Genomic DNA, 48278 nt, shown 5'->3' with positions numbered 1-48278 from the left:
GAGTACAGGACCACACTTGCATTTTACAGCTAAAACAGGCGGTGTGTGGCAGGGTAACGGTTACGTAGGGGGTAATTGGGTGGAACCTACGCCCTATTTGGAGATACCGGATTAATGTGTCAATATCTTAATGTGCCAATATGCCAGTAATTATAAAACGAATCCGCAAGCTTATCCGTAACTACGCAGCTTTGCTCATCCGTTACTATCGGTGGCGCAATCACCCCAATAATTGGGAGCAAGTGGCGCGGTTGGATATGTGGAATAAAAATTTAGAGATATGAAAACATCAGACGAAATCGAAGGATGAAAACAAAAGATATGCTTTTGTTAGAGAAAACTACAAATAAAAGGCAGATTGTGAAATACCTTGTTTATTTCACATGTCTTATTTTATTTGTAGCCTCTTTTTTGCTCCCTTGTATTTTTTCAAATAAAGCATCTGAGCCTATATACATCGAAACAATAAAAAGCGATACTATCTATATTGTCGACACAATAAGAATAGTTGAAACGCAGATCGTTAAGGAAACGGTTATCAAGTGGCAGACGGACACACTTATACTTCATGGTACGGATAACGACTCGACCGTAGTGGATATTCCCATTAGCCAAAAAGTGTACGAAGGTGATAATTACGAGGCTTACGTTTCGGGCTATAAACCAAATCTCGATAGCCTTAATTTATTCATCCCCAAAGAAACTATCACCAACACGGTGTATGTGCCTAAAATAGAATACAAACGCCCTAAGTGGGGTGTAGGCATACAGGTGGGATATGGTACGGATTTCGGGCGGTTCTCGCCCTATATAGGTGTAGGGATACAGTATAATATCTTTTCGTGGTAAAATAACTACAATTGTTCAATTTTTCATGGTTTTTTAGATTAGTCCCGGCTTGCGATAAGTCGGGGCTTTTTTGTCCTTTACAACCCACACTCGTAAGATTATTTTCGCTTATAAAATAGCGAATTATGATTTCGGATAAAATAATCAAAGACGGATTTGTAACAAAAACACTGCGTGCCGGCACGAATAAGGTATTTGAGTTACAATCAGAAATAGCCCACGAAATATTACAACAACGAACCGGACGATTATTTGCAAACCTGGAAGAACGGAAATTCGGACTTGATGTTAAATCTGAGCATTACACTGTCACTGTTCGCATTCTCAACTACCTCCGATTCCAGGACATCCGGTACAATGATAAACTACGTTCGGATCTTCACTTGTACAACCGGACTGTGTGGGGCGTGTTGTATGGAGAAACTCTCCCTGAACTTAAATACGGTCTGACAGATGAAATTCGGGAAGCTATCCGTAAACGCCTCGAAGCTGCAGGTCTGCAATTAACCATCGATTTCGGAGAATAAAACATTACTATCATGGCAAAAAAACTAAAGGACGACGAAATAAAATGGATACTCGATGTGGATTCTTCCAAAGCACAGCAAGGTATCCACTCCCTGAACAAAGAGAATAAAGAACTGGAGGCGACAAATAAGTCGCTTCGTAAATCGATGAACGACCTGATTGCTGCAGGCAAAAAAGAAAGTGACGAATATAAAAAACTGGACGCAGAAATCAAGAAAAATAATAAGACTATTTCCGAAAATAAGAAAAAGGTAGACGAGCTTGAAAAATCAATGGGCATTGAGGCCCTGACTATGGCACAACTCCGGAAAAGGGCAAAAGAACTGCAAACGCAGCTCAACCATACTTCAAAAGCCACTAATCCGGAGGCTTATGCCAAACTGGAAAAAGAACTGGGAAAAGTAACTAACCGCATTAACGACCTGAACGGAAAAAATAAACAGGTCAACAAATCATTTTCTACTATTAGAGGTGGATTAGCTGTTTTCCTCGGAGGATTAGGTATTAAATTCACTCAATTCTTAGGAAAAGCGGCACAGCAGGCTAAAGAGTTCGTAAAACAAAGTATCGAAATTGCATCTAAGGCCGAAGGTGTATCTACTGCTTTTGACAAACTGAATCAACCTGACTTATTAAAAAATCTCCGACAAGATACCAAAGGGCTTATTTCCGATTTCCAACTGATGCAAACAGCAGTGAAAGCACAGAATTTTGGAATTCCTTTTGACAATCTTGGGAAACTATTAAAGTTCGCTCAACAACGTGCTCAGGAAACAGGCGAAAGTGTAGATTATCTGGTAGACTCCATTATAAATGGTATCGGAAGGAAATCACCACTAATACTGGATAATCTGGGAATATCTGCTTCAAAACTACAAGAACAGGTGAAGAAAACAGGAGATTTTGCTGGAGCTGCTATTGAGATTGTAAACGAAGAACTGGAGAAACAGGGCGATCTTGCTTTGACCAGTGCCGATAAAGCACAACAGGCTTCTGTAAAGTGGGAGAATGCTCAGCTTGCAGTGGGAAAGCGTTTCAAATGGTTGGGAGATCTTTGGAATAATATCTCCGGAAATATTGCCGATTCAATTACCAAATTAGCAGGAGATACACGCAATGCCTCACAGGTATTAGACGACCAGATAACAAAAGTATCTGAATTAGAGGTCAATATACGTCCGCTTGCAGAACGGTACGACGAACTGAGTACTAAAACCGAATTGAACTCTACAGAACAAGAGGAATTGAATGGTATTATGAATACTTTATCTGATAATATACCGGGGATAGTAACAAAATTTGATGAATATGGTAATATTCTTTCAATTAACACAGATAAGGTGTATGACTATATTGAGGCCGAAAAGGCACGCCTGCAGTACACACACCGGGATGCAATAAAACAGGCTGAGAAAGATATTGATGAGTTCTCGAAAAAATTAGACATTGCTCAAAAAAAATATAGCACAGGATATTATGAAGAAACCATAACTGATAGGAAGCATGGAGAGACATACACTGTACGCCATGCTTATTCTCCTGAAGAAATGAAACAATTTGAAAAAGAAATTCAGGAATATGGACAACTTATTTTAGGAGCGGAAGAAGAAATAAAAGAATTATCCGGAAAAACACTGGAGGATCAGATTAATGCTCAAAAAGAGCTTATTAAACACCGTCAACAATTCAATGCTGCAACAAAAAAAGAACTTGACGAATGGATAAAAAATGAAGCTAATGCAGCAAATAAACATTTGGAACTTGCCAAACAGATATATGAGCAACGCTTTGGTTCCGGAACAAATACCCCAACCGACGAAGAAAAAAAGCAAGCAAAGGAAAGGGAGAAAAACCTAAAAAAAATACTGGCTGACTCCCAGGCACTCATCGATGCTGAAACCAAGGCATACAACGACCGCCTGAAGGCAGCAGGCCTATTCGGCAAAGAGCGCAATAAGCTCACCATGGAAGAACTACAGGAGCAGCTCCGTATCGAAAGCGATTACCAGGCACGGCTTACCGAAATTGCTATGGAAGCAGAGGACAATCGGTTCGAAAAAGCAAAAAAAGATGCCGGTATCGATGGAGATCCCGAAAAGTTGACAGCCGAACAAAATAAGGCTCTCGAAATACTCACGGAACAGCACGAGGCCAATAAGCAAAAGATAAGGGACGATGGAGCAAAAAAGCAGGTAGACATGATGAAGGCTACCGACCAGGCTATCCTCCGGAACATCCGTACTGCAGGCCAACAGGAACTGCAAGCCATTAGTGCAGTAGAGAGTGCTAAAATAGCTGCACTGAAAGCAGAACTGGCCGACGGGATAAAAACACAGACACAGTACGACCAGGAATTAAAACAGATTCAGAACAAAGCACTGGCTGACCGTCTCAAGTCGCAACAGGATTATCTGGCCACACTCAAACTGCTGACCAATCCCACCGACGAACAGAAAAAAGAGATTGAGCAAACAGAGGAAGCCATCCGTCAAACTCAAAACCAGATTAACGACGGGAAAATAACGGACGAACAAACGTATCAGGAACGCCGAAAAGCTGTTCGCGACCAATACGGGCTTACATCGCTCAAAGAATCGTACGAACTGGAACTGAAAGCCCTGAAAGAGTCGCTCGACAATAAACTAATCTCTGAAGAAGAGTACCAAAGAGCAAGAAAAGGGCTTCAACTTAAATACGCCGGAGAGTATATTCAGGAAGTACAGAAAATTATTTCGGCTGCTGCAGATACCATTAATGCCATTCAGGAAGCACAAGTAGCCCGTTCGCAGGCTAACTACGAGAAAGATTTCAGTGCACTGCAGGAGCAGCTCGACAACAAAACGATAAGCCAGGAAGAATATAACCAGAAGAAGGAAAAACTGGACTACGAACAGCGCAAAAACGAGCTTGAAATAGAAAAACAGTTTGCCGATGCACAGTTCGCTATCAAGTCGGCCGAGATACTCGCAGCGTCGGCACTGGCTGTGATGAATGCATGGGCAAGTGCTATGACCATACCGCCTCCGGCAGGGCAAATCATGGCAGGGGTACTTACAGGGTTAATCGGTATTACCACCATAGCCCAGATAGCAGCAGCCAACGAACAGCGCAAAGCGGTAAAAGCCACCACGCTCGAAGCTCCATCCACCTTGTCGGGGAGCAACGTCAGTGGAAAAGTAGTGATGAACGATGGCTTTGCCGATGGTGGGTTCAACCATTCCGAAATGAGTGGATATACCGGCGATGGTGGCCGGTATGAGTATGCCGGCACATTCGCTAACGGAAAGAACGTTCATAAAGGAGAATACATCGTGGCACAACCCGAAATGAAAAACCCTGCACTTATACCGCTTGTACGCAGGATTGAAGCAGTAAGAAGGAAACGAACGAATAAAAATCCGTTACCCAATGGATTTTCCGACGGTGGATACAATGGTACAGACGTGCTTCCATCCGGTATCACACAGGCCGAAACAAGCCTTTCCGAAAGCATCGGTACATTTGCCCGGGCAGTAGATAAGTTTGCGATTACCCGTGTCCGGGGCGATTGGAACATGTCTGAATTCAAAACAGCCAACGATGAATATAACAGTTCGATGAACTTGGGGAACAGGTAAGAATTCAGAATTCAGAAATAAGAAGTAAGAATAAAAGCAATAATCCGTCCAGTCTCTTGACTCTTGACTCCTAACTCTTGGTTCTTGGTTCTTGATTCTTGATTCTTGGCTCTTGGCTCTAAAATCTAACTACTAACTACTCGCTACTCGCTACTAACTACTAACTTGTAACTCGTAACTCGTAACTAACAAATGATTCAAATAATAGACAAATCCACCGGGCAACGGTACGACCTGCCTGCAGGCATGAAGATAAGCGTACTGGAAACACAGCCCCTACTCACAACACAAGGGAGCATCACCCTGCAGACCGCACTGGAGTATACCGACAATAATCTGCGTATTCTGGACTTTCCACACCGGTACGACCGTCGGCGAAAATACATGGCCAAGCGTGAAGTGATTATCATGGCCGGAAGTTTCCAACTTGTAGCAAACATGGTAGTAACATCGGCGCAAAAGTACCAACCCATCAAAGTAACCTTTCTGCTCGACGAAGGCGAAATTAACAATCGGATAAAAGATGCAACTATGGAGGGAGTGTTTGGAACGATGATATTCGATATATTCTATGGTAGCACGGCAGAAAAGGTTGTCCAGTGCGTTGATTATATGGACCGGGTGATGTGTGGTGATAAGACGGAAGAATTCCACGTATTCCCGGTATGTACTGAATTTAATGAAACCGAATACCATGACTTCCTGAATCATGTGGCAGTACCCACCAACAATGGATTGTGGACTGCAGCTACTAAAACCGACCGGAATGGGAATGCCTATTACCGCTTATCGGCATACCGTACTTATAGTGTCAGCATAGATGGTAAAACAATAGATTTTCCTATCGGTTATGGAGTTACTCCTTTCCTGAAACTAAGCGTAGTATTGCGCCGCCTGTTCAATTATTTCGGGTTCAATCTGCAGGAATCGCTGTTCGACACCGACCCTGATTTGAAAAAGATGGTAGTGCTCAACAATACCGTCGATGCCATACTCAAAGGAGTGTTCAATTACGGTCAGCTCGTACCCAACTGTACGGTAACCGAGTTTCTCGATGCGATACGCTACAAGTTCGGATGCGATTTCTTTCTCCAGAAAGACAATGTAAGCGTAAAAGTGGTGTTCTGGAACGATATTTTAAGCAATACGAACTACAACAATGTTTCGCAAAAAATAAATATGTACCCCGTTGCCGGATACGAAAAGCAAAAAACCGTAAAGCTCACACAGAAAAAGAGTATCAACGCATCCAACTACTATTTCTTCGTAAACTCCTACGAAAGTTATCAGGCGTTCAAAAAAATATTTCCTAATGTAACTCCTAAACAAACCTACTCTGAAACACAGACAGCCCCGGTAGGAGTTTATTTTGCTCAGAATTATTTACTGTACGTACAACGCCGAAGTATTATTGATTCCGGACAAGAATATCTTATTACAGATACAATAGGACAAGATGGATGGGATTATTTCGAAGAAAATGACGAATTGGAAACGATGGAGTATCAGTCTACTGATGACTATGTGCCTATCGTAAGAGCATTTTTAAGTGCTAAATGGAAATCAAGCACAATGGTACCAAGGGTTATAACACCATTTGTAGATAAAGTCCGGCAGAAGAACTCTGTTATCCAATACAGCGACAATACTACCAACGAAGATAAGGTAGGAAAAGATTGCCCTATCATGTTCTGCTATGCACATGGCAGGGCTGTGGCTGAAAACAACAACGCCAATGTTGAGCGTTGTTTTTACGGAACCACTTACTCGTTCAACAACGCAGGAGTGCCCAATGGCAACCTGCACCTGGTGTATGGGGGCGACAAAGGATTGTACCACCGCTTTTGGGAACGTTTCGACAATGTGCTCCGGCACTCGTTCCAACCGGTGCAAACCAACCTGAATCTGGATACGGTAGACATTATGCGATACGATAAAACGCAGCCCGACCTGATAGACGGCCAACCCCTGCTAATGGAGAGCATGAAGTACGAAATATCCGATACAGGAGTCCGTCTTATCGAGATAAACTACCGTACCATAAAGAAGTACGAGGACTGAAAAAAAATACGTTATTTGTAATTATGTTTTGCAAATCAAAATAATTATATTATATTTGTATCACAATCAGAAAAGACATGAGAATCATTGCACACAGAACGATAGTAGAATACAGCGAACAACAACCACTGGCAAAAACAGCTCTCGAATGTTGGTACAAAACGGCTAAGGCAGCTCAGTGGAAAAGCATACAGGATATAAAGCAAGCGTTCAACAGTGTGGATTATGTAGGTAACAAACGTTATGTGTTCAATATCAAAGGTAACGATTACAGGTTGATAGTAAAAATCCTGTTCGTGCAGCAGATTATATACATCCGGTTTATCGGCACACACACTGAATATAACAAAATAGATTGTTCCACCATCTAAAAAATATGACATAACATGGTACGAATAAAAACCGAAGAACAATACCAGGTACTACTTAAAAAGGTAGAAAACCTGATGGAAGTAGTAACAGAAGATACTCCATCTACCGACCCTGCATACGTAGAGCTTGACCTGCTTGCCGATTTGGTAGAAGAATATGAAACAGCACATTATCCGGTAGGCACACCATCGCTTGCCGATTTGCTGAAGCTACGCATGTATGAAATGAACCTGACTCAAAAAGCACTGGCCGAATTATTGGATATAAGTGCTCCGAGGGTAAGCGAATACCTTACCGGAAAAACAGAACCTACCCTGCAAGTGGCACGAAGAATGCACACCAAACTGAATATCGATGCTAATGTGATTCTTGAAACTGTATAAGTAGTCAACATATCTACATATCTCGGATGTTCTCCCTGCTTTATTAGCAGGGATTTTTTTTGAAAAATAATCGAAATATTACTCTAAATAATTTGCATAGTAGTAGAAAAATAGTTATCTTTGTAATGTAGTTAATTAATAAAACATCTTTGACATTATGAAGTATTCAGAGCTAAGAAAAATCCTCGAAAGTGCAGGGTGCTACATTAAGAGGAACGGCGGAAACCACGACTGGTATTACAGTCCGACAACAAAACAGAGCTTCCCCGTAGGACGGCACAAAACACAGGAAGTACCCAAAGGGACATTAAACAGTATCTTAACTAAGGCGGGGTTGAAATAACCCCCGCCTGTAAAAAATAAAAACTATGAAAGCAAAAGTTATTATCGAAAGAGGAACTGACGGTTTTTATTCGTTGTATATGAATGAAGATAAGTTCGATTTCGGGCTGAATGGGCAGGGCAATACGGTAGAAGAAGCTAAAGAGGAATTTCTACAGGCCTACAACGAGCTGAAAGAGATGTATGCGGAAGAAAAAAAACAGGTTCCTGCACTCGATTTTGTTTATGAATACGATGTGGCCTCTTTCCTGAATTATTATGACGGTATTCTGTCGAAATCGGGTTTGGAAAAGATTACCGGAATTAATCAAAAACAGCTTTGGCATTACGCATCAGGTACACGAAAGCCAAACCCTGAAACCGTAAAAAAAATACAAGACGGGCTGAACCGTTTTGCAAAAGACCTGGAGCAGGTGCATTTTATTAATTAACTACAACAATTGAATACTTTTGCATCAGCTCAAAGCCTGCTTTTTTTTAAAGCAGGCTTTTTTTATTTGTTAAAATATTCATTATCTTTGGCTTGAATAATTTAACACCTGTAGCTTATGAAAAAAACATGCTTATTCCTAATTCTCATGCTTGCCATTACAGCGTGCAAAGAAAAAGAAACTGAAATTGATTTCCCCGAATCGTTTGATAACTCGGAGTGGAAACTGGAGTATCGGCAGAACTTAGACAATGTAGGACACATTAACCTCCGGCTGATGGCCGATGGAACGATACAGTCAGTAGATTACGATGGAAAAGAAGTAAGGTCATCATCCTGGGAAGAAAGAAACGATTCTATTATCCTAAATTTTCAACGGGTATATCAGGATAGAAAGTGTGCACCCCAATTTATTTTTAATTTAAAAAGAATAGACAAAAAATCGTTAGAAGGAGAACTCGTTACATGGGATTATTATGGACAAGAGTGCCGATTTTATTGGTACTCTCCAACTATTGTTACAGGCACACGAACAAAATAAACTAATTATATTATGGAAAACATTTCACAAAAAGAACTATTCAATCTTTTAAATAATGAAGTTAATGAATTAGGATTGGATAATATTTTGTTAGGTTTAAATTTAATGTATAAAGCATTTGAAGCATCTGAGTTTTATTCAAACACTGAATATCATAGAATTATTGATAAATTAAATAAGGATTTAATCGTTATTTTCCAAAGTACAGAAGAATATAGAAAAAACAGAGAAATTAGAAATCAATTAAAAAGTACCTTCGGTTTTAATGCTAAAGAATTTGAAAAACACAAAATATCAAAGGAAAATACTATTAAGGATCTTATCAACGTTGTAAATACTGAAACTATTTTTTACGACAAAAAAGTAGTTATAACTGGAATTTTTGAAAAATATCCTATTCGAGACACATTAGCTTATTATTTGAAATGTTTGGGTGCAGATGTGAACACAAGTATTTCTTCTAAAACTAATATTGTCTGTGTAGGAACTGAAGCAGGCCCTAAAAAAATTGAAAAAATTAATCAGTTAAATCAATCCGGATGTAATATTAAAGTTATAAATGAAAATGAATTAAAAGAGATATTAATCCCAATATTTAATAAATAATATGGCTAAAAAAGAATATATCAAAATAACCCCCGAAGGTTTAAACTTACTTACTATATTGAACTATGGAAGCATCGAAGAAATGAATGGTTTTTATGGAAAAGAAGTATTTTTAACTGAGGGCTTCTCCGGAAATACAGATTATTTATTTCAGGCGTTAGGTAATCTTGGAGCATTTGCCAGAAAAAAAGACCTTGATAAAGATATATCTGTAATAATAATAGGCAACGATATTATAGATAATTTTAACAATAGTTTTATTCAGGATATTGAGGATAAGCTAAACCAGAACAGTTCTCCATACCGACGCATGAAGTATATATCAGAAAACCACTTGATATGGTATCTGGAAAACAGAATCAAAAACACTAATGATGATTTATTGGACGACTTAATCAAAAAATATAAGGTAAGCAAAAAACAGATTCAACAAGGTAATTTATTTTGATATTCGGTCGCCTTTATCATAAAGGCAACTGAATACTTTGTTGTATGCTTAAATAGAAAAACGATGATAGTAAAAATTTCATTGAGGTTTATTTAAAAAACGGGAATTCCCGTTTTATTAACATTTCAAGAAAACAGTTGGTTCTGGATTTACAATAGAATCAAGAAAATCAATAGTTTCTCTTGCCTGTTTCAAAAAAACACCTATATTTGCAGTGCTAAACAATTTATTGCGGAGAAGTAATTCTCCACCACTGCAAAGACAGGTGGTTTTTTTATGTCTGAAAAATACTTATTGATAAACGGCAGTGTCCGTATTCTGAGCCGGTAAGCCCGGTAATTTCTCCGTAAGGATTGTTTAGCAGCAGGATATAGGCACTGCTTTGTTTTTGCCTTACAACTAAAATGCTAAACAATCCGAAATGAAAAAGAATCCTATTCCTGCCGTACCTCCGGCAGATGTGCTGCACAACTCGCAGCTGTTTTCAAAAGAAGTAACAAAAGCATCGGTAATGAGCTTTGCACGCGACTTGTGCTCAGTTTTAAAAACTAAAAACAGGGTAACACTACACCATGATAGTGACGAAACCATCCTTACCATACTAACAGGAGAAGTACTGGTAGATATACGTATGAGTGAAAGGAGGGTGCAGTTATGAGTAATCCGGTGGAATTTAAAATAGGCAATGTAACTATCACACCCCGAATGGCAGAAACATTGAATGAATGGTATGATGTTGATTCCCCTTGGGAATCATTCCCTGCAATGGCTTATGAAAGCCTATCGCAAGTACAGGACGAAATATCTAAATTACTCACAACGTGCTCTCAGGAAGAGCAGGATAAATTTATCGACCTGATAGCCTATTTACTCGATGTAAGAAATAATTTAAAACAAATGATTCCTAATAAAATCACTACTTTTGAAAAATAACTTATAATAAAAATGAAGGAAAATACTGAAGAACAAAAAAAGGACGAACGTCCTATACTTTCCTCCATGTCGGTAAAAGATGCCGTTTACCGTTGTGGTATGCTGCAGTTGGATTTTGAAGATATATGCCTGTTGCTTGCCGAGAAAACAAATCCGGAGCAACTCATGGCCGAGCTGCAGGATCCGGAGAGCGAACCCTACCAATGGTATCATCAGGGAGTAGCCGAAGGAAAGCTCAAGCTCGCCATCGACCTGGAGTATAACGTTGGCGACCCCAAAGCCAAAGATGCTTATAAGAACCTTTCGGCCGAACGCCGACGTGAAGCCGTCAATAAAAAGCTCAAAGATTTATTCGGATTATAAACCGGTTCTGAAATTACTATCCTATTAAACCTCATTCATCAAAACGAATGAGGTTTTTTTTGTCCTTTTGACACCGCTTTCACTTTTATACTTTTGCTATTGATGAATGCAATAAAACAACCAGGACAATACGCTTTTACAGGAAATCCGGTATTATTCATACTGGAGACAAATGATAATTCCCTCGTTACAGTTACTGTAAGTGTGGCCAACCGTACAATGGCATTCACCGCATATCCTTATTTTGTTTCACCGGGCGTTTTTCATATTGAGTTCGACATCCAGGATATACTCAAATCATTTGTAGGAGATGTTTTTACCGGAGACGAAATAATTTCGACCGGCGAGCTTCAATCATACTCACTGCAATGTGTGGATTATTTCTTCTCCGGATTTGCATTGCAGGGAGGAACATCCAAGACAATGCAACGTATTCTGAGTAAGAATAATCTGGATATTTTCACATATCGATTTCTGAATCCATTAAATCAATTTCTTTTTACAACCAGAAGCAACCAGAAGGTTATAAAAATGAGAAGGAACGAATTGCGTGAATTATACTTCCTGAATCCTCTAAATGAAACTATTGAACTGGTATCTGACACCGGAGGGTCAAAAACATTATCTGCTTATGAAATTGGAGTACCGGTACATATAGATATGATCCGTTTTTTTCAGAATTATTTTCCAAACCCGGATAGTATAAAGGAACTGCAGATAAAAGTAAATGGAGTAATAGCATGCACCATTAATATATCCGACAGCCTACTGGAAGAACGTTATTTACTTCAGTTTCGCAACTCGCTGAATGTATTTGAGTATCTGGAACTGAAAGGAAAAGCAAAATACACGCCTGAATTTACAGCTGATAACACTTATAATAAGTACAATTCCGATATAAACGATCTGGAGAAAAGTAGGCGACGTGAAACAGCCACTACAATTATTGAAGCAGAAACAGGCTTCCGCCCTACACTCGATCTGCAGTTCATCAACGACCTACTGACATCGGATGAGATATATCTGCAGGAAAACGGCGAATGGCTGCCATGCCTGGTAACTGCATCGCCCGGATATGCGAAAAGACAAACCATACCGGAGAGCATACTACTGAATATTGAAATGGTGGATGCCGGAAGTCTGCAAAGTCCTATCGACGGAGATTTCGAGATATATCCACCAACCGTACTGACTGATAATTATGGAGAAATACTTACAGATAATGATGGAAATGTTCTAACATCGAATTAACAATATAAAATATGGGAAAATTAAATGATAATGGTGTTGAATACGATCCAACCAACGATGCAGTAAGGATAACAGCAGATATTCCGAGAGGAAAAATAGGATGGGTTTCACTGGATAGATTTTATAAAAACATCACCGCCGGATCCGTGTCAAATGCGTTCAATGTAGTTTCAAGCGGAAAGATTCAGATACATGCAAATCAGATGGCAGAAAAGAGTTGGTTTGAGCTCGAAGGAGGAGTGATCAGCGTTATCACCGGAACTGCAGCAACTGATGATCTGGGAATGTTAAGTCAAAAAAGTTTTAACTTTCAAATGACAGACGGAGCAAAACTGCTTTACAATGGTGGAGAAGTAGCCAAAAAAACGGATATACCGGTTATTCCGGACTTATCCGATTACATGAAAAAAAGCGTTTATGATCCAAGCGGTTCCGGAACTGTACTAAAAGCAACCTCGGCCAATACGGCGACGAGTGCTACTTTTGCCGAAAAAATTAAATCTCCAAACGAAGTTACCATTGAATCAGGAAGCAACCCGAATAGGTATATCATAATATCAGGAGCTCTCATGGATTTTGTAGACAATTTGGATGAAGAAGCTACTGGTATTCACAGTAATTCAGACTTCAATCTTATTGTTGATTCAAAACTCAAAATAGATTCCGCTGAGCTTGATATATCTGCACCTCATAAAATAAGAATAAGTGGAGAGTTTATTGATATAAGTACTCCTGAATTTTCAGATGACATTCTACTTATCAGTGGTTTTTATGTTTATTATTATGACTCAAACAACTCTCACAGACTTACACACATAAGCATTGAACAAGTAAAAACATTATTAGGTATATCATGAACATTTTTCTATTAAATATATCTGTAGATGGACAATTCTCCGGAGTAAACCGTCACATCGAAATGCTGAAGGAAAACATCACCGCCGGAACCGTGCACCACATCGAAGTGATTTTTTCGGAGAAGAATACCGGCATAGTAGAAAATGATGACATGCTTTATACCGGCATATATTTTCCTGCTCCGGAGGATAGCCGGGCAATGGAAAAGATAAATGACTTTGTATTCAAAAAAACATATGGATTGTTTCAGGACAAAACAGACATCATCCTGCACCTTCACACATTGAACCTGATAGGCATTGCCGAAAAAATAAAGGATGTATTCGGAGCCAAAATAATCACACATCTGCATTGCCTACCGTACACTTTATTTCTGGACGCAAACCAGGAAGCGTATAAAAATATAACAGCAAAAGAAATCCGAATATCATCGGAGCATGAGCTGATGAGTTATACAAATGCGGATACCGTTATATGTGTTACAGAGATGGCCGAACGCTTTGTAAACAAAATAAGTTATGCCGACACAAAAGTGGTATCCAATGCGATCACCAGGCACGAAGTAATCCGGAATAAAAAAGACAACAGTTTTAATATCCTGTTTGCAGGATCCATGAACCGGAACAAAGGACTTCCTTATCTGCTGGCAGCCGTAAAAAATCTGGTGGAAAAAGGATACCGGGATATCCGTTTACTTGTGGCCGGCCACATTACTCAGGAAATGATAAACGAGTATTTTGAGAAAAACGCCCGGATGCGTGAATACGTGACTTTTCTCGGACAGCTCCCATACCATCAGCTCGCAGAATACTATTCATCTGCCGATATCGGCATCGTTCCGTCCTTTCATGAGCAATGCAGCTATACAGCAATAGAAATGGCAATGCACGGAGTACCCATGATAGTATCGGATACAGATGGACTAAAAGAGATATTTACCGACTACAAAAACGCCCTGAAGCTAAAAATATATCAGACGGACGATAAAATGCCGGCACTGAATATCGATGAGATAACGGACAAGATCCTCACACTGAAAAACAATCCTGAGCTGTGCAGCATGTTATCCGGGAATGTTCAAAAACTATACGATGAGAAGTTCACCATCGAACGGATGATAGGAGATATCGAAGAAACTTATAAGCAAGTACTGGAGCCTCCCATGGTATCGATAGTGATGCCGGTATTTAATGCAGACCAGTATTTAAAAGAATCCATCACAAGTGTGCTCGGCCAAACGTATAGAAATTTTGAGTTAATCATAATAGATGACTGTTCATCCGACAATTCGGTGAATATTATCAGGTCGTTCGATGACGAGCGTATACGGCTAATCGAAAGGATAGAAAACAACTTGGTAGATGCTTTGAATACCGGGATCAACGCAGCCTCCGGAAAATACATTGCCAGATTCGATGCTGATGACATTATGATGCCGGATAGACTGCAAACACAGGTTGATGTGATGGAAAGGAATCTAAACATCAGTATATGCTCAAGCCAAATGGTAGCATTCGACCAAAAGAAAGAGTTTTTATCAAGCTCAGGAAAAAATGGTTACATCAACCAAGTAATGTTCAACTTTCTGGAAGCGAACTATATCTTCCATCCTACCGTTATGCTCCGGAAGAAATTCCTTGTAAAGAATAACCTGAAATACGAAAAGGATTATATCTATGCAGAAGATTATAAGTTATGGACCGAAATAGCTAAAAGGGGTGGTATGTTTTTTATAATCGATAGACCTCTCATTCGGTACAGGATATCTCCTAATCAGATAAGCTATAAGAAAAGCGACATACAAACTCAGACAGCCAGAAAAATACGGCTTGAAATCTTTGAATACTTATACCGACAATAATCTGCTTAAATATGAAGAATAAAATATCCGTTGTTATGCCGGTTTATAATGCCGGCAGATTTTTACGTGAGGCCATTGAAAGTGTGCTCGGCCAAACACATGAAAATTTTGAACTGGTCATAGTAGACGATTGTTCATCCGACAACTCAGTGCAAATAGTAAAATCATTTGACGATGAACGGATCATACTGATCGAAAACAAGCAAAATACCGGAAACTATCCTTGCCGGAACAGAGGAATAAAACAAGCTACCGGAGAGTTTATTGCTGTCATGGATGCAGATGATATTATGGTTCCCGAACGCATGGATACTCAGTTACTATTCCTCCTGAATAACGAACAATATATGGCCGTCGGATCCGATGTTTTTGTTGTTGATGAGAACTCTAAAGAAAAGGGTATCTGGAGTAAACATTCAAATAACTTCGAAGAAATAAAGGTGCGACTACTAAAAGATAATGTTTGCACGCATCCTACATTGATGCTCAGAAGTGAAGTTTTTAAAAAACATGGCATATACTATAATGAGAAGTACCTGTATTCGGCAGATTATGAGCTTTTATATCAAATCAGTAAAATAGGGAAGATAACAAATATAAAAATACCTCTCTTAAAATATCGTGTGCATTCCGGACAAATAACCGCTAAAAAGAAAAATGAACAGGACTTATACAAACATCAAATACAGTTAAAGCAACTGGAGCGTTTTGGTATTTCAGCTCCGGACTTCGAACAGATAGAAAATCATTTAAACTTGGTTAATCTTGATAAAGGTCAAGAATGGCTGAATTATCTGATCGAGCATACTGATTTTTATGATAAAAATATTCTCTTAAATGAATTTTGCACTTCTGCACTCCTGTACTGCTAAATAGCGAAATTATCGAAGCAGGTAATTCCTTCCTGTTTATCTTTATCAAGCACATGGGCATATATGAGTGTTTCCCTTATATTAGAGTGTCCCATTATTTCTTTTAAGGTATTCAGGTCTTTCGTTTTTGAGAGAAAATATGTTGCAAATGTATGTCTGCCTGTCTTATGCGAAATATCCTTATTTATTTTTAATTCAGTTGCAAATTTTTTCAGATACTTATTCATTGTCTGATCTGCCGGCAGATTTTCAAAAACAAAATCCTTTTTTCTGTATCCGATAATATCTTTTAGTAGATTTCGCAAGGTGTTTGACACCGGAACCTGTATCGGTTCCGGCTTACGGTTCCTGTTCTTTATCCGGTAATAGGTAAAACTTGTATCTGTAAATTGCTCTATTTTCATTTTCTTGGCATCACCAATATGTAAGGAGCTAAAACACATAAATAAGAACAACTGTAGTGCCTTATATTTATTCAAAGGTAAATCACCCTGATGATACAATTCGATAAATGCTTTTAATTCTTCTTCCTCTAAATATGTGTAACTGGCTTTAGTACGAGGTATGGAAAAATTTTTAAAAGGATCTTCATCCATGTAACCCAACCTGATTGCCTCGTTCACGTACTTACGAATAACCGATAGATTTTTATAGGTTGTGTTGTTATTATTACCTAATGTTTTCATCAGGTGACAATAATATTCACTTACAAAATCTTCTGTAAAATCATCAAAATGTAGCTTAGGAGCATACTCTTGCAACTTTTTAAGCGATGTGTTATGATTATTTATTGTACCGAGCTCAAGTGTCCGGGCAAACTTCCGTTTTTGTTCATCAGTAAATTTAAAAAACGTTTCATAGTCATCCGGACGGTTGTATTCACGTAGGAATATTTCTTTCGTAGGTTGTTTGTCTTTCAACCTGTATTTTACTATGATGGAATTTATACGTGCCAGGATATTTTCCAGTATTAAGTTTTTATCTGCAGCCATTGGGTCGCTAATCCGAACACGCATTGTTTTTTCGTTCCAGTTTTTAATATCACACTGAACACGAGTAGAAAAATGTACTTTTTCTCTCTTTAAATAAAAATAAACATGGATGTATCCATGATTTTCATTTTTATGAACTGTCAATTTTAGTTTAATGTTTATCATATAAAAAACACCGGTCTACAAACGGTCTGCTAACTTTTGTATTTGCACGTCCGTACAAAATTTCACACATAATTTAAAATCGGAGATAACTTGCTAAAAACCATATAAATGACAAAAGCTCTCAGTCATTTCTGACTAAGAGCTTTTTGTTAAAATCCAGTACTTAGAGGTTCCTGGCGGATTCGAACCGCCGTAGACGGTTTTGCAGACCGGTGCCTAGCCACTCGGCCAAGGAACCCTGCTTTTTACGGTGTGCAAAGATAATCGTTTTTTGCTTCTACACAAAGTATTTTAAAAAAAACACAGTCAATTTGGAAATTATTTCATCGGAGGAGGAGGTAATCCTTGATTGCGCCTTTGGTGATTATGCTGCATTTCAAATATCAGTTCGCGCTTAAACATCCTTTCCGCCTTATAATAATTATGTAAGGTTTCAGGTGTTAAAATCTCTTTAAGCTCGGCATGATAGTCACGAAGCAACTCTGCTTGTTTCAATTCACGTTCGACATACTTATCATTCAATTCCTCATAATTAGGAGGAGTATTTTTTGGTTCTCTTTTCGGATGATTTTTTTTATGTAAATCCCAAAGCCCTTCTTCATATTTCATGAAAACAGGCTTTACCTGTTCTGCCTGCTGCTGATTCAGGTTAGCTGTTTTTACAAGAAATTCCCATTTCTTCGTATGCATATCTTCCGGGCTGGGCTGCCGCTTTTCCTCTGCCTGAAGAACAGTGAGAGCCATTATAAAGCTAAACAGCAAATAATATCTTATCTTTTTCATAATTCCTATTTCCCAATTAAATTAATCTTCGGTAAACTCTTCAAAATAAAAATCAATTAATGAGACATCATCCACTTGAGAAAGAAGATAACGTTCATAATTTTCTGTTTTCAGACTATTATAATTTTGGTACGCGTTATAAACCACATTACCCAACAAAAGAATACCTACAAACATCCCTGCCATATACAACCAAGGCTTTAACATTCTGCGCACAGGCACATGCTGTTCCGAAGTCTGTGCAATCATCCTTGATGCAAAATCGTCAAAATAGCCTTGAGGAACCTCAAATGGCAATTCCTTGTTTATTTCGCTCAATGATATTTTTTTCTTTTTATTCATACTCATTTATTTAGACTGTATGTATAATAAAAGGTTTAATCAATTATCTGCCTCATCTTTAAATTTCATTCCGCTTCTTCCAGGTATTTTTCAATTTTCTTCACAGCATGGTGATAAGATGCTTTTAAAGCTCCGGTTGTAGTGCCGAGTATAGCTTCCATATCTTCATATTTCATCTCATCAAAATACTTCATATTAAATACCAGACGTTGTTTTTCAGGGAGAGTCAAAATAGCCTTCTGAAGTTTCATATGGGCTTCGTCCCCATTAAAATAATTATCGGACTTCAATGTTTGCAAAAGCATATCTTCTACATCATCTATCGACTGAAGATTACGTAACCGCTTATTAGCCAAAAAAGTAAGTGTTTCGTTTGTGGCTATACGATAAAGCCATGTAGAGAGTTGCGAATCACCCCGGAAATTATCCAAGCCATTCCAAGCCTTCAGAAATGTATTCTGCAATACATCATTGGAGTCTTCATGCGATAGAAGCATCTTACGGATATGCCAATACAAGCGTTCCTGAAAAACCCTGACAACTTCTGAAAACGCATTCTTACGTTTATTTAGCTTGGTAAGCTGCTCTTGTAATTCCTCTTCTGACAATTTCATTAATTCACTCTTGTAATATCACGACTCCCTTCAAAAAAACGAATAATGTTACGCGAAGCAAAACGGCTCATTTCGATACGGGCATCAATAGTTCCTGTACCATTGTGGGGAGCAAGCACAACATTATCCAACCGGAGTAACTCAGGAGTGATTTCAGGCTCATTCTCAAAAACATCCAGTCCTGCTCCATAAATCCATTTATTTTGCAATGCTACCGCCAACGCCTTTTCATCAATCACGGGGCCACGTGCCGTATTTATCAAAATTGCCGTAGGCTTCATTTTTCTTAACCGTTCACTATTAATCAAATGTTTTGTTTCATCTGTTAGCGGCACATGCAATGAAATAAAATCGGCTGTCTGAATTAAGCTATCCAAATCAACATACTCTGCCTGATACTCCTTTTCTATCTGTGTTGATAACCGGCTCCTGTTATGATATACAATTTTCATGCCTGAAGCTAAGGCGCGACGTGCAAGTGATTGCCCTATCCTACCCATACCAACAATACCCAAAGTCTTTCCGTAAAGCGACTGCCCTAAATTTTCCATCACCCCCCACTTTAATCCATCAGAGAGCCTCATCTTACGGTCGCACTCGGCAATGCGGCGTGCAACAGCCAGCATCAGCGCAAAGGCTTGTTCTGCAGTAGGTTCAATCACCGGGGCGGGGGTATTAGTTACTACAATTCCACATTCGGCAGCATACTTTACATCTATATTATTGTAACCGACACCAAAGTTAGCTATAATTTTCACACTGCTCTTTGCTACATCTAAAACATCTTTATCTACTTTGAACTGAAACGTAGGAAGGAAAGCATCAAAGCCGGGCAATAATTGCATCGCCTCCTCTTTGGAGAAGATGGCTTTATCAGTTGGCATTACTACCTCAAAGTGCTCTTTCAGCGCAGAAAAACCTTCGATTGGAAGACGGGTAGAAACGAGGACTTTTTTCATTTACAAGTATTTGATAAATTTTCAAAAATATCATTCCCTACTCCGTAACTACTTTTATCTTTTCCAGAATGCAGGGGTAAGAATAAGTAATACGGTAAATAACTCAAGACGCCCTACCAACATCACAAACGAGAGAAACCATTTGGTGAAAGATGGTATATTGGCAAAGCTACCAGCCGGACCAAATTCACCCAAACCGGGTCCTACGTCGCTCAAACAGGTAATCATACCACTTACCGACTCCATAAAGCCTAACCCACTAAAACTTAAAACCAATATACCGAGCATTGTTAAAATACAATACAACAGCACAAAGGCCAACACACGGGTAATAATATCATCGCGCACAATATGTCCGTTGTACCGCACCGGAAGCACAGCATTGGGATGTATCATCCGTTTGAACTCGTAATAACAATATTTAGCTACCAATACAACACGTACCACCTTGATACCTCCGGACGTTGAACCGGCCGAAGCGCCCGACAACATCAGGATAAGCAACATAATCCACGTAAAAGGCATCCACTGCATATAATCATACGTGGTATATCCGGTAGTAGTTATAATGGAACTTACCATAAATAAACTTTCTCTGAAAGTTTTTTCTATATTACCGGCCGTCGGAATCTGAGAAAAATCAAGATTCGATATGGATATTAAAATTGTAAACAGAATTAAAATCAGGAAATAATACCGTAATTCTTCATTTTTAAACACCTTCTTTCCACGCAGTTTAAACAAGAAATAATACAGGCTGAAATTAACCCCCGAAAACACCATGAAAAATATAATAATATATTCAATCAAAGGAGAATCCCAATAAGCGATACTGGCTTGTTTTGTAGAAAATCCGCCCGTAGCAATAGTAGTAAAAGAATGGCAAACCGAATCGAACCAAGTCATCCCCGCAATTTTCAACGCTACAATCTGCAATACAGTAAGTATCACATAGATTAAAAACAGGCGTTTAGCCGTTTCGCTTATTTTCGGATGAATTTTATCCTTGGTGGGGCCGGTGGCTTCGGCTGCAAAAAGCTGCACACTGGTAAAACCAAAAAGCGGCAGCAAGGCCATTGTAATAACAATAATCCCAAGCCCGCCAATCCACTGTGTAAGGCTTCGCCAAAACAGGATACAGAAAGGCATTTCTTCAATGTTCATCAAAATGGATGCTCCGGTAGTGGAAAACCCCGACATGGTTTCGAAGAAAGCATCGGTAAAATTAGCAATACTCCCACTCGCTAAAAAGGGTATCATCCCTACCATTGTAAACAGTATCCAAGTAAATGTTACAATAACCGAACCTTCGCGTTTACCAGCCTCCAAAGGAGCCTTTCTCCCAATCAGCAATCCTACAATTCCTAACGCCACAGCCACAGCAATAGCTATTATAAAACTCGATATAGCATCTTCTTTGTAATACAAACCCACGGTCAATGCTACAAGCAGGAAGAAACTCTCTACAAGGAGTAATCCGCCCAGTATCTTGAAAAAAAGTTTATAATTGAAGTTTGAGGATGCCATTTACTAATTGAAGAATGATTCTAACTTGCGGATTTTAGATGCAGGACAAAATACTACAACATGGTCGCCCGGCTGAATTTGTATATCGCCGTTTACCACGAAAGCCTTATTTTCGCGCACTATTCCTCCGATGTTTACATCTTCGGGCAAGCGCAGGTCTTTTACTTTCGAACGGGTAACCTTTGCCTTTTCCTTAACCATAAATTCAACAACCTCGGCATCTACCGATATAAGGTTGTGAACATTGAGCACATCGGCGTCCAGCGTTATCTGATAAATGTAGCTAGCTGCTATGAATTTTTTATTGATAACCGTACCTATATCCAGATTTTCGGCCAACATGATATAATCTATATTCTCAACCTCGGCAATGGTTTTTCTTACACCAAAACGCTTGGCTACCAAACAAGCAAGAATATTCGCCTCTGTATTAGAAGTGGCAGCTACAAAAGCGTGAGTTTCTTTTATACCCTCCTCTTTCAGTATCTCTACATTGCGGGCATCAGCATTAATGATTAAGGTTTCGCTGAATTTGTCGGCCAATGCGTAACTTTTCTCCTTATCGCGCTCCAATATCTTTTTATTGATGTGCTCAGGCAACTGGTAGATAGTTTCGCGTACGATACGCCCACCACCCATAAACATCACATTCTTAATCTGATAATCTTCCTTACCGGCTTGCTCACGCACAAAATCCAGATTTTCAGGCATAGTCATGAAATAAACCAAATCATTGGCTTTTATCTCATCTTCGCCCGAAGGGATAATGGTATTCATCCGGCGTTTGACAGCAACAATACGGTATTTATCATGGTCGAAAAAACCTGTCTTGAATTTCTTATTCAAAATGAGGGCATTTGAGCGCACTTTGCAGGCTATCATGATTAGCGAATCACCACAAAAGCCAAGATATTGGCGTATCCAACTGGTTTTAAGCGACTCGGCTATTTCCTTTCCGGCAAGCATTTCGGGATAAATCAAATGATTTACTCCCAGTTGCTCAAAAAACTGTTTGTTTTTAGGTTGCAGGTATTCATAATTGTCGATACGGGCAAGCGTAGCTTTTGCCCCTAAGTTATTGGCAATCATACAGGCAGTGGTGTTTACACTCTCGTAAGGAGTAACAGCTATAAAAAGGTCGGCATTTTCCACCCTTACTTCTTTCAGGTCTTTGATAGACGTAGGCGATCCTTCGTGAATAAGCAAGTCGTAGTTATTACTTAAATCCTCCAAACGATCGGGGTCTTCATCCAGCAATGTAGTTTCCACATTCTCGTGTACCAGTAATTTGGCTAAATGTGTACCGACTTCTCCTGCTCCTGCTATAATAATTCTCATTTTGATAAATTAAATAAGAAAAGTTTCAAACAAACAAATTTATAAAGTATTAAACAAATAAAAAACAGGCTTTGTTTATTTTGCTTTTGTAAAATCAGAAAAGTCGAGGATACTCTTGGCGATTCCTACGGCATCCAAGCCAAGCATACTAAAGAGCTCTTTTTGAGTACCGTGTTCAATAAAGTTATCCGGTATTCCCAAGCGTTTTATTTGAGGGCTGTAGTCATTATCTGCCATAAACTCTAATACTGCACTACCAAATCCGCCTTTAATAACGCCATCTTCGATGGTTACAATTTTGGTGAACGATTGCCCTATCTCATGCAATAAAGTTTCATCCAAAGGCTTCAGAAAGCGCAAATCGTAATGTGCAACAGTCACATTCTGCTCCCGTTCAATTTCCTCTATAGCTTTTGACGCATTATGTGCTATTGTTCCGATAGTAAGTACTGCAATATCTTTTCCATCTTTCAGTTTCTCGCCCTTACCTACTTCCAAAGGTGCAAGAGGGGTTTCCCAATCCACATTAAAACCGTTTCCACGCGGATAACGAATAGCAAAAGGTCCCATATCGGGCAATTGGGCTGTGTACATCAAGTTCCGCAACTCCATCTCATTACGTGGTGCGGCAATCGTCATATTTGGGATAAAACGAAGGTAAGACAAATCAAACTGTCCCTGATGGGTAGCCCCGTCGGAACCTACAATACCCGCACGGTCGATACAAAAAACCACGTTTAGTTTTTGTAGAGCTACATCGTGAATAATATTATCGTACGCACGTTGCATGAATGAAGAGTAGATATTACAAAACGGCATCAAACCCTCTTTTGCCAGTCCGGCCGAAAAAGTTACCGCATGCCCCTCAGCAATTCCCACATCAAATACCCGGTCGGGAAATTCCTCCTGCATTATACACATGGAGCAACCCGATGGCATAGCAGGCGTAACACCCACTATCTTATCATTTTGTTTTGCCAGTTCAAGCAAAGTTTCACCAAACACATCCTGAAATAATGGAGGAGTACACTCCTTGCAGGAACAATCGCGCACCCCGGTCGATACGTCAAATTTACCGGGAGCATGCCAAATAGTAGCGGCTTCTTCCGCAGGCTTATAACCTTTCCCTTTTTTAGTAATGATATGCAGCACCTTAGGCCCTTCGTACTCCTTTATTTCATTTAAAACGCGTACCAGATTATCAACATCATGCCCATCTACAGGGCCAAAGTAACGGATGTTCAAACCCTCGAAGATGTTAGGCTGCTTACTGGATATTTTTGCTTTCAGGCTGTTATTAAAACGTAAAATGCGTTTCCTTCGCGATTCGCTGATAAAGCCTAATTTCCGCAAAACAGTATAAAGCCCATAACGGATTTTATTGTAAGTTCTCGAAGTAGTTATATCTACAAGGTATTGACTGAAACCTCCTTTGATAGGGTCGATAGCCATCTGGTTGTCATTCAGTACAATCAAAAGGTTATTTTTATCCATAGAGGTATTGTTCAATCCCTCGAAGGCTAAACCTCCTGTCATAGAGCCATCGCCAATTACAGCAACAACCTTACGCTTGGCATCGTTTTGCAACAGGGATGCAACTGACATACCTAAACCTGCCGAAATGGACGTGGACGAATGCCCTACCCCAAAAGCGTCGTACTCACTCTCTTTAGGCGAAGGAAAACCTGAAATACCTTTAAACTGGCGATTGGTATGGAAAACATCGCGCCTGCCTGTCAGTATTTTATGCCCGTAGGCCTGATGCCCTACATCCCAAATTATACGGTCGTATGGCGTATCAAAAACATAATGCAGTGCTACGGTTAATTCAACAACACCTAAACTTGAACCTAAATGTCCGGGATTTTTTGATACCTCATCAATTATAAATTGCCGCAATTCCTGAGATACAACTTCCAGTTCTTCCCTTGGAATCTTCTTCAAATCAGCCGGAGAATTTATTTCGCTAAGGTATTTATATTGTCTTTCAATCATTTTGGGGTTACAGCATAATAGATGTACAAAAGTAATATATTTTACTGGTTTTGCCTTATGTTTATACCTTAAAAAGATTTCAAGACATTACAATGAGCCGGAACACACAATAAATTAGAATAATGCTATGCTTGCAAAATACAAGCTCTTAATTTTCTAATTTCAAAAGCTATATTTCTTTCAATTCGGACAAAAAAACTGTATTTTTCTTGCAGTTTGTTTGTTACTTTAAAAATCTTAGCATATCTTTGCAACCGAAACAAAAACGAAATTAATGATTTCTCAAAGCATTATTATTCTCGTGAACGTCATTCTACTTTTGGTCAATAAATCAGAGGTGAGGACGGTTGCGTAAAAAATACATGTAGAATAAAAGCATTAAAAAACCTTTCTCACCATTAAATGAGGAAGGTTTTTTATTTAAATAAACGTATATGAAATTAAGAAGCGAAACAAGCACACAAGGACGGAGGATGGCTGGAGCCCGTGCACTGTGGCGTGCCAACGGAATGAAAGACGAACAAATGGGCAAACCTATTATTGCTATTGTCAACTCTTTTACACAATTTGTTCCGGGACATGTACACCTGCACGAAATAGGGCAAAAGGTAAAAACCGAAATAGAAAAACTTGGATGCTTCGCTGCCGAATTCAATACCATAGCTATCGACGATGGTATAGCAATGGGACACGACGGCATGCTTTATTCCCTGCCATCGCGCGACATTATAGCCGATAGTGTAGAGTATATGGTAAATGCCCATAAGGCCGATGCAATGGTGTGTATAAGCAACTGCGACAAGATAACACCGGGAATGCTTATGGCTTCTATGCGGTTGAATATTCCTACTGTTTTCGTATCGGGTGGCCCAATGGAGGCCGGAAAATTGGACGGTCACCAGATGGACTTGATTGATGCCATGATTCAATCGGCCGATGAAAGCGTTTCGGACAAACAAGTGGAACGAATTGAACGTTCGGCATGCCCTTCGTGCGGGTCATGTTCCGGAATGTTTACAGCTAACTCCATGAATTGCTTGAACGAGGCAATAGGCTTAGCCCTACCCGGAAACGGAACAATAGTAGCCACACATAAAAACCGTGAACGACTGTTTGAAGAGGCTGCAAAACTTATTGTCGAAAATGCTTACAAATATTACCGCGATGGCGACAATAGCGTTCTCCCACGTTCAATTGCTACGCGTAACGCATTCTTAAACTCCATGACTTTGGATATTGCGATGGGAGGCTCCACCAATACAGTATTACACTTGCTTGCCATTGCCCACGAAGCTGAAGTAGACTTTACGATGGATGATATTGATATGCTCTCGCGCAAAACGCCATGTTTGTGCAAAGTAGCTCCCAATACACAAAAATATCACATTCAGGATGTAAACCGCGCAGGTGGAATTTTAGGCATTTTAAATGAGCTTGATAAAGCAGGGTTGCTGAACAACTCAGTAAAACGGGTAGATGGGCTTACACTTAAAGAAGCATTAAACAAATACGATATAACAACGGGAAACACATCGAAGGAGGCAAAACAGATTTATTCCACAGCCCCTGCCAACCGTTTCAATCTGGTGTTAGGTTCACAAGAGGAATACTTTGACACTTTAGATGCCGACCGCGAGAATGGCTGTATACGTTCTATCGAATATGCTTACACAAAAGACGGAGGATTGGGGATACTCAAAGGCAACATTGCTCAAGATGGATGTGTTATCAAGACGGCAGGCGTAGACGAGAGCATCTGGAAGTTTTCGGGCCCTGCAAAAGTATTTACTTCGCAAGAATCAGCATGCGAAGGTATACTAAAAGGAAATGTAGCATCGGGCGATGTGGTGGTTATCACACACGAAGGCCCTAAGGGAGGTCCCGGAATGCAGGAAATGCTCTATCCTACCTCTTATATCAAGTCGCGCCATTTAGGCAAAGAGTGCGCCCTTATTACGGACGGACGCTTTTCGGGCGGTACTTCCGGACTGTCTATCGGACACATTTCGCCCGAAGCAGCAGCAGGAGGCAACATAGGTCTTATCCAAGACGGTGACATCATAGAAATAGATATACCAAACCGCAGTATAAACGTAAAACTTTCGGACGAAGAATTGGCCGAACGCCGCAAAAAAGAAGAAGCACGCGGAAAAGACGCATTCAAACCAAAAGACAGAAACCGAGTCGTCTCGAAATCGCTAAAGGCATACGCAAGCCTCGTCAGCTCTGCAGACAAAGGAGCTGTAAGATTAATAGACTAATGCACACTTATTATGGTTATTGCGGACTAAAGTATGCTTATGCCTGAAAGGCATGATTTGCATAACCGCATGCAAGCAAAGCGCAGCTTGCGGACGATAAACAAAGCACACGACTGTCTGAAAGACAGGACTTATTCAGTACAAATACAGCTGCTTTTCAAGCAGAACACGGACTACAAGTCCGCGCCAGCAAAGAAGAGTGGAAAAATGATTTAGTAAATACGATAAATCCCGACTGGGAGGATTTATCATTAAAGTGGAACAATGAAATCAAAAAATAATAACATAGAAGAGATTGCGGGTCAAGCCCGCAATGACAGCGCCAAAGGAACGAAGCGCATTATTTCCGGTTCACAAATACTAATCGAATCATTAATTTGCGAAGGAGTTGATACCATCTTCGGATATCCGGGCGGACAAATCATCCCTGTATTCGACACGCTATACGATTTCAAAAACGAAATCAACCACATACTCACACGTCACGAACAAGGCGCCACTCATGCCGCGCAAGGCTATGCTCGGGTTTCGGGCAAAGTAGGAGTATGCTTTGTAACCTCCGGTCCCGGAGCTACCAATGTGATTACCGGAATAGGCGATGCCATGCTCGATAGCACCCCGATGGTAGTCATAGCCGGACAAGTAGGCGCAAACCTTTTGGGAACCGATGCTTTTCAAGAGATAGACGTAGTAGGTATTACACAGCCTATAACCAAATGGTCGTACCAGATACGTCGTGCTGAGGATATTAGTTGGGCAATAGCACGGGCGTTTTATATCGCACGTAGTGGCCGACCGGGACCTGTAGTGTTGGATTTTACTAAAAATGCGCAAGCACAGAATGTTGAGTTTGAGTATCAGCCTTGCGATTTTATCCGTAGCTACATACCTGTACCGGAAGTAAATCCTGCACAGATAGAAGCTGCCGCACAACTGATTGACGAAGCAAAAAAACCATTTGCTCTGGTTGGTCAGGGAGTTATTTTGGGAAATGCCGAAGAAGAATTAAAAGCATTTCTTGAGAAAGCAGGTATCCCTGCCGGAAATACCTTGCTGGGACTGTCGGCATTGCCATCCGATTATCCATTAAACAAGGGATTTTTGGGTATGCACGGCAACATAGGCCCCAATATGAAAACCAACGAAGCTGATGTGATAATTGCAATCGGGATGCGGTTCGACGACCGTGTTACAGGCGACCTGACCAAATATGCCAAACAAGCTAAAATTATACACTTAGATATTGATGCTTCCGAAATAGGTAAAAACGTACCTGTAGACGTTGCTGTACTTGGCGATGCAAAAGAAACCTTAGCCGCTCTTACCGAAAAAGTAAAGAAAAATTCGCATACAGAGTGGATACGCTCTTTCGACGAATACGACAAACTGGAATACGACAAAGTAATCAGAAAAGAAATTCACCCCGAACATGGTCAGATAACGATGGGAGAAGTTGTCCGCAGGGTTTCGGAGGCAACAGAGAATAAAGCCGTTTTAGTTACCGATGTGGGACAAAACCAAATGATGGCTTCACGATATTTTAAATACTCGCAGCCACGCAGTATAGTTACTTCCGGCGGATTGGGTACAATGGGGTTTGGTATTCCTGCCGCTATGGGGGCTAAAATCGGAGCACCGGAGCGTACGGTTTGTTTGTTTTGTGGCGATGGCGGTTTCCAGATGACAATGCAGGAACTTGGCACAATTATGCAGGAGCAGATTGGCGTAAAAATAATTATTCTGAACAATCATTTTCTGGGTATGGTACGCCAATGGCAAGAGTTGTTCTTTGACGAGCGTTATTCGTTTACCGAGATGAAAAACCCCGACTTTGTTACCATTGCAAGGGCTTACGGCATTGCAAGCAAAGAGGTAAACGAACGTGAAGAACTGGATGGTGCTATCAACGATATGCTGCAGGATGATAAGCCTTATCTCTTAGTTGTGAATGTAGAAACCAAAGGACTGGTTTATCCTATGGTTCCGGCCGGAGCATGTATTACAGATATTTTATTATGCGATTAATCAACCTAATTTTTTAAACCATGCAGGAAAGTACATTATATACTATTACGATATTCTCGGAAAATACGGTTGGACTACTTAATCAGATAACCATTATTTTTACCCGGAGAGGGATAAATATAGAAACTCTATCAGTCTCACCATCAGCCATCAAAGGCATCCACAAGTTTACAATCACGGTCTTTTCTACAAAAGACATGATTGAAAAAGTGGTACAACAAATTGACAAACGGGTAGACATATTGAAAGCATATTACAGTACCGACGACGAACTGGTTTTTCAGGAAATAGCCTTATACAAAATAGCAACAAACAAACTATTGGCTTTAGGTTCGATTGAAGAAATAATACGCAAATATAATATCCAGATTCTGGAAATGAATGAAACCTTCATGGTTTTACAGAAAACCGGACATTATAAAGAAACGCAAGGGCTTTTCGACGAACTGAAAGACTCGGTAGGAGTATTGCAGTTTATCCGTTCGGGACGCATAGCAATTACAAAATCCAAGGTAGAACGCCTAAGTGATATGCTTGCAAGCATCGAAGAAAAGGTTACAAACGAAGGATAGAAAAATAAAAATAAACAAAACACTATAACTAATTTACAAAAAACACAACAATGGATAAATTATTATTATCTGTAATTATCGGACTTGTAGCCGGAATAATTGATATTATTCCAATGATAATACAAAAATTGCCCAAACATTCAACAATTTCGGCATTTGTACAGTATTTTTTTGTTTCTATCGTCATTGTCAATATCGACCTTCCCCATATTGTATGGTGGCTCGAAGGCGGATTGATATCATTATGTTTAGCACTTCCGGTACTTGTGCTGGTAGGGCATGCTGAAAAAAAATCAGTACCTATAATTGCAATCAATGCGATTGTACTGGGAACTTTGATTGGAATAGCCGGACATTTTTTAGGTTAATCATGTTACTATCGAACTCCCCCATTTGTAACAAAAAGGAGAGAAAAAACAGTTTTTAAATTATTATAATATAATCATATCTTCAAATCCTATTTTAAAGGATGTAGAAGTAATACAAAAACAAATAAAATGGCAAAAATGAATTTTGGCGGTGTAGAAGAAAACGTAATCACCCGCGACGAATTTCCGTTGGAAAAAGCAAGAGAAGTATTAAAAGATGAAACCATCGCAATTATCGGATACGGCGTACAAGGTCCGGGACAATCGCTGAACCTGCGCGATAACGGATTCAACGTAATCGTAGGACAACGTAAAGGTGGAAAAACTTGGGATAAAGCTGTAGCTGACGGTTGGGTTCCGGGCGAAACACTTTTTGATATTGAAGAAGCATGCGAAAGAGGAACTATTATTCAATACCTCCTTTCTGATGCTGCGCAAATTGAAGTTTGGCCACGTATCAAACCTTATCTCACTGCAGGCAAAGCATTATATTTCTCTCACGGCTTTGGCATCACATATAAAGAACGTACAGGGATTATCCCTCCTGCTGATGTAGATGTGATTCTGGTAGCGCCTAAAGGCTCCGGAACTTCACTTCGCCGCATGTTCCTCGAAGGACGTGGGTTGAACTCTTCATACGCTATTTTCCAGGATGCTACCGGACGTGCTTTCGAGCGTGTTGTAGCTTTAGGAATCGGAGTTGGGTCGGGCTATCTGTTCGAAACAGATTTCAAACGCGAAGTATATTCCGACCTCACCGGAGAACGCGGAACGCTAATGGGAGCTATTCAAGGTATATTATTGGCTCAATACGAGGTGCTGCGCGAAAACGGACACACTCCATCAGAGGCATTCAACGAAACAGTGGAAGAACTGACCCAATCGTTGATGCCGCTTTTCGCTGAAAACGGTATGGACTGGATGTATGCAAACTGCTCTACCACTGCGCAACGTGGTGCACTGGACTGGATGGGACCTTTCCACGATGCTACAAAACCGGTTTTTGCTAAATTGTATTCTGAAGTTGCAAGCGGAAACGAAGCACAACGCTCTATCGATACAAACTCGAAACCCGACTACCGCGAAGGGTTGGAAAAAGAGCTTAAAGCACTCCGCGAAAGCGAAATGTGGCAAGCCGGTGCTACTGTACGCAAACTGAGACCAGAGAATAATTAACATTCTTAAAACACAAAAAAACAGAGGCTATCCTAAGTAGGATAGCCTCGTTTGCGTTATATATGTTTTTTCACCAGTGTCCCATAAAAATGAGACGATTAAAATTTAGTTAAATAAACCTAGTTCACAAGAACCACATCGTACTTTGCTATATTGAAAAATGGTATTATTGAAGAGACGAGAATTGTAAAACATATCCGAGAATTGAAGTCCGTTTACTTAAAAAACTCCACAACTAACTATATTTCAAATACTTCAAAGAGCCATTGTGATTTTTTAGTGGACACTAATGATGTTTTTTAGTTTTCTCATTCGTTCAATCTTGCGATAATAGTCTCATTGCCGGTAGTTTTATCGCCTACTTGTACAAAAACCTCTGTATCCAACGGAAGATATAAATCCACACGGGAACCAAATTTAATAAATCCCATTTGCTCATTCAGATGACACTCTTTTCCCTCGTGCGCATAAGTAACAATACGCCTCGCCAACGCACCCGCAATCTGCCGGACTAATATTTGTGTTTTAGAAGGTGTCTCGATTACAACCGTAGAACGCTCGTTTTCCGTACTCGATTTTGGCAAATATGCCACCATATGGTTACCATCGTGGTGAACAGACTTCAACACCTTACCCGCTACCGGATACCAGTTGGCATGCACGTTAAACACCGACATAAAAATAGAAACCTGCAGGCGTCTTTCTCCAAAATACTCCAACTCTTCGGTAGGCTCTACCACTACCACCGTTCCGTCAGCAGGTGCTACCACCAAACTTGGGTCGTCTATTTCGACCACGCGGGAAGGATTCCGGAAAAAATAGGCAAAAAACACCAACACCATCGCCGAAATAATAGTTGTGATAGCAAATATTATTTTAGGATAGTTCATATATACTATCAAACTGATAACAAATATAATGAATATAAGCGCCAGTAAAATAAGGTATCCTTCCTTATGTATCTTGATATATTTCATATTCAGATTTTTTCAGAAAAAAACAAGGACAAAAATAGCTAAAAAGATTTACCGTACAAAGCCGGACGAAAAACTTTTCAGAATAGAGGGGAAATAATTACCTTTGCTTTTTCTTTTTTGTAAACTCAAACTAATAAAAAAATGAACTTATCTCAGCTTACAGCAATTTCACCTGTTGATGGACGCTATCGCTCTAAATGTGAACAATATGCAAATTATTTTTCAGAATACGCATTAATCCGCTACCGTGTGTTGGTAGAAGTGGAATACTTCATTGCATTATGCGAAATTCCATTGAAACAGCTGGAACATGTCCCTGCCGGAGTTTTCCCGAAACTGCGTGAAGTATATACCGGTTTTTCCGAAGCGGACGCAACTAAGATAAAAGACATAGAGAAAGTTACCAACCACGATGTAAAAGCCGTAGAATATTTTCTGAAAGAAAAATTTGACGAACTGAACTTATCGGCATTTAAAGAATTTATCCACTTCGGCTTAACATCGCAGGATATAAACAACACGTCAGTTCCATTGTCGCTAAAAGAAGCATTAGACCATGTTTATTACCCCGAAGCAGAAACTTTGCTCCGCGACCTGAACCGCGTGGCCGACGAATGGCGCGACGTATCCATGCTGGCAAAAACACATGGACAGCCCGCATCGCCTACACGCTTAGGTAAAGAGATGATGGTTTTCGTAAGCCGACTGAAACAGCAAATAGAATTGTTGAAAGAAGTGCCCCTTTCCGCTAAATTTGGAGGCGCTACAGGCAATTTCAATGCGCACACAGTAGCATACCCTACTACCGACTGGAAAGCATTCGGAAACAAATTTGTTTCCGAAAAACTCGGTTTGGAGCGCGAACAATGGACTACCCAAATATCCAATTATGATAACATGGCAGCATTGTTCGACGCGATGAAACGCATCAATACTATTTTGATTGACTTATGCCGTGACATCTGGACGTATGTGTCGATGGAGTATTTCAAACAAAGAATTAAAGCGGGCGAAGTAGGCTCATCGGCCATGCCGCACAAGGTAAACCCTATCGACTTTGAAAATGCCGAAGGCAATTTAGGCATTGCAAATGCTGTTTTAGAGTTCCTTGCTTCCAAACTGCCTGTTTCACGCCTGCAAAGAGACCTGACAGACAGTACGGTTTTGCGTAATGTAGGAGTGCCTTTTGCGCATACGATGATTGCCACTCAAAGCATATTGAAGGGACTGAACAAATTATTGCTGAATGAAACAGCTATTTACCGCGACTTGGACGACAACTGGGCTGTAGTAGCAGAGGGAATTCAAACCATTTTACGCAGGGAAGCATATCCTTCGCCTTACGAAGCGTTGAAAGCCCTCACCCGTACAAACGAAGCTATAACGGAAACATCCATCCGTGAGTTTATCAACACTCTGGATGTGGACGAATCGGTAAAAGAAGAATTACGTAGAATCACTCCAAGAAATTACACCGGAGTATAAAATTTTGGTAAAAAAGATTCAAGGTTCAAAAAATATCAATATCCTTGAATCTTTTTTATTTATTTTGCAAGCTCACAGTATATACTGAAAACGAGTAAGGTACTCTCCAAAGTAATAATTTTATTTTAAATAATCATATAGTGAGGCTTACCACTCGTAACTAAACACTTGTAACTATTTATGTTCAAACTTTTTCAACTTCTTAAGCGATTTATCCCGCCTTACAAGAAATATGTTTTCCTGAACTTGTTGTTTCATATCCTCTCTACAATTTTAGGATTACTGTCTTTTTACGCCATTATTCCGATATTGCAGATTTTGTTCGGTATTTCGAATAAAATCAAAGTTTTTCAACCTTGGACATGGAACGATAGCTTGGGGAATATTTTCAATGCAATAAAGAACAATGTGTTTTTCCATATCGAAAGCTTCTTAGGACAACTTACCCCTGCCACCGCTTTGGTTTGCATCGGCACATACCTTATCGTTACAGCTTTTCTGAAAACAGGCTCCTCCTTTTTAGGTTCTTATTTTATGGTTCCTATCCGCACAGGGGTGCTTCGCGATTTGAGGATGAAACTATATGACAAGATTTTAAGCCTGCCGCTCGGATTTTTTACCGAAGAACGCAAAGGCGATATAATGGCGCGCATGACAGGCGATGTGGTAGAAGTGGAAAACTCCATCATGAGCTCTCTGGACATGATGTTTAAAAACCCCATCATGATTGCGATATACCTGATAGCCATGTTTTCCATAAGCTGGCAACTAACGATATTTGCATTAATATTTTTACCTGTTGGCGGCCTTGTTGTCGGAAAAATCGGAAAATCATTAAAAAGACGCTCGAAAGAAGGACAGGAACAGAACGGGGAATTGCTATCCCAAATAGAAGAAACACTTGGTGGCCTGCGGGTAATAAAAGCCTTCAATGCCGAAAAAAAACTGGAAGGCCGTTTTTCAATACTGAACGAAAAACTACGGCGTACATTCAATAAGATAAACCGCAAACATGCACTGGCACATCCGGTAAGCGAATTTTTGGGAACAGTAATCGTAGCTGTTATATTATGCGTTGGCGGCCTTTTCATTTTGGGCGACCGCTATGGCCTTAGCGGAGAGTCATTTATCTACTATCTTACCATTTTTTACTTGATAATCAATCCTGTAAAAGAACTTTCGAAGGCATCATACAGCATTCAGAAAGGATTGGCCTCGCTTGAGAGGGTGGATAAAGTTCTTGAAACAGAAAACACCATTCCCGAACCACAATATCCTGAAATAATTAAACCCTTCAGCAATAAAATTGAATATCGAAACCTATGGTTCAAGTACCAAAACGAATGGGTTTTGCAGGATGTAGACCTGACAATAGAGCGAGGAAAGACCGTAGCACTTGTAGGTCAATCGGGCTCAGGTAAATCAACACTTGTTGATTTACTGCCGCGCTTTTACGACCCGCAAAAAGGCGAAGTAATGATAGATGGCGTAAATATAAAAGAATTGCAAACAAAGGATATCCGTTCGCAAATGGGAAATGTGAACCAAGAGGCAATCTTGTTTAACGACACCTTTTACAATAACATTACATTCGGCGTAGAATCTGCTACAATGGAACAGGTAATAGAAGCTGCAAAAATAGCTAATGCACACGACTTCATCATGGCTACCGAACAAGGATACGACTCTAACATAGGCGACCGAGGCAGTAAACTCTCCGGTGGACAGCGGCAACGCATCAGCATAGCACGCGCCATACTCAAAAACCCGGCAATACTTATACTGGACGAGGCAACCTCAGCACTGGATACCGAATCGGAAAAAATGGTACAGGAAGCACTGGATAACCTGATGAAAAACCGCACCACCCTGGTAGTGGCACACCGCCTATCAACCATTAAACGTGCCGACGAAATTTGCGTGATGCACGAAGGACAAATAGTTGAACGTGGCAAGCACGATGAACTCATCCTGCTCAATGGTTATTATAAGCGGTTGGTTGACATGCAGTCTTTTTAAGGAGAGAAATCTCAAAAAGGAAAAAAGTGACAAAAGGTATACATACAAGAAATCAACAAAGATACAATTAGCTGATAACCAGGCAATTACACAACACGTCAAATTTTTAATTGTTGAATTGCAATACGTTTTTTCAATCATTACTTCCTGAAGAAAGAAAAATTGACATTGCCATAGTGCCGGTGCTCTTTAAAGTTAGGATGCGATTCAAAATTGTTTTTAGCAGAATGTTCCAATACAAAAAGGCCGTTTTCGCTCAAAATATCCCTCTCGAAAATCATATCCGGTATTGCGGTGAGTTCGCGCAAATCGTATGGAGGGTCGGCAAATATCAGGTCGTACTTGGCATGAGTCTTTTTTATAAACTTAAAAACATCTGTTTTCAGCAACAGCAGGTTATCTACTTTCAACTCGCTACATGTTTTTTTTATGAAAGCATAATGTTTCTCGTTCAGTTCTACCGCCGTAACGCTTTTACATTCTCTCGAAATCAACTCCAGACTAATACTTCCCGTTCCGGCAAAAAGGTCTAATGCATTTATATCCTCAAAATCAAGTTGGTTGGATAGCAAATTAAACAAACCCTCCTTTGCAAAATCGGTGGTTGGCCTTGCTGTTATATTATTAGGCGGGCTTATCCGTCGTCCCTTGTATTTTCCACTTACAATTCTCATAGGCAGGTTTTATTGCAAAATCACTTTACAGTTCCTTACATAGTCCGAAATCAGGCTTTGAAATTCAGTTGTATTATTCCGCTGATATAACTTTACTTTTGTATTTTCCACATCAAGTCTCAGTTGCTCAAAAACACTCAGGATATAGTAAGTAAAATCCTCGGGAGTACGGTAGCTGAAGCTATTTATCAAAACAACGGAACTATTTCTCACTACCACCACATCAAGCATTTTAGCCCGTACCCATACATATACCCCATCCTCCCCTGATTTTATTTTCTCTGAAAGAAAATAACTTAAGTGATGTCTTATAATTGTTTCGGGAAACAGTTCGTTTAAGGCCTGATGCAAGGCAAAAGGAATGGAGAACACATTCACCATATCCCATCCGGCAGTGCGGTTGAACAAAACTATATCTTCTTTATTCCTGTCGTACTGAAAGTAATAATAATCATCAATATACCGGGGCTTAAAAGTACTTTCGGGTAAAAATACATACTTGTCCGATTCCACATGCACTTGCATCTCATTGTAGTCGTACAAATTAATTTCACTTGTACCACTCAGCAATTGCTTTATCTCCTCGCTGCTTACATGAAAAACAGGAGCGTGAATTTTCTGCTCAAAAAAAACGTTCCCTTGCTCAAGTATAAATAAAGAAAATCCATCCGGACTACACCGGATGGACAAACTATAATCTCTTTTATTTAAATCTGATTTATCCAAGCGTGAAAACTTAGAGCGTGTAAATTATTCCCAGTTTCCTGCATTATTGTTAGGCGCGTCAACCGAACCTACCTTCAGTCCCGGATATTTATCCATTTGCTCTGCTTTATCAATCAGGTTAAGCATTTCCTGACGGTCAAGGTCGTGCAGATAAGTTTTATACGGAGCAGTAACTTCAAACAAAGGGATACGGATACCTATATCGTTTTTGTAGCCATTATTTACTTCTACACCATATTTTACATTTTGAGAATAAGGTATGATAATCATTTTCCCTATATTTTCTCTCGTGTATTCTCCTTTAAAAATTTCGCTGATAACATCAACAACTGTTGTATCACGGCGGAAGCCTTGAAGTCCGTTCTTCTCAATTTCTCTCTGATTTCCGCTATTCACAATGCGAACTGCTTTTGCTTCGGTCAGTCCGGCTTCCAACTGTGCATCGGTCAACGCGCCTTCTTTCGAAACTATCTTTTTCTTTCCGTCACGAACAAAATCTACCAACGAATCAAGGTCTGACACAAAACGGCCATATTGGTCTCTATATTCTAATTGAGCTTTACGAATGTCTATTAAATTTTTCACTACCGCTTTCTCACGCATCGTCCGTGTGTTTTCGAACTGAATAGGAGTTACAATACTCATAATACAAAGATAGGCAAGAAAAATAATCGCAATTCCAAGCAAAATTTTGACAACTGTTTTCATGTGAGGTATATTTACTTTTTAATATTAACTTTATTGCAAACGTTATTTTTTATCCGGAGGCTTTGCATATTGTCTTTATCATTAAAAAATGGATGATAAATTTTTATGTGTCCGCATAAAAAGCCACTAGTTTGCAAATTTAGAAAAGAAAATCAAATACTCATAACCATAAGTGCTTTTTTATGTATTTTTTTTGTGTTTTTTGTGTTTTACCACATACGGCTTAAATTTTTCAAAGCCCTGTATGAATTTTAATAACCCACTTCCGAAAAACCGGATTTTAATGTGTAAATACTACTGATGCGTTAAAACGCAATTATTTTCGGTAATTCTCTATTTCATAGCTATATACAGAAGAATATCATTTTTTCGATTTAAAGATTCACGTTAATATTTAAAGTCCCATAGGGACGGGAGTTTGGTAATGACCGGCTTTTAGTACTGCCTCTGCGTGCCGTAGGTACGCTACCCCGTTACAAGAGTTTCGTTCCTACGGCACGAATAATGTGCGTTAATTATGTGCTGTTACCAAACTTATGCTCCTACGGAGCACATGAATGATATTTCAATCTCAAAAAACATTTAACGCATCAGTTACTAATGTGTAAACATAAAATTCTTTTTTACTGTTTTAACCCATAAAAATACATGTAAGTTTTATATCTTTGCACATAGCTGTACTACTTGTATGGAAGCATATAAATAAACAATTTGAATTTTAAGCATATTATTTGCAGGACTGATTATTATGACATTAACTCCCGCCGCAACATCTATCCGGAAAAAGTATAATCAGCTTTTACGTTTGCATCCAAATCTTTTCACACCGGCAGAAAGGCTGACGCTGAAAAATATATTGGTAGAACATTATGCCTCCGAAAAAGAACAGAACCTCGCTCCGGGACGTTCTATCTTCGATAGAATACACATAGTGGGAATTGTTCTGGATGAAATAGGGTTAGGAAAACCGGCAGTTTTAAGTGTGCTTTTGCATGAGATGACTGAAAAAGGAAAAATCTCGGTAAAAGAAATAAACCAGCGTTTTAATACAAGCGTAGATTCTATAATACACGGATTGTCGCATGTAGAAAACCTGTATAAAAGAAACGCATCGATAGAAACCGAGAATTTCCGCAAACTGTTACTGACGTTTGCCGAAGATATCCGTGTTATTCTTATCATGGTAGCCGAGCGTCTGTATGTAATGCGCAATCTGGACGCCTATCCCGAAGAAATCCGTCAGGGTATAGCCCGTGAGTGTTCGTTCCTGTATGCTCCGTTGGCACACCGTATGGGCTTGTATGCTATCAAAAGTGAGTTGGAAGATTTATCGCTGAAATACACAAACAGGGAAATTTATAAAGAGATAGCAAAGAAACTGAACGAGACAAAGCGTTCGCGCGAAAAATACATTGCCGAATTTATAACTCCCCTGAAAGAAAAGCTGAACACTCTTGGCATAACATTTGACATAAAAGGGAGAACCAAGTCTATTCATTCCATTTACTCGAAAATAAAAAAGCAGAATACGGCATTCGAAAATATTTACGACTTGTTTGCAATCCGTATTATTATAGATGCTCCTATTGAGAAAGAAAAAGCCGTATGCTGGCAGGCTTATTCCATCGTTACCGATATGTACCAGCCCAACCCTAAACGCCTGAGAGACTGGATATCCATTCCAAAATCGAATGGATACGAAAGCCTGCATACCACGGTATTAGGACCTGAGGAAAAATGGGTTGAGGTACAAATCAGAACACGACGGATGGACGAGATTGCCGAAAAAGGGCTGGCTGCTCACTGGAAGTACAAAGGCATCAAAAGTGAGTCGGGAATGGATGAGTGGTTGAAGAATATCCGCGAAATTCTGGAAAATCCTGAGTTGAACGCGGTAGACTTCATGGATGAGTTCAAGTTGAACCTGTATGACAAGGAAGTTTTTGTTTTTACTCCTAACGGCGATTTACATAAATTACCAAAAGGGGCTACCGTACTTGATTTTGCTTTTTCGATTCATTCGGAACTGGGGAGTAAGTGTGTAGGAGCTAAAGTAAACAACAAAAACGTACCTATAAAGCACGTTTTGGATAATGGCGACCAGGTACAGATACTAACATCGCCTACCCAGAAACCAAATCAGGCATGGCTGGGCATAGTAACCACATCGAAGGCTAAGAACAAAATACGCCAGGCACTTAAAGAAGTGGAGTTTAAAGATGCGGAAATAGGGCGTGAAACCCTGATTCGCCGTTTTAAAAACTGGAAAATAGAGCTTGACGATGGCAATATATCACGCTTAGCGAAAAAGAAAGGATACAAAACAGTAAGCGACTTGTATCAGGAACTGGCACAAGGCAAACTGGATATTCTCCTTATTAAGGATGCTTACCTTAATCTGGACAAACGCGATACGATTCAAGAGCCGGAAGTAAAAAGCGCCGAATCATTTTCGAAAGAACCGCAGCAGGTTGATGTCAAAGAAGACGTCCTGATAATCGGGCAAGACCTGAAAAATGTCGATTTCAAACTGTCAAAATGCTGCAACCCTATTTATGGAGATGATGTATTTGGATTTGTGTCGGTTACAGGTGGTATAAAAATACACCGTACCGACTGCCCTAATGCTCCGCAGTTGATTTCCCGCTTTGGCTATCGTATTATTAAGGCACGATGGTCGGGCAAGTCGGTAGGATCGTTGTATCCTATAACCCTGCGTATTGTAGGGCACGATGATATTGGTATCGTTGCTAACATTACGTCGCTCATCTCGAAAGAAAAAAACATCCAGTTGCGTTCCATTTCCATCGACTCGAACGCAGGACTTTTTCAGGGAAATATCACACTGATGGTGAATGATACGAAAGACTTGGAAGCCATCGTTAAAAAAATAAAGCTGGTAAAAGGGGTGAAAAATGTATCCAGAGCGTAAGCAGGAAAAGGTGAAAGTGCTCCCATTGGCGCAAGTTTAGCGTAGCGCAACTTGTACCGAAAATAGAGGCAGTTTGAAACTGTAAAAGAGAAGCACAAGTCGCAGACTTGCGCTATATATGGGTACCTATAATAGATTAAAGAATCAAGAGCCAAGAATCAAGATGAAAAAATAAGAATGAGGAAAAAGGTGAAAGGAAAAAGGTGAAAGTAAAAAGTATAAAGTATAAAGTATAAAGTATAAAGTATAAAGTTACTTTATTACCTCTTACTCCTTGCTTCTTATCTCTAACTTACAACTAAATAATAACTAATAATTAAACATTAACAATTACCCCCGTGTCTTTGTGTCTCCGTGTTAAAAAAAATAATAATTAAACACTAAATAATATGTTTTCAGGAATAGTAGAAGAAGCTGCTCAAGTAGTGGCCTTACAGAAAGACAAAGAAAATCTTCATATAACAATGTCTTGTTCGTTTGTCGACGAACTTACTATCGACCAAAGTGTGGCCCACAATGGGGTATGCCTTACTGTTGTGAAAAAAGATGATAAGACCTATACCGTAACCGCAATTCAGGAAACGCTCGACAGGTCGAACCTGGGACTGTTAAGAATCGGAAGCAAAGTAAACCTCGAACGCAGCATGCGGATGAACGGACGCTTGGACGGGCATATCGTACAGGGACACGTAGACCAAACTGCCGAATGTATAAATGTAGAAGAGATGGACGGAAGCTGGCTATATACGTTCAAATACAAATTTGATAAAGAAATGGCAAAGCGCGGCTACCTTACTGTAGACAAAGGCTCGGTAACCGTAAATGGGGTAAGCCTTACCGTCTGCAACCCTACCGACGACACATTCCAGGTGGCGATAATTCCTTACACACACGAGTTTACCAATTTTCACCAGATAGAAAAAGGAAGCATGGTTAATATCGAATTTGATATAATCGGTAAATATATAAGCCGTATCATGGCATTCAACTAAAAAAAGACTCAAAAAAAGGCAAACAACCCTGTTTTACAAAAAACGTTGTTTGCCTTTTTTTCATGTGTTCTTTACATTGCTACAACAGCAGCATTAGTTAAATACACTATTTAACACAGGCAAATATAAACAAAAGAACAACAGCGCTTGTTTAAGTATAGGAGGAAATTTATAGGTTATGGGTAAACTTAAATCACAGATTAAAGAATCTTTTTTTAATCCGGTCTTATTGATACTCCCTGTATTGGTATTCATTATTCTTGATTTTTTTTCGGGGTTAATGTACGCTTGGATAGGGGCACTTTCAATTGCTATTTTACTTACTGTTTTTGTCAGGGTTACATATAAGAACCTGTTCAAATGGTATCTGTTTTATATGCTGATATTTTTGGTTGTTATCTCGCTGATGAGCGTTGCATATTATTTCAGCAAAATGCACTTGCTTGTGTCATCCATAGTAGCCAATAGTGTTGTATTCCTCGTAGCCCTTCTCGTTGTCTTTCTGTTACGGCGTTCTATCACAAAACTTTCCGACAAGCTTGTTTCACCATTAATTCCGATGAGCAACAATATCATGGAATTTTACAAGTTGCTTAAAGTATTTATCGTCGTAGTTGCTACATACTTACTTTTTTACTTTATACTTATCCATCTGAATAGCGATAAGAACCTGCAATATGTTATGTTGCTCAACCTTGCGTATCTTGTCATTACGTTTATCACTACATTGTTCTTTTTTATTAAAGTAAAGATTGTACGCTCCCAACTGGCAAACGAGAGATGGCTGCCCATCATTACAAAAGAAGGAAAGGTAGTAGGCACTATTCAGCGTGTAAGTAGCCTGTCGGACAGACGGAAACATATGCACCCCGTTATCAGGGGGATATTGGTTAACGAGGGGCGGGTACTTATGCAGAAGCCGGTAGAAGGTGACATGTTTTACAAATCCTCGTGGGATAACATCATCTCAAGGCATATAAATATAGGCGAGACGGCTGAAGAAAGCCTGAAAAAAGCCGCGTTCGAAAAACTCAATATCGAAGACCTGAAATCATTCTATTTGACCAAGTATATACACGATACTCCATACGAGAAACAATACGTACTGGTTTTTATTATATGCGACTATAAAGGCGACATGGTTCCGAATCCGGACAAAATAGCTCAAATGAAATGGTGGACTATGCCTCAGATAGAGAGCAACCTGAAAGCAGGAATATTCGACGACCGTTTCGTTACCGAATATGAACTGCTGAAGCGTTCCGGATTGTTGGATTCGGGAGAAGATATTTGCTCGTGCGAGCCGGATGAAGTAGTAGAACAAACTCAAGAAAACAAAGGCAAACAACGAAAAACGCCAAAGAAAGCAAGTAAGCCTCAAGCAAAAGCAGGAAAAGCAAAAGGTGCAAAAAATGAAAAGCCGGAAACCACAGGCGAAGGCTGATTATTCTTTTGGACGCCTCTTGGTTTTAAATGATAAAATATGAATAGTGACTCCGGTTGCAATGGCTGCAAGCAAGATTTGCAGCCATAATTTTTCGCCGGCTACCGTAAATATCGTTATCAACATTACACTCCACAACAGGCTTACCGAGAAAACCTTTATCCGCAAAGGGATTGCTTTTTCTTCCCTAAAACTGCGGATATATTCTCCTAAAACCCTATGATTCAGCAGCCAGTTATAGAGCTTATCAGAACTGCGTGCAAATACCGCAGCCGATAAAAGCAAAAAAGGAGTAGTGGGCAAAATAGGAAGAAAAATTCCTAAAACACCCAAAATCAGACTTATAATTCCTATTACGACGTATAGTACCTTCATTTTTTCTTAAAACACAGAGACACTAAGACACGGGGATATTAATTATTAATTATTAATTTTTAATTATTAGTTATTAGTTACGAGTTAGAGATAAGAAGTAGGGAGTAAGAGGTAATAAAGTAACTTTATACTTTTTCCTTTCACCTTTTTCCTCATTCTTTCATCTTGGCTCTTGGCTCTTGATTCTATGTATCTCCCTTCCATCACTACTCATCCAGCACTTTCTTAAAAATCTTCTGCGACTGGTTGAAATCCAACCTTGCCGACGGACCTGAGATACAACCTCCTTCGCATGCCATTACTTCTATAAAGTTGCCCGGTGCTTTCCCCTTTGCATAAGCTCTGAGCAACCCGATATTCTTTTTATTGATGTTAGACACCTGTACCGGCTTTACCCCTAATTGCGGATAATATTCCGAAATAGCAGAGATAACTCCTCCTACACGGGCAAAACCTTTTCCGGCTTTCGGAGCCTCCCCTTTAATTTCCGGTTTACTTTTTTCCAGTTTTATAGATAATCCTTCGAAAATAGCATCCAGCTCCTCAAAGGTTATAACAAAATCAATCAATTCATTATCAGCAGCCTCTTTTCTTTTTCCTACACATGGGCCGATGAAAACTATTTTTGCATCAGGATATTGCGCCCTTACAACCTCGGCCGTGTAATACATTGGCGATTTAGTATGCGAAACGAATGGCTTCATCTCCGGCAAATGCTTATTTACCAACTCAACGTATGAGGGACAACATGATGTAGTCATAAATTGCTGTCCCGACTCCAATTTTTCCTGCAATTCCAAACCTTCGAGCCGGGTGGTTTCCATTGCCCCATGAGCCACTTCTACAGTCTCGGTAAATCCTATTTCGTTTATCGCATCAAAGATATTGCTCAGAGGGGCATCGTATTGCGATTGTATCGAAGGTGCTACAATAGCAACGAGCTTCTCGCCTTTCGACAATACAGAAAAAATATCGAATATCTGAGAGATTTCAAATATAGAACCAAAAGGACAAGCGTTGATACATTTTCCGCAATAAATACATTTTTTCTCATCAATATATTCTATTCCGTTTTCATCTTTCTGAATTGCCTTTACAGGACAAACCTCTTCGCATGGAATGGGAATATATACAATAGAATGATATGGGCAGGCCTCTTTACATATACCACAGTTAACACACTTATTATGGTCTATTTGCGCTTGCCCGTTTTGGAGGAAACCAATAGCATCTTTAGGGCAATTCATATGGCACGCACGCCCTACACATCCTTTACAAAGATTGGTAACCACGTAATTTGTTTTCACACAAGCCGTACAAGCCTCATCCACCACAGTAAGAATACTGTTTTTCTTTTTTGTACGCACCAATGCTTTGCGGGCATATTCCGACAATGGAGTTAATTCATCCTCTTCATCTTCAACACTATAACCAAGAATGGGCAGCATTTTATATTTCAAAACGGCACGTTCTTTATGTATACAGCAACGCCCCCGTGGTACTTTTTTTCGTGGGGCCATATTGAGGGGAATCCGGTTTATTTCATCAACCAAAGTACCGTTTTTATACATCCCTACTAAGTTCGACATTAACTCTCGCCGAATGATAAGAGCATTGTTTACAAAAGCCATTATTTACCTGAATTTTTGATGAAGTATATAGTCATTTTTTGTTTGGGAGCGCAAAGGTAGTGATTTTTTGATTAAAGAAAAATTTCTTTAATCAAAATGTATAAAAATGATAGCTTGGGGAATTTTGAAAATATTATTTTATCACCGAACGACTTATAAAAGAAGTCGGGCATATTTTTTTCACAAATTCAAAATATAACATTTCGGCTAACCAACAAGCACTTTATTAGATGCTTTTAGTTAAAAAACCGACTGTGCGCCCTAAAACAATTGTAAAAACTTGCATAGTACTAATAAATAAGATACTTTTGCAAGTGTATTTTTCTTGATGAAAGTGTAGAAAAATATGAGTTGTTTTGTGTTTTTAAAAAGCTGATAAATAGACATTTGAATTTAACATTGACATCCTGCCCACATGGCACATGTTCAGTATTGAATTAAAAGACAATGTCTTATCTGTTTTTTCATTTGTTAATATACCATTACTATTTATAGATTGAATACACTGTATCTTTCTTAAAGCAAGATTGTTTTTACAAGGAATGGAAGAGTTCATTTCTTTAATTTTATGCACATATTTGATTTTAAAAATAAAAGTCTTCATTAAAAAAGGTTCCGCTGAGTAAGTAACTGTTTATCGCAAACGACGAGAACATTATTTATTTACAAATATTTATTATATATATACACAATCAACATTCATTAATTATATAAATATATTCCTTTTTAGAGAGAGTAATGAAGACAACTCAACATGGTTACTAATATTTTAGTAACCATGTTGTTTAATTTTAAACAGGTACGTTAGCACGTACAACCTCAAAAGAAATAAAAATCCCCTTCTTATAATTTATTAAGACTTTATAAATTTATACTTATCAAACATTATGAAAAAGATAGTTTTATTATTTCTATTATCAGTTTCTACCTCTTTTGTTTTTTCCCAACAATTTGCATACATATCCCGCGATAGCATTTTAACTTCGATCGACGACTACAATAAAAACCTGCTACAACTGGACAGTTTGAAAACAAACTACACACAAGAGCTGGATTATATGCAGGAGCAACTAAAACAACGTTACAATCAACTATTAGCACCATATGGCCTTACCGGACAAGAAAGCATAGAAGATATTCAGAGCACAATAGAGCCTATGGACAGCATTACATTTTCGATTTTATTGCAAGAAGACCAGATGCTACAAACCAAAGCCAAAAGCTATGACAACATGCTGAACTTTGTTTTTCACCGGGACATACAGCCTTTGTTGGACAAGGTAAATAAAACAATTACCAGCTACTCGAAAAAGAACAAAATAGACATTGTTTATATTATCGAAGAATTGTCGCCGGGCTTGGCGTATATAAACGAAAAAAAGAACATTACAGGAGAGATAATCAAACTATTAAAAGAATAAAAAACTTCTTTAAGAAAGGAAGTTCCACTTAGGGGTGGTAAAAACTACAAGCATATATTTTGCTTGTAGTTTTTTTATTTTCCGGAAATTTCAAACGCATTTTAAATAAACCCTAAAATTCCGCAATACACCTTACACTGCGACCGTACGCACGGTGTTCAATAGTCGCAGGGGACACGGTACTGCCATTAAAGTACAGGGCGAACGAGGTACAACCGTAAATGCCACCACTCCAGTAGTAGCCCTTAGTACCTACATTGTAGAACTCGCCGTCAAAGTTGTAGCGGTAGCCAGCAGCGGGCAAAAAGAGAGTAGTGGTTTCACCATCAGGCTTCACTTCGTAACCGGTAGTACTGCCAGCATCATCATTCCACACCCAAGTATTAACAACGGCAGTACTAAAAGTACCTGGAGCAGACCCGCCACGAAAAATACCACTCCACTCGCCTTGAGCTGGTACACGCCAACCAGTGGGGCAAGGATCGTAAGTAGCATTCTTTTGATTACGCCAATTAAGGTCAGCGGTAGCAGCAGATGTCCAGTTGTAAGGGTAAGAAGTAGCCTTAATAAAGGTATTAAGCCCATCCATAGTCACACCATTAGCAGTTGTACTACCTGTAGCTACATCTGTAACTATAACATCCGAAACACCACTGGTACGTTTTTCGTGACCATCGCGGGTACGCCCCCATTGGTACAAGTCGCCATAAACAACTGAATTATCATTTCTTGTATTAGGATAACTAAACACTGGGCTACTATATGTCTTTTGTTCTTCAATACTTTTATTTTCATCCGCACCCAGATTATGGCACATAAACGTACTCCATCCTCCCGTTACGGTTTTTGCCCCACAGCCTACAGCCACTTCGGCTATCTCGCTATCAATTGTATTACCGTCTCCGTCGGTTATCCGGCAATAATAACGGCGCATGCCCAGTTTGCTTAAGTTAGGAGTGAAAGCTGCGGTAGCTTCGTCCGCACCATCTGTTACAGTTACAGGAGCTGCATTGCTGTTAGCAGTCAGTTCGTACCATTGGTAAGTAAGGGGAGCTATTCCGGTAGCCGCCACGCTGATAGTAGCCGATTCGCCACCAATACCTGTAAGGGCGGTTGCATTTTTAGTTTCTGCCCAGTTGAATTTACGAGGCTGAGTGGTAATTCTTAAAGCGTTTTGTAAATCACCGCAATTAGCTATCCACAAAGTACCGTTCCATGTTTCGGTACAATCAATGTCGGCATTGTAGATGATCAAACCCTTAGCTAAACCCTTACCGCTTACCGATAAATTGTTACGCTGAACGGTAGTAAGCTGAGGCAAGCGTAAACCGCCCGTAGTACTTACTACCTCTAAAGCCGAGAATGTTTCGGGTGCTTTGTCAGCCCCAATAGTTACCTGTGCAGTTGCACTGAAAATGAAAAACGAAAATTGAAAAAGACAGAACAAAACTAAAGTCTGTCG

General features: G+C 39.6%; 45 protein-coding genes and 1 tRNA gene. 30 read left to right on the top strand and 16 right to left on the bottom strand.

All coding sequences use genetic code 11. The features are described 5' to 3' along the window. Positions 1-140: 140 nt before the first annotated feature. The 19 genes from D0T49_RS03920 to D0T49_RS03830 all read left to right on the top strand — a co-directional run bounded on the left by D0T49_RS03920 (position 141) and on the right by D0T49_RS03830 (position 16315). The gene (locus D0T49_RS03920) at positions 141-284 is read left to right on the top strand and encodes a hypothetical protein (protein ID WP_163629286.1); all 144 of its coding nucleotides are present in this window, start codon (positions 141-143) and stop codon (positions 282-284) included. A 22-nt stretch (positions 285-306) separates the two neighbouring features. Further along, positions 307-849, top strand: a complete 543-nt coding sequence (locus tag D0T49_RS03915) for a DUF6808 domain-containing protein (protein WP_163629285.1) — start codon at positions 307-309, stop codon at positions 847-849. Positions 850-974: 125 nt separating this feature from the next. Beyond that, positions 975-1376 (top strand): hypothetical protein, encoded by a 402-nt coding sequence (locus D0T49_RS03910; protein WP_163629284.1) that lies wholly within the window; start codon positions 975-977, stop codon positions 1374-1376. A gap of 12 nt (positions 1377-1388) precedes the next feature. Next, a complete protein-coding gene (locus D0T49_RS03905) occupies positions 1389-4994 on the top strand; it encodes a hypothetical protein (protein ID WP_163629283.1) in 3606 nt (1201 codons plus the stop codon). A gap of 192 nt (positions 4995-5186) precedes the next feature. After that, entirely contained in the window at positions 5187-7055 is a 1869-nt protein-coding gene (locus D0T49_RS03900; protein WP_163629282.1) for a hypothetical protein, read from the top strand. A gap of 77 nt (positions 7056-7132) precedes the next feature. Beyond that, positions 7133-7426 (top strand): type II toxin-antitoxin system HigB family toxin, encoded by a 294-nt coding sequence (locus tag D0T49_RS03895; protein WP_163629281.1) that lies wholly within the window; start codon positions 7133-7135, stop codon positions 7424-7426. 15 nt (positions 7427-7441) lie between these two features. Continuing rightward, positions 7442-7810: a type II toxin-antitoxin system HigA family antitoxin gene (locus D0T49_RS03890; RefSeq protein WP_163629280.1), complete on the top strand. Its 369-nt coding sequence runs from the start codon at positions 7442-7444 to the stop codon at positions 7808-7810. A gap of 157 nt (positions 7811-7967) precedes the next feature. Then, positions 7968-8153, top strand: a complete 186-nt coding sequence (locus D0T49_RS03885) for a type II toxin-antitoxin system HicA family toxin (RefSeq protein WP_163629279.1) — start codon at positions 7968-7970, stop codon at positions 8151-8153. A 25-nt stretch (positions 8154-8178) separates the two neighbouring features. Beyond that, positions 8179-8583: a helix-turn-helix transcriptional regulator gene (locus tag D0T49_RS03880; RefSeq protein ID WP_163629278.1), complete on the top strand. Its 405-nt coding sequence runs from the start codon at positions 8179-8181 to the stop codon at positions 8581-8583. A gap of 117 nt (positions 8584-8700) precedes the next feature. Continuing rightward, complete coding sequence (locus D0T49_RS03875; protein WP_163629277.1) at positions 8701-9123, top strand: hypothetical protein; 423 nt, start codon at positions 8701-8703, stop codon at positions 9121-9123. A gap of 12 nt (positions 9124-9135) precedes the next feature. Next, positions 9136-9729, top strand: a complete 594-nt coding sequence (locus D0T49_RS03870; protein ID WP_163629276.1) for a BRCT domain-containing protein — start codon at positions 9136-9138, stop codon at positions 9727-9729. A gap of 1 nt (position 9730) precedes the next feature. After that, positions 9731-10177, top strand: a complete 447-nt coding sequence (locus tag D0T49_RS03865) for a hypothetical protein (protein ID WP_163629275.1) — start codon at positions 9731-9733, stop codon at positions 10175-10177. A gap of 421 nt (positions 10178-10598) precedes the next feature. Continuing rightward, positions 10599-10835: a hypothetical protein gene (locus D0T49_RS03860; RefSeq protein ID WP_163629274.1), complete on the top strand. Its 237-nt coding sequence runs from the start codon at positions 10599-10601 to the stop codon at positions 10833-10835. Further along, complete coding sequence (locus D0T49_RS03855; RefSeq protein ID WP_163629273.1) at positions 10832-11110, top strand: hypothetical protein; 279 nt, start codon at positions 10832-10834, stop codon at positions 11108-11110. Before D0T49_RS03860 ends, D0T49_RS03855 begins: the two co-directional genes overlap by 4 nt. A gap of 12 nt (positions 11111-11122) precedes the next feature. Then, positions 11123-11473, top strand: coding sequence for a hypothetical protein (locus D0T49_RS03850; RefSeq protein WP_163629272.1), 351 nt, complete (start codon positions 11123-11125; stop codon positions 11471-11473). 102 nt (positions 11474-11575) lie between these two features. Continuing rightward, on the top strand, positions 11576-12724 hold the full coding sequence (locus D0T49_RS03845) for a hypothetical protein (protein WP_163629271.1): 1149 nt from the start codon (positions 11576-11578) through the stop codon (positions 12722-12724). A gap of 11 nt (positions 12725-12735) precedes the next feature. Beyond that, positions 12736-13581 carry a hypothetical protein gene (locus D0T49_RS03840; RefSeq protein ID WP_163629270.1) on the top strand — a complete coding sequence of 282 codons (846 nt, stop codon included), beginning with the start codon at positions 12736-12738 and terminating at the stop codon, positions 13579-13581. Beyond that, entirely contained in the window at positions 13578-15443 is a 1866-nt protein-coding gene (locus D0T49_RS03835; RefSeq protein ID WP_163629269.1) for a glycosyltransferase, read from the top strand. Before D0T49_RS03840 ends, D0T49_RS03835 begins: the two co-directional genes overlap by 4 nt. An 11-nt stretch (positions 15444-15454) precedes the next feature. Continuing rightward, the gene (locus D0T49_RS03830) at positions 15455-16315 is read left to right on the top strand and encodes a glycosyltransferase (RefSeq protein WP_163629268.1); all 861 of its coding nucleotides are present in this window, start codon (positions 15455-15457) and stop codon (positions 16313-16315) included. Here the strand turns inward: D0T49_RS03830 and D0T49_RS03825 are convergent. The 9 genes from D0T49_RS03825 to dxs all read right to left on the bottom strand — a co-directional run bounded on the left by D0T49_RS03825 (position 16312) and on the right by dxs (position 25030). Then, on the bottom strand, positions 16312-17472 hold the full coding sequence (locus D0T49_RS03825) for a site-specific integrase (protein WP_163629267.1): 1161 nt from the start codon (positions 17470-17472) through the stop codon (positions 16312-16314). The genes D0T49_RS03830 and D0T49_RS03825 overlap by 4 nt on opposite strands. Before the next feature lie 167 nt (positions 17473-17639). Continuing rightward, a tRNA-Cys gene (locus tag D0T49_RS03820) sits at positions 17640-17710 on the bottom strand. 80 nt (positions 17711-17790) lie between these two features. Continuing rightward, on the bottom strand, positions 17791-18255 hold the full coding sequence (locus tag D0T49_RS03815; RefSeq protein WP_163629266.1) for a hypothetical protein: 465 nt from the start codon (positions 18253-18255) through the stop codon (positions 17791-17793). Positions 18256-18276: 21 nt separating this feature from the next. After that, entirely contained in the window at positions 18277-18597 is a 321-nt protein-coding gene (locus D0T49_RS03810) for a hypothetical protein (RefSeq protein ID WP_163629265.1), read from the bottom strand. Positions 18598-18662: 65 nt separating this feature from the next. Beyond that, positions 18663-19211, bottom strand: coding sequence for an RNA polymerase sigma factor (locus tag D0T49_RS03805; RefSeq protein WP_163629264.1), 549 nt, complete (start codon positions 19209-19211; stop codon positions 18663-18665). Beyond that, entirely contained in the window at positions 19211-20170 is a 960-nt protein-coding gene (locus D0T49_RS03800) for a 2-hydroxyacid dehydrogenase family protein (RefSeq protein ID WP_163629263.1), read from the bottom strand. The genes D0T49_RS03805 and D0T49_RS03800 overlap by 1 nt, the downstream gene beginning before the upstream one ends. A 54-nt stretch (positions 20171-20224) precedes the next feature. After that, a complete protein-coding gene (locus tag D0T49_RS03795) occupies positions 20225-21697 on the bottom strand; it encodes a TrkH family potassium uptake protein (RefSeq protein WP_163629262.1) in 1473 nt (490 codons plus the stop codon). Positions 21698-21700: 3 nt separating this feature from the next. Then, positions 21701-23035, bottom strand: a complete 1335-nt coding sequence (gene trkA, locus D0T49_RS03790) for a Trk system potassium transporter TrkA (protein ID WP_163629261.1) — start codon at positions 23033-23035, stop codon at positions 21701-21703. Positions 23036-23110: 75 nt separating this feature from the next. Then, on the bottom strand, positions 23111-25030 hold the full coding sequence (gene dxs, locus D0T49_RS03785) for a 1-deoxy-D-xylulose-5-phosphate synthase (RefSeq protein WP_163629260.1): 1920 nt from the start codon (positions 25028-25030) through the stop codon (positions 23111-23113). Positions 25031-25464: 434 nt separating this feature from the next. Between dxs and ilvD the strand changes: the two genes are divergently transcribed. From ilvD to ilvC, 5 genes are all read left to right on the top strand, one after another. Next, the gene (ilvD, locus tag D0T49_RS03780) at positions 25465-27291 is read left to right on the top strand and encodes a dihydroxy-acid dehydratase (protein ID WP_163629259.1); all 1827 of its coding nucleotides are present in this window, start codon (positions 25465-25467) and stop codon (positions 27289-27291) included. Positions 27292-27555: 264 nt separating this feature from the next. Further along, positions 27556-29316 (top strand): biosynthetic-type acetolactate synthase large subunit, encoded by a 1761-nt coding sequence (gene ilvB / locus D0T49_RS03775; protein WP_163629258.1) that lies wholly within the window; start codon positions 27556-27558, stop codon positions 29314-29316. A 20-nt stretch (positions 29317-29336) separates the two neighbouring features. Next, on the top strand, positions 29337-29888 hold the full coding sequence (gene ilvN / locus D0T49_RS03770; RefSeq protein ID WP_163629257.1) for an acetolactate synthase small subunit: 552 nt from the start codon (positions 29337-29339) through the stop codon (positions 29886-29888). Positions 29889-29938: 50 nt separating this feature from the next. Further along, positions 29939-30256, top strand: coding sequence for a hypothetical protein (locus D0T49_RS03765; protein ID WP_163629256.1), 318 nt, complete (start codon positions 29939-29941; stop codon positions 30254-30256). Positions 30257-30385: 129 nt separating this feature from the next. Further along, the gene (ilvC, locus tag D0T49_RS03760) at positions 30386-31432 is read left to right on the top strand and encodes a ketol-acid reductoisomerase (RefSeq protein WP_163629255.1); all 1047 of its coding nucleotides are present in this window, start codon (positions 30386-30388) and stop codon (positions 31430-31432) included. A 308-nt stretch (positions 31433-31740) separates the two neighbouring features. Here the strand turns inward: ilvC and D0T49_RS03755 are convergent, their stop codons facing one another. Next, on the bottom strand, positions 31741-32409 hold the full coding sequence (locus D0T49_RS03755) for a phosphatidylserine decarboxylase family protein (RefSeq protein ID WP_163629254.1): 669 nt from the start codon (positions 32407-32409) through the stop codon (positions 31741-31743). 141 nt (positions 32410-32550) lie between these two features. Here D0T49_RS03755 and purB point away from each other — a divergent pair, with 141 nt between their 5' ends. Together purB and D0T49_RS03745 are read left to right on the top strand one after the other, a co-directional pair. Further along, positions 32551-33894, top strand: coding sequence for an adenylosuccinate lyase (gene purB / locus D0T49_RS03750; protein WP_163629253.1), 1344 nt, complete (start codon positions 32551-32553; stop codon positions 33892-33894). Between the two features lie 180 nt (positions 33895-34074). Continuing rightward, the gene (locus tag D0T49_RS03745) at positions 34075-35913 is read left to right on the top strand and encodes an ABC transporter ATP-binding protein (RefSeq protein ID WP_163629252.1); all 1839 of its coding nucleotides are present in this window, start codon (positions 34075-34077) and stop codon (positions 35911-35913) included. A gap of 140 nt (positions 35914-36053) precedes the next feature. Here D0T49_RS03745 and rsmD read toward each other — a convergent pair whose 3' ends face one another. Genes rsmD through D0T49_RS03730 form a run of 3 tightly spaced genes read right to left on the bottom strand, consistent with a single transcriptional unit; the run spans position 36054 to position 38021 of the window. Beyond that, positions 36054-36587: a 16S rRNA (guanine(966)-N(2))-methyltransferase RsmD gene (rsmD, locus tag D0T49_RS03740; RefSeq protein ID WP_163629251.1), complete on the bottom strand. Its 534-nt coding sequence runs from the start codon at positions 36585-36587 to the stop codon at positions 36054-36056. 9 nt (positions 36588-36596) lie between these two features. Further along, a complete protein-coding gene (locus D0T49_RS03735; protein WP_163629250.1) occupies positions 36597-37313 on the bottom strand; it encodes a DUF3822 family protein in 717 nt (238 codons plus the stop codon). Between the two features lie 24 nt (positions 37314-37337). Continuing rightward, the gene (locus tag D0T49_RS03730) at positions 37338-38021 is read right to left on the bottom strand and encodes a hypothetical protein (protein WP_163629249.1); all 684 of its coding nucleotides are present in this window, start codon (positions 38019-38021) and stop codon (positions 37338-37340) included. 748 nt (positions 38022-38769) lie between these two features. On the opposite strand from D0T49_RS03730, the gene D0T49_RS03725 reads away from it, so the two are divergent. The 3 genes from D0T49_RS03725 to D0T49_RS03715 all read left to right on the top strand — a co-directional run bounded on the left by D0T49_RS03725 (position 38770) and on the right by D0T49_RS03715 (position 43389). After that, on the top strand, positions 38770-40953 hold the full coding sequence (locus D0T49_RS03725; RefSeq protein ID WP_163629248.1) for a bifunctional (p)ppGpp synthetase/guanosine-3',5'-bis(diphosphate) 3'-pyrophosphohydrolase: 2184 nt from the start codon (positions 38770-38772) through the stop codon (positions 40951-40953). Between the two features lie 389 nt (positions 40954-41342). Next, a complete protein-coding gene (locus D0T49_RS03720; protein ID WP_163629247.1) occupies positions 41343-41945 on the top strand; it encodes a riboflavin synthase in 603 nt (200 codons plus the stop codon). A gap of 178 nt (positions 41946-42123) precedes the next feature. Continuing rightward, positions 42124-43389 carry an NUDIX domain-containing protein gene (locus D0T49_RS03715; protein WP_163629246.1) on the top strand — a complete coding sequence of 422 codons (1266 nt, stop codon included), beginning with the start codon at positions 42124-42126 and terminating at the stop codon, positions 43387-43389. Here D0T49_RS03715 and D0T49_RS03710 read toward each other — a convergent pair whose 3' ends face one another. Together D0T49_RS03710 and D0T49_RS03705 are read right to left on the bottom strand one after the other, a co-directional pair. Continuing rightward, entirely contained in the window at positions 43390-43764 is a 375-nt protein-coding gene (locus D0T49_RS03710; protein WP_163629245.1) for a YbaN family protein, read from the bottom strand. 206 nt (positions 43765-43970) lie between these two features. After that, on the bottom strand, positions 43971-45395 hold the full coding sequence (locus tag D0T49_RS03705) for a monomeric [FeFe] hydrogenase (protein WP_163629244.1): 1425 nt from the start codon (positions 45393-45395) through the stop codon (positions 43971-43973). An 887-nt stretch (positions 45396-46282) separates the two neighbouring features. Between D0T49_RS03705 and D0T49_RS03700 the strand changes: the two genes are divergently transcribed. Next, positions 46283-46816 carry an OmpH family outer membrane protein gene (locus tag D0T49_RS03700; RefSeq protein WP_163629243.1) on the top strand — a complete coding sequence of 178 codons (534 nt, stop codon included), beginning with the start codon at positions 46283-46285 and terminating at the stop codon, positions 46814-46816. A 112-nt stretch (positions 46817-46928) separates the two neighbouring features. On the opposite strand, the gene D0T49_RS03695 is transcribed toward D0T49_RS03700, so the two are convergent. Then, positions 46929-48278, bottom strand: a 1350-nt coding sequence (locus D0T49_RS03695) for a fibrobacter succinogenes major paralogous domain-containing protein (protein WP_239057000.1), incomplete at its 5' end; no start/stop codon positions are given.

The sequence above is a fragment of the Paludibacter sp. 221 genome (assembly GCF_010501035.1).
Classification (GTDB): Bacteria; Bacteroidota; Bacteroidia; order Bacteroidales; family Paludibacteraceae; genus QVMH01.
The sequence above is the reverse complement of the archived record's forward strand: the minus strand, read 5'-3'. Positions and strand labels throughout refer to the sequence as shown.

Coding starts and splice junctions, on each gene's coding strand:
- D0T49_RS03920 (WP_163629286.1), top strand. CDS start 141: ATGCCAGTAATTATAAAACGAATCCGCAAGCTTATCCGTAACTACGCA.
- D0T49_RS03915 (WP_163629285.1), top strand. CDS start 307: ATGAAAACAAAAGATATGCTTTTGTTAGAGAAAACTACAAATAAAAGG.
- D0T49_RS03910 (WP_163629284.1), top strand. CDS start 975: ATGATTTCGGATAAAATAATCAAAGACGGATTTGTAACAAAAACACTG.
- D0T49_RS03905 (WP_163629283.1), top strand. CDS start 1,389: ATGGCAAAAAAACTAAAGGACGACGAAATAAAATGGATACTCGATGTG.
- D0T49_RS03900 (WP_163629282.1), top strand. CDS start 5,187: ATGATTCAAATAATAGACAAATCCACCGGGCAACGGTACGACCTGCCT.
- D0T49_RS03895 (WP_163629281.1), top strand. CDS start 7,133: ATGAGAATCATTGCACACAGAACGATAGTAGAATACAGCGAACAACAA.
- D0T49_RS03890 (WP_163629280.1), top strand. CDS start 7,442: ATGGTACGAATAAAAACCGAAGAACAATACCAGGTACTACTTAAAAAG.
- D0T49_RS03885 (WP_163629279.1), top strand. CDS start 7,968: ATGAAGTATTCAGAGCTAAGAAAAATCCTCGAAAGTGCAGGGTGCTAC.
- D0T49_RS03880 (WP_163629278.1), top strand. CDS start 8,179: ATGAAAGCAAAAGTTATTATCGAAAGAGGAACTGACGGTTTTTATTCG.
- D0T49_RS03875 (WP_163629277.1), top strand. CDS start 8,701: ATGAAAAAAACATGCTTATTCCTAATTCTCATGCTTGCCATTACAGCG.
- D0T49_RS03870 (WP_163629276.1), top strand. CDS start 9,136: ATGGAAAACATTTCACAAAAAGAACTATTCAATCTTTTAAATAATGAA.
- D0T49_RS03865 (WP_163629275.1), top strand. CDS start 9,731: ATGGCTAAAAAAGAATATATCAAAATAACCCCCGAAGGTTTAAACTTA.
- D0T49_RS03860 (WP_163629274.1), top strand. CDS start 10,599: ATGAAAAAGAATCCTATTCCTGCCGTACCTCCGGCAGATGTGCTGCAC.
- D0T49_RS03855 (WP_163629273.1), top strand. CDS start 10,832: ATGAGTAATCCGGTGGAATTTAAAATAGGCAATGTAACTATCACACCC.
- D0T49_RS03850 (WP_163629272.1), top strand. CDS start 11,123: ATGAAGGAAAATACTGAAGAACAAAAAAAGGACGAACGTCCTATACTT.
- D0T49_RS03845 (WP_163629271.1), top strand. CDS start 11,576: ATGAATGCAATAAAACAACCAGGACAATACGCTTTTACAGGAAATCCG.
- D0T49_RS03840 (WP_163629270.1), top strand. CDS start 12,736: ATGGGAAAATTAAATGATAATGGTGTTGAATACGATCCAACCAACGAT.
- D0T49_RS03835 (WP_163629269.1), top strand. CDS start 13,578: ATGAACATTTTTCTATTAAATATATCTGTAGATGGACAATTCTCCGGA.
- D0T49_RS03830 (WP_163629268.1), top strand. CDS start 15,455: ATGAAGAATAAAATATCCGTTGTTATGCCGGTTTATAATGCCGGCAGA.
- D0T49_RS03825 (WP_163629267.1), bottom strand. CDS start 17,472: ATGATAAACATTAAACTAAAATTGACAGTTCATAAAAATGAAAATCAT.
- D0T49_RS03815 (WP_163629266.1), bottom strand. CDS start 18,255: ATGAAAAAGATAAGATATTATTTGCTGTTTAGCTTTATAATGGCTCTC.
- D0T49_RS03810 (WP_163629265.1), bottom strand. CDS start 18,597: ATGAATAAAAAGAAAAAAATATCATTGAGCGAAATAAACAAGGAATTG.
- D0T49_RS03805 (WP_163629264.1), bottom strand. CDS start 19,211: ATGAAATTGTCAGAAGAGGAATTACAAGAGCAGCTTACCAAGCTAAAT.
- D0T49_RS03800 (WP_163629263.1), bottom strand. CDS start 20,170: ATGAAAAAAGTCCTCGTTTCTACCCGTCTTCCAATCGAAGGTTTTTCT.
- D0T49_RS03795 (WP_163629262.1), bottom strand. CDS start 21,697: ATGGCATCCTCAAACTTCAATTATAAACTTTTTTTCAAGATACTGGGC.
- trkA (WP_163629261.1), bottom strand. CDS start 23,035: ATGAGAATTATTATAGCAGGAGCAGGAGAAGTCGGTACACATTTAGCC.
- dxs (WP_163629260.1), bottom strand. CDS start 25,030: ATGATTGAAAGACAATATAAATACCTTAGCGAAATAAATTCTCCGGCT.
- ilvD (WP_163629259.1), top strand. CDS start 25,465: ATGAAATTAAGAAGCGAAACAAGCACACAAGGACGGAGGATGGCTGGA.
- ilvB (WP_163629258.1), top strand. CDS start 27,556: ATGAAATCAAAAAATAATAACATAGAAGAGATTGCGGGTCAAGCCCGC.
- ilvN (WP_163629257.1), top strand. CDS start 29,337: ATGCAGGAAAGTACATTATATACTATTACGATATTCTCGGAAAATACG.
- D0T49_RS03765 (WP_163629256.1), top strand. CDS start 29,939: ATGGATAAATTATTATTATCTGTAATTATCGGACTTGTAGCCGGAATA.
- ilvC (WP_163629255.1), top strand. CDS start 30,386: ATGGCAAAAATGAATTTTGGCGGTGTAGAAGAAAACGTAATCACCCGC.
- D0T49_RS03755 (WP_163629254.1), bottom strand. CDS start 32,409: ATGAAATATATCAAGATACATAAGGAAGGATACCTTATTTTACTGGCG.
- purB (WP_163629253.1), top strand. CDS start 32,551: ATGAACTTATCTCAGCTTACAGCAATTTCACCTGTTGATGGACGCTAT.
- D0T49_RS03745 (WP_163629252.1), top strand. CDS start 34,075: ATGTTCAAACTTTTTCAACTTCTTAAGCGATTTATCCCGCCTTACAAG.
- rsmD (WP_163629251.1), bottom strand. CDS start 36,587: ATGAGAATTGTAAGTGGAAAATACAAGGGACGACGGATAAGCCCGCCT.
- D0T49_RS03730 (WP_163629249.1), bottom strand. CDS start 38,021: ATGAAAACAGTTGTCAAAATTTTGCTTGGAATTGCGATTATTTTTCTT.
- D0T49_RS03725 (WP_163629248.1), top strand. CDS start 38,770: ATGACATTAACTCCCGCCGCAACATCTATCCGGAAAAAGTATAATCAG.
- D0T49_RS03720 (WP_163629247.1), top strand. CDS start 41,343: ATGTTTTCAGGAATAGTAGAAGAAGCTGCTCAAGTAGTGGCCTTACAG.
- D0T49_RS03715 (WP_163629246.1), top strand. CDS start 42,124: ATGGGTAAACTTAAATCACAGATTAAAGAATCTTTTTTTAATCCGGTC.
- D0T49_RS03710 (WP_163629245.1), bottom strand. CDS start 43,764: ATGAAGGTACTATACGTCGTAATAGGAATTATAAGTCTGATTTTGGGT.
- D0T49_RS03705 (WP_163629244.1), bottom strand. CDS start 45,395: ATGGCTTTTGTAAACAATGCTCTTATCATTCGGCGAGAGTTAATGTCG.
- D0T49_RS03700 (WP_163629243.1), top strand. CDS start 46,283: ATGAAAAAGATAGTTTTATTATTTCTATTATCAGTTTCTACCTCTTTT.